This window comes from Mesorhizobium sp. LNHC221B00 (assembly GCF_000502935.1).
Classification (GTDB): Bacteria; Pseudomonadota; Alphaproteobacteria; order Rhizobiales; family Rhizobiaceae; genus Mesorhizobium; species Mesorhizobium opportunistum.
Genome location: NZ_AYWR01000034.1, coordinates 1 through 57,671, shown reverse-complemented (window position 1 = coordinate 57,671; position 57,671 = coordinate 1). Strand labels below are relative to the sequence as shown.

The 57,671-nt window shown below is 63.9% G+C and carries 45 protein-coding genes and 2 pseudogenes (1 of these 47 running past the window's edge); 22 read left to right on the top strand and 25 right to left on the bottom strand.

Annotated elements, in window-relative coordinates:
* From X741_RS138730 to X741_RS138755, 6 genes are all read left to right on the top strand, one after another.
* On the top strand, nucleotides 1-400 hold the 3' portion of the coding sequence (locus tag X741_RS138730; RefSeq protein WP_023780538.1) for a DUF4129 domain-containing protein. The gene continues 233 nt to the left of window position 1, outside the view; 400 of the gene's 633 nt are visible here — the last part of the coding sequence; the start codon falls outside the window, past its left edge; the stop codon is at nucleotides 398-400.
* Entirely contained in the window at nucleotides 397-1,608 is a 1,212-nt protein-coding gene (locus X741_RS138735) for a hypothetical protein (RefSeq protein ID WP_023780537.1), read from the top strand. Before X741_RS138730 ends, X741_RS138735 begins: the two co-directional genes overlap by 4 nt.
* Entirely contained in the window at nucleotides 1,595-2,551 is a 957-nt protein-coding gene (locus tag X741_RS138740; protein WP_023780536.1) for a MoxR family ATPase, read from the top strand. Before X741_RS138735 ends, X741_RS138740 begins: the two co-directional genes overlap by 14 nt.
* Nucleotides 2,548-3,855, top strand: a complete 1,308-nt coding sequence (locus X741_RS138745) for a DUF58 domain-containing protein (RefSeq protein ID WP_023780535.1) — start codon at nucleotides 2,548-2,550, stop codon at nucleotides 3,853-3,855. The genes X741_RS138740 and X741_RS138745 overlap by 4 nt, the downstream gene beginning before the upstream one ends.
* Nucleotides 3,852-4,871, top strand: coding sequence for a stage II sporulation protein M (locus X741_RS138750; protein WP_023780534.1), 1,020 nt, complete (start codon nucleotides 3,852-3,854; stop codon nucleotides 4,869-4,871). Before X741_RS138745 ends, X741_RS138750 begins: the two co-directional genes overlap by 4 nt.
* Nucleotides 4,858-5,721: an RDD family protein gene (locus X741_RS138755; RefSeq protein ID WP_023780533.1), complete on the top strand. Its 864-nt coding sequence runs from the start codon at nucleotides 4,858-4,860 to the stop codon at nucleotides 5,719-5,721. The genes X741_RS138750 and X741_RS138755 overlap by 14 nt, the downstream gene beginning before the upstream one ends.
* Before the next feature lie 27 nt (nucleotides 5,722-5,748).
* Here the strand turns inward: X741_RS138755 and X741_RS138760 are convergent, their stop codons facing one another.
* On the bottom strand, nucleotides 5,749-6,435 hold the full coding sequence (locus X741_RS138760; protein ID WP_023780532.1) for a D-lyxose/D-mannose family sugar isomerase: 687 nt from the start codon (nucleotides 6,433-6,435) through the stop codon (nucleotides 5,749-5,751).
* 246 nt (nucleotides 6,436-6,681) lie between these two features.
* Between X741_RS138760 and X741_RS138765 the strand changes: the two genes are divergently transcribed.
* The gene (locus X741_RS138765) at nucleotides 6,682-7,740 is read left to right on the top strand and encodes a D-TA family PLP-dependent enzyme (RefSeq protein ID WP_023780531.1); all 1,059 of its coding nucleotides are present in this window, start codon (nucleotides 6,682-6,684) and stop codon (nucleotides 7,738-7,740) included.
* A gap of 114 nt (nucleotides 7,741-7,854) precedes the next feature.
* Here X741_RS138765 and X741_RS138770 read toward each other — a convergent pair whose 3' ends face one another.
* The 8 genes from X741_RS138770 to hutI all read right to left on the bottom strand — a co-directional run bounded on the left by X741_RS138770 (nucleotide 7,855) and on the right by hutI (nucleotide 26,092).
* The gene (locus X741_RS138770) at nucleotides 7,855-8,691 is read right to left on the bottom strand and encodes a heme ABC transporter permease (protein ID WP_023780530.1); all 837 of its coding nucleotides are present in this window, start codon (nucleotides 8,689-8,691) and stop codon (nucleotides 7,855-7,857) included.
* Nucleotides 8,692-8,887: 196 nt separating this feature from the next.
* Nucleotides 8,888-10,660, bottom strand: coding sequence for a glucan ABC transporter ATP-binding protein/ permease (locus X741_RS138775; protein WP_023766558.1), 1,773 nt, complete (start codon nucleotides 10,658-10,660; stop codon nucleotides 8,888-8,890).
* 373 nt (nucleotides 10,661-11,033) lie between these two features.
* A complete protein-coding gene (locus X741_RS138780) occupies nucleotides 11,034-19,631 on the bottom strand; it encodes a glucoamylase family protein (protein ID WP_023780529.1) in 8,598 nt (2,865 codons plus the stop codon).
* A gap of 265 nt (nucleotides 19,632-19,896) precedes the next feature.
* The gene (locus tag X741_RS138785; protein ID WP_023780528.1) at nucleotides 19,897-20,502 is read right to left on the bottom strand and encodes a HutD family protein; all 606 of its coding nucleotides are present in this window, start codon (nucleotides 20,500-20,502) and stop codon (nucleotides 19,897-19,899) included.
* A gap of 12 nt (nucleotides 20,503-20,514) precedes the next feature.
* Nucleotides 20,515-22,185: a urocanate hydratase gene (gene hutU / locus X741_RS138790; RefSeq protein ID WP_023780527.1), complete on the bottom strand. Its 1,671-nt coding sequence runs from the start codon at nucleotides 22,183-22,185 to the stop codon at nucleotides 20,515-20,517.
* Nucleotides 22,186-22,216: 31 nt separating this feature from the next.
* A complete protein-coding gene (gene hutG / locus X741_RS138795; RefSeq protein WP_023780526.1) occupies nucleotides 22,217-23,032 on the bottom strand; it encodes an N-formylglutamate deformylase in 816 nt (271 codons plus the stop codon).
* Between the two features lie 292 nt (nucleotides 23,033-23,324).
* Entirely contained in the window at nucleotides 23,325-24,860 is a 1,536-nt protein-coding gene (gene hutH, locus X741_RS138800) for a histidine ammonia-lyase (RefSeq protein WP_023780525.1), read from the bottom strand.
* The gene (gene hutI, locus X741_RS138805) at nucleotides 24,857-26,092 is read right to left on the bottom strand and encodes an imidazolonepropionase (RefSeq protein ID WP_023780524.1); all 1,236 of its coding nucleotides are present in this window, start codon (nucleotides 26,090-26,092) and stop codon (nucleotides 24,857-24,859) included. The genes hutH and hutI overlap by 4 nt, the downstream gene beginning before the upstream one ends.
* Nucleotides 26,093-26,192: 100 nt before the next feature.
* Between hutI and X741_RS1000000171245 the strand changes: the two genes are divergently transcribed.
* A complete protein-coding gene (locus X741_RS1000000171245) occupies nucleotides 26,193-28,271 on the top strand; it encodes a formimidoylglutamate deiminase (RefSeq protein ID WP_245272800.1) in 2,079 nt (692 codons plus the stop codon).
* A gap of 180 nt (nucleotides 28,272-28,451) precedes the next feature.
* Here the strand turns inward: X741_RS1000000171245 and X741_RS138815 are convergent, their stop codons facing one another.
* A complete protein-coding gene (locus X741_RS138815) occupies nucleotides 28,452-28,796 on the bottom strand; it encodes a RidA family protein (protein WP_023780522.1) in 345 nt (114 codons plus the stop codon).
* A 223-nt stretch (nucleotides 28,797-29,019) separates the two neighbouring features.
* Between X741_RS138815 and aztA the strand changes: the two genes are divergently transcribed.
* From aztA to X741_RS138835, 4 genes are all read left to right on the top strand, one after another.
* A complete protein-coding gene (gene aztA, locus X741_RS138820; RefSeq protein ID WP_023780521.1) occupies nucleotides 29,020-29,826 on the top strand; it encodes a zinc ABC transporter ATP-binding protein AztA in 807 nt (268 codons plus the stop codon).
* Nucleotides 29,826-30,701: a zinc ABC transporter permease AztB gene (aztB, locus tag X741_RS138825; RefSeq protein WP_023780520.1), complete on the top strand. Its 876-nt coding sequence runs from the start codon at nucleotides 29,826-29,828 to the stop codon at nucleotides 30,699-30,701. Before aztA ends, aztB begins: the two co-directional genes overlap by 1 nt.
* 27 nt (nucleotides 30,702-30,728) lie before the next feature.
* Nucleotides 30,729-31,670: a zinc ABC transporter substrate-binding protein AztC gene (gene aztC, locus X741_RS138830; RefSeq protein WP_023780519.1), complete on the top strand. Its 942-nt coding sequence runs from the start codon at nucleotides 30,729-30,731 to the stop codon at nucleotides 31,668-31,670.
* 152 nt (nucleotides 31,671-31,822) lie between these two features.
* Nucleotides 31,823-32,161, top strand: coding sequence for a TIGR01244 family sulfur transferase (locus X741_RS138835; protein WP_023766546.1), 339 nt, complete (start codon nucleotides 31,823-31,825; stop codon nucleotides 32,159-32,161).
* Here the strand turns inward: X741_RS138835 and X741_RS138840 are convergent.
* The gene (locus X741_RS138840; RefSeq protein ID WP_023780518.1) at nucleotides 32,158-32,625 is read right to left on the bottom strand and encodes an Lrp/AsnC family transcriptional regulator; all 468 of its coding nucleotides are present in this window, start codon (nucleotides 32,623-32,625) and stop codon (nucleotides 32,158-32,160) included. The genes X741_RS138835 and X741_RS138840 overlap by 4 nt on opposite strands.
* Nucleotides 32,626-32,762: 137 nt before the next feature.
* Between X741_RS138840 and hppD the strand changes: the two genes are divergently transcribed.
* The 3 genes from hppD (at nucleotide 32,763) to X741_RS138855 (ending at nucleotide 34,545) form a co-directional block, all read left to right on the top strand.
* Nucleotides 32,763-33,875, top strand: a complete 1,113-nt coding sequence (hppD, locus tag X741_RS138845) for a 4-hydroxyphenylpyruvate dioxygenase (RefSeq protein ID WP_023780516.1) — start codon at nucleotides 32,763-32,765, stop codon at nucleotides 33,873-33,875.
* A gap of 71 nt (nucleotides 33,876-33,946) precedes the next feature.
* Complete coding sequence (locus X741_RS138850; RefSeq protein WP_023780515.1) at nucleotides 33,947-34,171, top strand: type II toxin-antitoxin system prevent-host-death family antitoxin; 225 nt, start codon at nucleotides 33,947-33,949, stop codon at nucleotides 34,169-34,171.
* Nucleotides 34,168-34,545 carry a type II toxin-antitoxin system VapC family toxin gene (locus X741_RS138855; protein ID WP_023780514.1) on the top strand — a complete coding sequence of 126 codons (378 nt, stop codon included), beginning with the start codon at nucleotides 34,168-34,170 and terminating at the stop codon, nucleotides 34,543-34,545. The genes X741_RS138850 and X741_RS138855 overlap by 4 nt, the downstream gene beginning before the upstream one ends.
* An 18-nt stretch (nucleotides 34,546-34,563) precedes the next feature.
* Here the strand turns inward: X741_RS138855 and X741_RS138860 are convergent, their stop codons facing one another.
* From X741_RS138860 to hmgA, 4 genes are all read right to left on the bottom strand, one after another.
* The gene (locus X741_RS138860) at nucleotides 34,564-35,100 is read right to left on the bottom strand and encodes a DinB family protein (RefSeq protein ID WP_023780513.1); all 537 of its coding nucleotides are present in this window, start codon (nucleotides 35,098-35,100) and stop codon (nucleotides 34,564-34,566) included.
* 16 nt (nucleotides 35,101-35,116) lie between these two features.
* Nucleotides 35,117-36,130 (bottom strand): fumarylacetoacetate hydrolase family protein, encoded by a 1,014-nt coding sequence (locus tag X741_RS138865; RefSeq protein WP_023780512.1) that lies wholly within the window; start codon nucleotides 36,128-36,130, stop codon nucleotides 35,117-35,119.
* A 112-nt stretch (nucleotides 36,131-36,242) separates the two neighbouring features.
* Complete coding sequence (locus tag X741_RS138870; protein WP_023780511.1) at nucleotides 36,243-37,097, bottom strand: MBL fold metallo-hydrolase; 855 nt, start codon at nucleotides 37,095-37,097, stop codon at nucleotides 36,243-36,245.
* Nucleotides 37,098-37,108: 11 nt separating this feature from the next.
* Nucleotides 37,109-38,422: a homogentisate 1,2-dioxygenase gene (gene hmgA / locus X741_RS138875; protein WP_023780510.1), complete on the bottom strand. Its 1,314-nt coding sequence runs from the start codon at nucleotides 38,420-38,422 to the stop codon at nucleotides 37,109-37,111.
* A gap of 96 nt (nucleotides 38,423-38,518) precedes the next feature.
* Here hmgA and X741_RS138880 point away from each other — a divergent pair, with 96 nt between their 5' ends.
* Nucleotides 38,519-38,971: a MarR family transcriptional regulator gene (locus tag X741_RS138880; protein ID WP_023780509.1), complete on the top strand. Its 453-nt coding sequence runs from the start codon at nucleotides 38,519-38,521 to the stop codon at nucleotides 38,969-38,971.
* Between the two features lie 214 nt (nucleotides 38,972-39,185).
* On the opposite strand, the gene tdh is transcribed toward X741_RS138880, so the two are convergent.
* Together tdh and X741_RS138890 are read right to left on the bottom strand one after the other, a co-directional pair.
* A complete protein-coding gene (tdh, locus tag X741_RS138885) occupies nucleotides 39,186-40,220 on the bottom strand; it encodes an L-threonine 3-dehydrogenase (protein ID WP_013896085.1) in 1,035 nt (344 codons plus the stop codon).
* A 52-nt stretch (nucleotides 40,221-40,272) separates the two neighbouring features.
* On the bottom strand, nucleotides 40,273-41,460 hold the full coding sequence (locus tag X741_RS138890; protein ID WP_023780508.1) for a glycine C-acetyltransferase: 1,188 nt from the start codon (nucleotides 41,458-41,460) through the stop codon (nucleotides 40,273-40,275).
* Nucleotides 41,461-41,787: 327 nt separating this feature from the next.
* On the opposite strand from X741_RS138890, the gene X741_RS138895 reads away from it, so the two are divergent.
* Both X741_RS138895 and X741_RS138900 read left to right on the top strand, forming a co-directional pair.
* Nucleotides 41,788-43,860 (top strand): EAL domain-containing protein, encoded by a 2,073-nt coding sequence (locus X741_RS138895; protein WP_023766534.1) that lies wholly within the window; start codon nucleotides 41,788-41,790, stop codon nucleotides 43,858-43,860.
* Nucleotides 43,861-43,971: 111 nt separating this feature from the next.
* Nucleotides 43,972-44,265, top strand: coding sequence for a hypothetical protein (locus X741_RS138900; RefSeq protein WP_023780507.1), 294 nt, complete (start codon nucleotides 43,972-43,974; stop codon nucleotides 44,263-44,265).
* 35 nt (nucleotides 44,266-44,300) lie between these two features.
* On the opposite strand, the gene X741_RS138905 is transcribed toward X741_RS138900, so the two are convergent.
* Nucleotides 44,301-44,729 carry a MarR family winged helix-turn-helix transcriptional regulator gene (locus tag X741_RS138905; protein WP_023780506.1) on the bottom strand — a complete coding sequence of 143 codons (429 nt, stop codon included), beginning with the start codon at nucleotides 44,727-44,729 and terminating at the stop codon, nucleotides 44,301-44,303.
* A 115-nt stretch (nucleotides 44,730-44,844) separates the two neighbouring features.
* Here X741_RS138905 and X741_RS138910 point away from each other — a divergent pair, with 115 nt between their 5' ends.
* Nucleotides 44,845-45,252, top strand: a complete 408-nt coding sequence (locus tag X741_RS138910; protein WP_023780505.1) for a hypothetical protein — start codon at nucleotides 44,845-44,847, stop codon at nucleotides 45,250-45,252.
* Between the two features lie 141 nt (nucleotides 45,253-45,393).
* Here the strand turns inward: X741_RS138910 and X741_RS01000000167245 are convergent.
* A pseudogene (locus X741_RS01000000167245) lies at nucleotides 45,394-47,512 on the bottom strand (NADH:flavin oxidoreductase).
* A 138-nt stretch (nucleotides 47,513-47,650) separates the two neighbouring features.
* Here X741_RS01000000167245 and queF point away from each other — a divergent pair.
* Complete coding sequence (queF, locus tag X741_RS138915; RefSeq protein WP_013896095.1) at nucleotides 47,651-48,112, top strand: preQ(1) synthase; 462 nt, start codon at nucleotides 47,651-47,653, stop codon at nucleotides 48,110-48,112.
* Nucleotides 48,113-48,120: 8 nt separating this feature from the next.
* Here the strand turns inward: queF and X741_RS138920 are convergent, their stop codons facing one another.
* The 6 genes and pseudogenes from X741_RS138920 to X741_RS138940 all read right to left on the bottom strand — a co-directional run bounded on the left by X741_RS138920 (nucleotide 48,121) and on the right by X741_RS138940 (nucleotide 54,613).
* Nucleotides 48,121-48,744, bottom strand: coding sequence for a hypothetical protein (locus tag X741_RS138920; protein ID WP_023780504.1), 624 nt, complete (start codon nucleotides 48,742-48,744; stop codon nucleotides 48,121-48,123).
* 4 nt (nucleotides 48,745-48,748) lie between these two features.
* Nucleotides 48,749-49,243: a DUF3828 domain-containing protein gene (locus tag X741_RS138925; protein ID WP_023766528.1), complete on the bottom strand. Its 495-nt coding sequence runs from the start codon at nucleotides 49,241-49,243 to the stop codon at nucleotides 48,749-48,751.
* A gap of 170 nt (nucleotides 49,244-49,413) precedes the next feature.
* Nucleotides 49,414-50,523: a mandelate racemase/muconate lactonizing enzyme family protein gene (locus X741_RS138930; protein ID WP_023780503.1), complete on the bottom strand. Its 1,110-nt coding sequence runs from the start codon at nucleotides 50,521-50,523 to the stop codon at nucleotides 49,414-49,416.
* Between the two features lie 128 nt (nucleotides 50,524-50,651).
* Nucleotides 50,652-51,270 (bottom strand): annotated as a pseudogene (locus X741_RS01000000167240) (B12-binding domain-containing protein).
* Between the two features lie 99 nt (nucleotides 51,271-51,369).
* Complete coding sequence (locus tag X741_RS138935; RefSeq protein WP_023780502.1) at nucleotides 51,370-53,019, bottom strand: ABC transporter substrate-binding protein; 1,650 nt, start codon at nucleotides 53,017-53,019, stop codon at nucleotides 51,370-51,372.
* A 43-nt stretch (nucleotides 53,020-53,062) separates the two neighbouring features.
* Nucleotides 53,063-54,613 (bottom strand): trimethylamine methyltransferase family protein, encoded by a 1,551-nt coding sequence (locus tag X741_RS138940; RefSeq protein ID WP_023780501.1) that lies wholly within the window; start codon nucleotides 54,611-54,613, stop codon nucleotides 53,063-53,065.
* A 92-nt stretch (nucleotides 54,614-54,705) separates the two neighbouring features.
* Here X741_RS138940 and X741_RS138945 point away from each other — a divergent pair, with 92 nt between their 5' ends.
* Nucleotides 54,706-55,608: a LysR substrate-binding domain-containing protein gene (locus tag X741_RS138945; RefSeq protein ID WP_023766521.1), complete on the top strand. Its 903-nt coding sequence runs from the start codon at nucleotides 54,706-54,708 to the stop codon at nucleotides 55,606-55,608.
* A 56-nt stretch (nucleotides 55,609-55,664) separates the two neighbouring features.
* Entirely contained in the window at nucleotides 55,665-57,539 is a 1,875-nt protein-coding gene (gene mutL, locus X741_RS138950; protein WP_023780500.1) for a DNA mismatch repair endonuclease MutL, read from the top strand.
* Nucleotides 57,540-57,671 lie beyond the last annotated feature (132 nt).

Below are 57,671 nucleotides of genomic sequence, written 5' to 3'. Positions count from 1 at the left end.
CGAAGCCAAGGGTGTGGCCTGGCGCCGACCATGGCGGCGCACCCGCAAGGAAGCGGAGGCGCAGGACGACTGGCGCCCGGATTCCAGCGCGGCGCAGATCCTGCTCTCCGAGGCTGACGCGCTCGCCGCGCGCGGCGCGTTCGACGAGGCGGTGCATCTCCTGCTTCGGCGCAGCGTCGCCGACATCGCCGGACGGCTGCCCGACTTCCTGCGCCCATCGCTGACGTCGCGCGACATCGCAACTGCACCATCGCTCCCGTTGCGGGCGCGCCAGGCGTTCAGCGAGATCGCGCGCATCGTCGAGGCAGCGCTCTTTGCCCGCCGGCCGGTCGGCGCCGAAGGCTGGCAGCGGGCGCGCGGCGCCTATGAGCGATTTGCCTTCAGAGATGCCTGGACATGAGTGCGCCGGCAGCCGAGACAGCGCAGGATCCATTCAGCCGCAGAACCCTGTTCTGGGGCATTTTTGCCAGCCTGCTGGCCGCGGCCGCATTCTTTCTCCTGTCCACCTATGCCCCGGATTTCCGCCAGCCCGGCGGCGGCGCCACCCCGCTCTCCAAGGGCGGCTCGGGCTATGCCGGCATCGTCAAATGGCTGCAATTGACGGGAACGCCACCGCCCATGGCGCGAAGCCAGAAAGATATAGACACAGGCATATTGTCCGGGTTCCTGCTGATCGTCACCATCTCGCCAGACGGCGACCCCGCCGCGCTCGACCGCATCGTCAGGCTTCGCGCGAACAGGCCGACGCTCTTCGTGCTGCCGAAATGGCTGACCCTGCCGCTCGAGGGGCGCCAGGACTTTGAAATGAAGATCGAACGGCTGCCCGATACGGTTGTCAACGACTGGCTTGGCCACATCGTCAAGGCAAGGCTCGGTATCGGCAACAGCACTGTCGGGCAGATCGACGTCCGCGGCCATATGGTCGCCGCGCCCGATCAACTGCAATGGATTGCCGACGACCAGCCGCTGATCGCGGCAGGCAACGGCAAGGCAGTGCTCTCCGAGGTCAAGGACCAGCCTTTCTACGTCCTGACCGATCCGGACCTGATCAACAATGCCGCGTTGAAGGACTTCACCAAAGCCCAGGCGGCGCTCGACCTCATCGCCTCACTCGAACCGGCCAAGGGCGCGGTGATCTTCGATCTGACGCTGCACGGTGCCGGCCAGAGATACGATCTCGCCAAGCTCCTGGTCGAGCCGCCGTTCCTGGCGCTGACGCTGTCGGTGCTGGCGGCGGCCGCCCTTGCCTTCCTGCATGGTCTCGGCCGGTTCGGTCCGCCACGGGCCGAGGGCCGGGCGATCGCCTTCGGCAAGCGGGCGCTGGTCGACACCACGGCGATGCTGCTCAGGCGCGCCGGGCGGTTGCAGGAGCTCGGCGACCGTTATGCGGTGCTGATGCGTGCGCGTGCCGCAGCATTGCTCGGCGCGCCGCAAGGCTTGCCAGGCGAAGCGCTCGACCGCTGGCTCGATTCCCGCGACCGCGGCGAAACTCAGGGCTTCAGCCGCCGCTTCAAGGCCGCGAACGAAGCCAGGAATTTGGCTCAAATGCATGAAGCAGCGCAGGAGCTGCATGACTGGACGACAAGGAGGCTCGGTGAACGTCGATGATGTGAAGGCCCTGGCGACCGCGATCAGGGAAGAAGTGGCAAAGGCGATCACCGGACAGCGCGACACGGTCGATCTGATGCTGACGGCATTGTTCGCCGGCGGGCATATATTGCTCGAAGGGCCGCCAGGCACGGCCAAGACCATGACCGCGCGCTGCTTCGCGCAGGCACTCGGCGTCGTCTACGGGCGCATCCAGTTCACGCCCGACCTGATGCCGGGCGACATCGTCGGCTCGAACATCTACAATTTCCAGACCGGGCAGTTCACGCTGACGCGCGGCCCGATCTTCTGCGATCTCCTGCTTGCCGACGAGATCAACCGCACGCCGCCGAAGACGCAGGCGGCGCTGCTGGAAGCCATGCAGGAACACGCCGTCACCTTCGACGGCACAACGCATGCGCTCAGCCAGAACTTCATGGTGGTGGCGACACAGAACCCGATCGAGCATCAGGGCGTCTATCCGCTTCCCGAAGCCCAACTCGACCGCTTCCTGTTCAAGCACAAGGTGAGCTATCCCGACGCGCGGGAGGAACGCGCCATCATCGTCCATCATGGCGGCGGCTCCGCTTCCCACGACATCAAGCAATATGGCATCACGGCGCAGGCCGACCGAAAGACGCTGGAGAAGGCGCTCGCCACCGTCGGCGACGTCACGCTGGTCGACGATGTCGTCGGTTACATCGCCGCCCTCGTGCGCGGCACGCGAGAGAGCCCCGATTTGGAGGTTGGCGCAAGCCCGCGCGCGGGCGCCATGCTGGCGCGCGCCGCACGCGCCAGGGCAGCGCTCGACGGCCGCGCCTATGTCATCCCCGACGATGTCAAGGCGCTGGCGGTGCCGGCATTGCGCCACCGCGTCATCCTGTCGCCGGCGGCGCAGATCGACGGGCGGCTGGTGGAGCAGATCGTGTCCGATCTTGTCGACCAGACGGAAGCACCGCGTTGATTTATCCGAGCGGCCGTGCGGTCTGGGCGGCGGCGGCGGGCGCCATCCCTGCCTTCCTGATCGCGCTTGCGCTGCCCTCTTTCTGGTATCTTGGCCTGTTGTGGATCTGCATCCTGCTTGCCTTCCTGGCGGTCGACGCGGCTGCCGGGCGTGGGCGCGCTTCGCTCACCGCCAGCCTTTCCGCGCCACCGCAAGTCGGCGTCGGCGGCCGTTTCACCCTCCATGTCGCGGCCAGTCTCGGCGGCCGACAGAGCGCGCTGCAGGCGCGCGTCGGCCATGATCAGCGGCTGGCGCCAGTCGCCGGCACCGGCGGCGCNGCGCTGCCGGCCAATGGCGGCACGCTCGATCTCGAATTCGATGCGCTCAGGCGCGGCATCGCCAGTTTCGACCGGCTGTGGCTGCGCTGGCGCGGCCCGTTCGGACTGATCTGGAACCAGGTGGTCCTGCCGATGGACCGGAAAGTCGCGGTGCTGCCCGATGTCAGGAGTGCCCGCGACGAGGCGATCACATTGCTGCAACGCTCCGCGCTGGCCGACGGCCATGCGCAAAGGCGGGCCGGCCAGGGCCGCGAGTTCGAAGCGCTGAAGGACTATCAGCCCGGCATGGGCCGTCGGATGATCGACTGGAAGCGCAGCGCGCGCCACGGCAAGCTTCTGGCGCGCGAATTTCGCGTCGAGGAGAACAACAACATCGTGCTGGCGATCGACTGCGGGCGGCTGATGTGCGAGCCGGTGGACGGCGTGCCGAAAGTCGACCGGGCGGTCACGGCAGCGCTGTTGTCGGCCTTCATCGCGCTCAAGGGCGGCGACCTCGTCAGCCTGTTCTCCTTCGACGCCAGGCCGCGCGTGTCGAGCGGTGCGGTGCGCGGCTCGCCGAGTTTCATGATGATCCAGAAGCGCGCCGCCGAGGTCGACTATTCCAGCGAAGAGACCAATTTCACCCTGGCGCTGACGACATTGGCGGCCAAGCTCGACAGGCGCTCGCTAGTCATCATCTTCACCGATTTCGTCGACCCGATCAGCGCCGAGCTGATGCTGCGCACCGTCGGCCGGCTGACCGAGCGGCATCTGGTGCTGTTCATGCTGATGAAGGATGCCGAGCTGGAGGCGCTGGCCGACATGGCACCCGCCACCCCGGAGGATGTGGCTCGCGCGGTCACCGCCGGCGGCCTGCTTCGGCAACGGCAGGTGGTGATCGGGCGGCTGCGGCTGCTCGGCGCGCATGTCATCGAGGCCGACCACCAGCGGCTCGGCCCGGCGCTGGTGGAGCGCTATATCCAGCTCAAGGAGGAGAACCTCTTATGACGCTGCCCGCCGGCACCGATGCGGTACGCCAGTCGCTGGCGGGCTTCCGCCAGGAGCGCGAGGCCGACTGGAAGGCATTCGAGGCGCTCCTTGCGCGTGTCGAGAAACGCGCCCCGCGCACGCTTTCGGAAGACGAACTGCTGTCGTTGCCGCTGCTCTACCGTTCGGCGCTTTCTTCACTGTCGGTCGCGCGCGCGACATCGCTGGACAGCGCGCTGATCGCCTATCTCGAGGCGCTGTGTCTGCGCGGCTATTTCTATCTCTATGGCGCGAAACGGGGCTTGCGGCAGCGCGTCGGCGATTTTTTCCTGCGCGACTGGCCGGCGGCGATCCGCGATCTGTGGCGCGAAACCTCGGTCTCGGTTGGATTGACCCTTGTCGGCGCCATTGCCGGCTACTGGCTGGTCGCCTCCGACAAGCGCTGGTACGACGCCATCATCGCGCCCAGCCTTGCCGGCGGCCGCAATCCGGATTCGTCGGTCGAGGCGCTGCGCAGCGTGCTCTATGATGGCGGCAGCAGCCACTTCCTGTCGGGATTTGCCGCCTATCTCTTCACCCACAACACGCAAGTGGCGATCCTGGCGTTTGCGCTCGGCTTCGCCTTCGCGGTGCCGAGCGTGCTGATCATCCTGATGAACGGGTGCATGCTCGGCGCGCTGTTCCAGGTCTACGCCGCCAAGGGGCTGGGCTTTGAGCTTGGCGGCTGGCTGTCGATCCACGGCACGACCGAACTGTTTGCCATTGCGCTGGCCGGTGCCGCAGGCGTGCGGATCGGCACGCGCATCGCCTTTCCCGGCGAATTGACCCGTATGGCCGCCGCCGCTCAAGCCGGACAAGTGGCGGCGACCGTGATGGTCGGCGTGATGGTGATGCTTTTGTTTGCCGGCCTGCTCGAAGGCATCGGCCGGCAGACGATCACCAGCGATGCGACCCGCTACGCCATTGGCGGCGGCATGCTGACGCTATGGATTGCCTATTTCTACCTGTTCCGGATGGTGCGGCATGGCAACGGCTAGGAACCCTGCCCCACTGATCAGGCCGTTGATCACGCCGGAGGGCGTCGACCTTAGGGTCAAGCTGGCGAACGCCGGCACCCGGGCTTCGGCCTTCCTGCTCGATGTGGTCATCATCGTCGCCGCCGCGGTGGCCGTCAGCCTGGTCGCGATCTTCGGCCTCGGCGGCCTTGGCCTGCGCGAGGCGGAACCACTTTTCGTGGTCTGGATCATCTTCATCTTCCTGCTGCGCAACGTCTATTTCATCGCCTTCGAGGCGGGCCGGCGCGCCGCGACACCAGGCAAGCGGATCGTCGGCGTTCGGGTCGCGTCGCGCGGCGGCGCGGGCCTCACGATCGACCAGGTCATCGCGCGCAACCTGATGCGCGAGCTCGAGGTGTTCTTGCCATTGTCGATCATCGCCGTGCGCGGTGGCACCGGCGTCGCCGATATGCTGTCGACGATCTTCGGCCTGGTGTGGGCGCTGCTTTTTTCGCTGTTTCCGCTGTTCAACCGTGATCGCCTGCGCATCGGCGACCTGCTCGCCGGCACATGGGTGGTCGAGGCGCCGAAGCTGGCGTTGGTCGAAGACCTGTCGCTAAGGCAGGATCCGGCCGCCGGCCGCTTCCACTTCAGCCCGGCGCAGCTCGACGCCTACGGCATCGCCGAACTGCACAGACTGGAGGAAGTGCTGCGGCGCGATGACTATTTCGCGATGAAGGCGGTTGCCGAAACCATCGGCCGCAAGATCGGCGCGACGATCGAACCGAACGATTCCAAGGCCTTCTTGACCGCCTATTACGGTGAGCTCAGGGCGCATCTGGAACGCAAGCTTCTGCTCGGCAACCGCAAGGCCGACAAGTATGCGCGGTAGCCCGGGTCTCTACGCCAGCCGGGTTTCCTACCTCAGCCACTTCTCATAGTCGGACACCAAGAGGTGCACCGGCGCGACATCCTCGTCGATGTTGGAGAAGCGGCCTATCGGCTCGCGGAAGACATTGTCGGTGAGGTCGTCGTTGACGGTCGACACCTCGCCGATCAGCACGTCCTTGCCCTCGGCCCAGAAGGCGTGCCAGACGCCCGGCAGCAGCGTGACGCTCTGGCCCGGGTCGAGCTTCAGCAGCCCGCCGGCCGGCATCCTGTGGATGGTTCCATCGACCGGCACCGATACTTCGGCCTTGGGATCGATGCCGCCGTCGCGATCGTGCATGAACAGTTCCAGCACCAGCTTACCGCCGCCGCGGTTGATGATGTCCTCGGCCTTGATGTTGTGGCGGTGCATCGGCGAGAGCTGGTCCTTGCGCGAGATCATGATCTTCTCGGCGTAGAGCATGCCCATGCCCTTCTTCATGTCCTCGTAGCGGCCGTTGCGAACGGTGAAAAGGAACAGGCCAAGCTCGTTGAATTTCTCCTGGCCGTAATCAGTGATGTCCCAGCCGAGCCGCGAGGTGAAGATGGCGGAGGAATCGACCTGGCGCGCCTTCATCTCCTGCGGTGACCAATAGGCGAAGGGCGGCATGATGTAGCCGAACGAGCGGATGAAAGCGTCGGCTTCGCGGATGATGTCGTTGATGGCGGAGCGTTTCATGATCATGGTCCTTCGTGTCGATACGCTTTGTTTGGCAGCATGCATGCCGTTGTTCCAAAACCATTGGCCACTTTTGGGCGACATGCACGGCAATTCGCATAGCCGAACACTGGTGCGGTGTCGATCCATCCAGCCGCCTGCCCCGCCCTGGCCGTGAACCGATGGCCCACCGATCCCGTCCGCTGGCTGCGTGACATCACGCGCTTTCGAGGCCATAACCCCTGCGGAATTCAGGAGTGACAGCTGATGCCGACCATCCATGACCTCGATACGCCATCGATCCTGATCGACGCAGCGCGCGCCGAAGCCAATATTGCCCGCGCGCAGGCCCATGCCGACAAGAACGGGCTGAAGCTGAGGCCGCATATCAAGACGCACAAGCTGCCCTACTGGGCGAAGAAGCAGGTGGCGGCGGGCGCGGTCGGCATCACCTGCCAGAAGATCGGCGAAGCCGAGGTGATGGCCGATGCCGGCCTGACCGATATTTTTCTCCCTTACAACATCCTAGGCCGCGCCAAACTGGAGCGGCTTCTGGCGCTGCACAGGCGCGTAATCTTGTCGGTGACGGCAGACAGCACGCAGACCATCGACGGGCTGGCCGCCACCTTCACCGATGCCGGCCATCGTCTGACGGTGCTGGTCGAGTGCGACACCGGCATGGGGCGCTGCGGCGTACAGACAGCGGGTGAAGCGGTTGGGCTGGCAAGACAGATCGACACGGCCAAAGGCCTCGCCTTCGGAGGGCTGATGACCTATCCGGCCGCGGGCCGTGCGGCGGAGGCCGAAGCCTGGCTCGCCAACGCCAGCCAGGCGCTTGCCGTCTGCGGTCTCGCCTGCGAGCGCATCTCCAGCGGCGGCACACCGGACATGTGGCGTTCCAGCAAGGACAGCCTCGTCACCGAGTACCGCCCCGGCACCTACATCTATCTCGACCGCTATCAGGTCGCCAAAGGCGTCGGCTCGCTCGACGATTGCGCATTGACGGTGCTGTCGACGGTGGTCAGCCACCCGACACCGACCCGCGCCATTCTCGACAGCGGCAGCAAGGCGCTGTCCAGCGATACGCTGGGGCTGCCCGATTTCGGCGAGCTGCTCGGCGTCTCCGGTGCGCGGGTGACAGGCCTGAGCGAAGAGCATGGCACCGTAACGCTTTCCGGCGATGGCACGCTCAAAATCGGCGAGCGCGTGCGCGTGGTGCCCGACCATTGCTGCGTCGTCACCAATTTGTTCGACGAGGTCAACCTGATCGACGGCGAGACGGTGCTGGAAACGCTGCCGGTGGCCGCGCGCGGGCGGATGGGATAAGCCAACAAACGCCTTCCCTTCTCCCCTTGTGGGGGAAGGTGGATCGGCGCGCAGCGCCGAGACGGATGAGGGGTGTTCCAGCGGAGTGAGGCGTTGGCGTTCCCTGGAGCACCCTCATCCCCCTTCGGCGACACCGCCCGGGGGCAAGCCGCTTGTCTCGCCCCGTCCTTCGGACCCCACAAGGGGAGAAGGGGGAGACCGCTCGGCCTGCCGTGCCGCCACGCGACGCATGGCGATGACCCGGCGGCGGCGGATTTCGGTGCGCATTGCCATCAGATGCAATGCGAAGAACAGCACCGTGAAGCCGATAGCCATGACCAGCAGCGGCCAGAGCATCGAGGCGTCGATGGTCGATCCGCCCATGCGGAACACCGAGGCCGGCTGGTGCAGCGTGTTCCACCAGTCGACCGAAAATTTGATGATCGGGATGTTGATGAAGCCGACCAGCGTGATGATGGCAGCGGCCCAGGCGGCGCGGCTGGCGTCATCGAGCGCACGGGTCAGCGCGATGATGCCGAGATACATCAGGAACAGCACGAAGACCGAGGTCAGCCGCGCATCCCAGACCCACCATGTACCCCACATCGGCTTGCCCCAGATCGAGCCGGTAATCAGCGCCAGTGCGGTGAAGGCGGCACCAATGGGGGCGGCCGATTTCAGCGCGACATCGGCCAGCGGATGGCGCCAGACCAGAGTGCCGAGCGCCGAGAGTGCCATCAGCGTGTAGCACATCATGGCGAGCCAGGCGAAAGGCACATGGATGTACATGATGCGAACGGTGATGCCTTGCTGGAAATCCTCAGGCGCGGTGAAGCTCATATAGAGCCCGACGGCCAGGACCAGCGCCGCAATCGCTGCCAGCCACGGCACAACCTTGTTGGCCAGCCCGACGAAGCGCGTCGGGTTGGCAAGATCGGTCCAGCCGGTCAGGCGTGAGGTGATGTCGCTCATGCGGCTTTACATAGACCGCCGGGGCGTCCGGGGCAATCGATCGGCTGTGTCGCAGTCGTATAAGCCTCTTCCTTCTCCCCTTGCGGGAGAAGGTGGCCTCGCGAAGCGAGGTCGGATGAGGGGTGTTCCAGNCGTCTCGGCGCTGCGCGCCGATCCACCTTCTCCCACAAGGGGAGAAGGAAGAACCGTCACCTGCTTACGCGGCCTCGCCCTGTACGGAACGGCTGAGGCGGCGGACTTCCTCGTCGTTGAGCAGGCCGCCGGCGCGCAGCAGGCTGGCGAAGCGGCCGTTGCGCAGCGACAATTCGGCGAAGCCACCCATCTCGATCACCTTGCCCTTGTCCATGAACACGACCAGGTCGGCGTCGCGAACGGTGGTCAGGCGGTGGGCGATGATGAAGGTGGTGCGGTCGCGCCGCAACTCGTCGATCGCTTCCTTGACGCGGTCCTCGGTTTCGACGTCGAGCGCGCTGGTCGCCTCGTCGAGCACCAGGATCGGAGCATCCTTCAGCACGGCGCGGGCAATGGCGATGCGCTGGCGCTCGCCACCCGACAACTGGCCGCCACGCTCGCCGACCACGGTGTCGTAGCCGCCGCTCTTGGCCAGGATGAAGTCCTGCGCGGCAGCCGCGTTGGCGGCGGCATGGATCTCGTCATTGGTCGCATCGGCGCGGCCGACGCGGATGTTGTCCTCGATCGAACGATTGAGCAGGCCGGCATCCTGGAACACGGTGGCGATCGAATGACGCAGCGACTTGCGGGTCACGGTGCGGGTATCGATGCCGTCGATCAGGATACGGCCGTGCGACGGCGAGAAGACGCGCTGCAGCAGGTTGATGAGCGTCGTCTTGCCGGCGCCCGTCGGCCCGACGATGGCAACGGTCTGGCCGGCCTGGACCTCGAAGGAAACATCGCTGACGCCCTGGCCCGAATTGGGGAATTCGAAGCCGACTTCCTCGAAGCGGACGTGGCCGGTGACGTTGGTGAGATCGCGCAAACCATCCGGTTCGGCGACATCGGCAGCCGAGTCCTCGAGCTTGTAGAAGTCCTCGAGCTTGGCGCGGGCCTCCGAAATCTGGTTGGCGAAAGCCGACATCTGGTCGAGCCGCGAGATCAACAGCGTGGCAAAGCCGGTAAAGGCGATCACATCGCCAACCCGCAACTGGCCGTGGGTGACCAGATAGGCGCCGATCAGAAGCACCACCATCATCGAGATGGTCGACGACAGGCGATTGAGCGCATTGGCGATGGCCCACCAGTCGAGCACCGGATTCTGCGCGTCGAGCAGGTTCTTGACATAGCGGCGCAGGGTCTCGGCCTCATGGCCAAGGCGATTGTAGCTCTGGAGAACAGCGACGTTGCTGACGGAGTCCGTCACATGCGCGAACACCTTGTGATAGTGGCGCTCGACGGCGGCCTGGCCGGCCTTGGTGCGCTTCATCACCAGACGGCCGATGCCGACATAGAGGATGCCGAGGCCAAGCAGCACCATCGACATACGCACATCCATGCTAAGTGCGGTCGGCACCAGCAGGACAAGTGCAACCGCCGTGGACAGATGCTGGCGCATGAATTCGAGCCACAGGCTGAACAGCGTCTCCACCGCGCGCAGCAGCGTGTGCAAGGCGTTCGACGTGCCGCGCTGATGGTGCCAGGCAAGCGGCATGGTGATGACGCGCTCGAAGGACTGGCACAGCACTTCGCTGCGCCGGGCGTGAGCAAAGCGATCGGCGCCGCGCGCCACGAGAACGAAAGCTAGGACGTTGAAGGCGCCCAAACCGGCCCACACGGCAAGCGTGGAGAATACCGAGCCATGCGCGGAAATTGCATCGATCACCCGGCCAAACATGATTGGCTCCAGGATGGCGATGGCGGCAAGGGCGATGTTGGCGCCGCAAATCAGCGCGACGCGCTTCTTGTCGGCGGCCAAATACCCCAGCGCTCTCCAATAGATCTGCAGAAGTGACACTTCAGCTACTCCGCCAACTCTCTATTGTGCTCAATTCCAGTATTGTGCACTGCACCATTTAATGACACGTAACGGTTGACGCGTCGCAAAACAATGCCCGTCTATCGCTTCCGTTCCCATTTAGCGAACAAAAGATGACGACGATGCGAAATCTGACGTGATCACCTAACAGTTTGAGATAAAAGGTGAAATGTCAGCCTTGCGGCAAAATCATGGCAACGGCAGAGCAGTGCCACATTTTTAATCACAGCAGGCTTGAACGGCCTATTCAGGGGCCACCCGCCGGTTGCCGCCGCGGATCTCGCGCAAGTAAACCGGGCGCGGCTTCGCGCGCCCCGCAGGACGCGCGATGGGTCGGATTAACCTTTTGATTTCACCCCGGTATCTTGACCACAACCTCGGTCTGGCTGCCGGCTTTGGGTTCGAAGGACGCGGACTTTGTCTTCGAACCATTGACTTCAAGCGAGATGGTCTTGGTTTTTTTGTCGCGAACGACATGAACCTTGATCTCGGCGCCCAGCATTTTGAGCGAAGCCTGGTAGCCATCCCAGTGGCTGGGCAGTTTTGGCCGTAATGTGATCTGCTTGCCGCGCCGTTCGATGCCGAGAATGCCTTCGACCGCCGCCCGGTAGAGCCAACCGGCCGAGCCGGTGTACCAGGTCCAGCCGCCACGGCCTCCCTTGTCGTCTCCGGCATAGATGTCGGCAGCGACCACATAGGGTTCGACACGGTAATGCTCGGCCGAGGCCTCGTCGAAGGCGTGGTTGACCGGATTCAGCATCGAGAAGCAGCGATAGGCTTCGTCGGTCAGCCCCATCTCGGCCAGCGCAATGACGAACCAGGTGGCGGCGTGGGTGTACTGGCCGCCATTCTCGCGCACGCCCGGCGGATAGCTCTTGATATAGCCGGGGTCCTTCTGCGTCTTCGAGAAGGGCGGCGTGAACAGTTTCACGATCTTGAGCTTGTCTTCGACGAGCAGCTTGGTCGCCTGCTGCATCGCCGTCGTCGACCGCGCCGGGTCGCCCTCGCCCGAAAGCACGCTCCAGGATTGTGCGATGGAGTCGATCTTGCACTCCTGCGACGTGCGGGAGCCCAGAGGCGTGCCGTCGTCGAAGCTGCCGCGCCGGTACCATTCGCCGTCCCACGCCGTGCTTTCAAGCGCCCGCTTCAGCGCCTCGGCATGCTTTGCCCAGGCCTGCGCGCGCTTGGTGTCGCCCTCGGCCTTGGCGACGGGGGCGAAATCGCCCAGCGTCTTCAGCAGGAACCAGCCCAGCCACACGCTCTCGCCCTTGCCGTGCTCGCCAACGCGGTTCATGCCGTCGTTCCAGTCGCCGCCGAGGATCAGCGGCAGGCCGCCGGGACTGCTGCGCTTGATGGCAAGGTCGAGCGCACGCGCGCAATGGTCGTAGAGCGACACGGTCTTCTTCGAGATTTCCGGGGTGAAGAAGGCATCGTGTTCGCCCTCGCCCAGCGCCTGCCCGTCGATGAAGGGCAATTGTTCCTTCAGGATGCCGGCGTCGCCGGTCACCGTCAGATAGCGCGCCGTGGCATGAGCCAGCCAGACCACGTCGTCGGAGATCATGGTGCGCACGCCGGCTCCGGTGCGCGGCAGCCACCAGTGCTGCACATCGCCCTCGGGGAACTGCCGCCGCGCGGCATTGAGGATCTGGTCGCGCGCCAGCGTCGGATCGTGCGCCAGCAGAGACAGCGTGTCCTGCAACTGGTCGCGGAAGCCGAAGGCGCCGCTCGCCTGGTAGAAGGCCGAGCGGGCGCGGATGCGGCAGGCAAGGCTCTGGTAGGGCAGCCAGTGATTGACCATGGCATCGAGGGCCTTGTCCGGCGTCTCGACCTGGATGGTGTCGAGGAAACCGCGCCACTCGCGCTCGTTGTCAGCCAGGCGCTGGTCGAAATCCTTGCCGCGGTGCCTTTCCACCAGCGCGCTCGCCTGCGCGGAGGACTCGGCGTCACCGAGCAGCCAGAGCAGCGTAACGTCGCCACCGGCCGGAATCTCGATGTCGCGGGCGATCGCCGCGCAAGGATCGTCTCCGGCCTCGACACGGCCCGACAAGGCCGCACCGCTCAGCACCGCCTGCGGCAGCTCGCTGGAGCCATGCCGGCCGAGGAATTCGGCGCGGTCCGCCGTCACCGAGTGGACGCCGGCATCGGCGGCGAGGAAAGCCACCCGCTCACTGAAATCGAGGCCGTATGGGTTTTGCGCCAGCAACGCGCCGGTCGCGCCGTCGCGCGACGGGACGATGGTTGCCGCGGTGCGGGACCGATGCCCGCCGAGCACCCATTCGGCATAGGCATAGACGCGCAGCCGCGACGGCACCGAGCCGGAGTTCTGGATGCGCAGGCGCGTGATCTTCACCGGATCGATGGGATCGACGACATGGGTCAGGTCCATCGACAGAGGCCCGCGCTTCGAGCGGAAGGTCGAGAAGCCCTGGCCATGCCAGGCCTCGTAGGTCATCGAGGGATCGCGCACCATGGCCGCGAGCGGCGAGAATGCCCGGCCGCTGGCCTGGTCGTAGATGTAGATGCCCTCGCCCGGCCGGTTCGAGACCGGGTCGTTCGACCACGGCGTCAACTGGTAGTCGCGGCTGTTGCGGCTCCAGGTGAAGGCAGCACCCTCGGCCGAGGTGTGGAAGCCGAAAGAAGCGTTTGAGACGACGTTGATCCACGGCTGCGGCGTGGTGCGACGGCCGGCAAGGCGCACCACATAGTGCCGCCCGTCCCCGTCGAAGCCACCGAAACCGTTCCATTGGCTGAGGCCGGCGCCATCGGCGCTGACATCGGCCAGGGCCTGCGAGGCGAACGCATGCGTCGCCGGCGCCGGAATTTCGCGCGGAGCCGGCAGCCCGGCCGGCTGAAGGCCGTCGCGTGCCTGCAAGGCAGCCGCATCGGCCCGCTCGATCTGGTCGAAGATGGTGCCGTTGCGCGTGTGCAGCACCACCCGGGCGACGGCGAGCAGCGTCCTGTAGGTGGTTTCTTCCATCAGGTCGCGGCGCACCGCGAAAATGTGCTGTCGGGGGCCGAGCTCCTTGCCGCGCAGACGGCTGTTTTCACACAGCGTCTCGACGGCACGCTGCAGGTCCTGGACGTAGGACGATGCCTGCTCGTTGACGACGACGAAGTCGATCATCATGCCGCGGGTGCGCATGTATTCCTGGAAGCGCAGCGCCTGGGCAACGATCTCCAGATCGGCGACATCGCCGATCCTGACCAGGAAGATCGGGAAGTCGCCGGAAATGCTGGTCGGCCACAGGCTGGACTGCTTGCCAAGGCCCGCAGCGATGGAATCGGCCGGCAGGCGCAGGAACGGATCGGGATAGATCAGATAGCGCGCCAGTTTCTGCACATTGGCGGCATCGGCGAGGCTGAGGCCCATATGACGGGTCTGCACCTGGCTGCGGGTCCAGGCAAGCATGGCCTGGCGGGCAAAGCTCTCCTGATGGTCGAGGCGGTTTATGGCCTCCTCCAGCTCGGTGCGGTTGGCCCCGACGACGGTCCAGAAAGTCAGCGATATCTTCTTGTTGGCGGGCACGCGCACCTGGCGGCGCAGCGAGCAGATGGGATCGAGCGTGAAGCCGGAGCGGCCGGCGAGCCTGGCGCCGGGATCGAAGGCGGCGGCATCGACGATGGTGCGGCCACGGCCGATGAACGCGCGCCTGTCGGTCTCCGCCTCGGCGTCACGCGCCGGCCCGGACGGATCGGTGACGAAATGCACCAGGGTGATGTCGGGCTCGCTGGTTTCACGCTTGCGGCGCGTGGCGAAGATCGCGCCGTTGTTGGCGGCGATTTCGGTCTCCACGAACATCTTCGAGAAGGCCGGATGCGCGTTGTCGGAAGCCTCCAAACCCAGCACCAGCTCGGCAAAGGAGGTCACTTCGATGTGACGGTCGGTCGGCCCTTCGTTGAACAAGGTGACGCGCCGGCCTTCGCCATTGCCTTCGGAGACGACGATGCATTCCACTTCGGATCGCAGCGTGCCAACCAACTTTACGAAGCTCGCCTTGTCGTCGGAGAACAGGGTCTGCGTCTTTTCCTCGGCCGCGCGCTTGGGCTCCGATGTCGCCGACCACCAGTCGCCCGTGGTGGCGTCGCGCAGGAAAATGTAGGAACCAAGCCGGTCCTCGACCGGGTCGGGCTGCCAGCGCGTGACGGCAAGATCGCCCCAGCGGCTGTAGCCGGAACCGGTCGCGGTCACCATTACCGAATAGCGGCCGTTCGACATCACGTTGGTCGAACGCAGCGCCCGCATGGGATCAAGCACGATGCGGGTATCGGGGCTCTCGATCTCGGTCTCGTCCTTGGAGCGCTCGTCGGCCTCGGTGCGGACGGTCGCCGTCGGAATGTCGCGCGGCGCCCTCTCCTGCAGCAAGAGTTCGGCCGATTCGATGACCGGATCGCTGTGGAAGCGGTCGCGCAGGCGACCCTCGAAGATCGCGTCGGCCACCGCTGCGATCGACATGCCCGAATGGTGCGCATAGTAATTCAGCACGACCGCATGGTTGGTGCCTTCAGGCACGCGCTGCGGCGTGAAATCGACCGCATCGTAGTAGCCATGGGGACCAAGCGCGCCGATCTCGCGCAAACGCGCAAGATTCTGCACGGCTTCGCGCGGGTTGAACTGCGCCGCCAGTATGGTGGCATAGGGTGCGATCACCGTGTTCTGGCCAAGGCCGCGCTTCAGCCCAAGCCCGGGCACGCCGAAATTGGTGTACTGGTAGGTCAGTTCCCGGTCGCGGGCATTGTAGGCCGCTTCCGAAATGCCCCACGGCACGTTCTTCTGGCGGCCGTACTGCATCTGGCGCTTGATGATCAGCTTGCTGGTCTGGTTGAGGATCGAGCCTTGCGGCTCCTTCATCACCAGCGGCGGCATCAGATACTCGAACATCGAGCCCGACCAGGACATCAGCGAGCCCTGGAAGCCGATCTCGACGATCGGGCGGCCGAGCCGGAACCAGTGCTCGGTCGGCAGGTCGCCCTTGGCGATGGCGAACAGGCTGGTCAGCCGCGCCTCGGACGCGAGAAGGTCGTAGCAGCTTTCATCGAGCTGATGTTCCTCGACCCGGTAGCCGATCGACAGAAGCTTGCGTTCCGGTCGCATCAGGAAGGCAAATTCCATCTCGAAGGCGAAACGGCGTGTGCGCTCGCGCAAGGTCAGGAGCTTGGCGCGTAGCGCCTCGACGGCGTTTTCGTCGCTGTGAGCATCGTGGACATGCGCCTCGCAAGTCGCTTCCAGCCTGGCCGCCCAGTCGACGATGATGTCGCTCTGGGCCGATGCCGCCTCGGTATGGATGGCGGTGGCCAGCTTGCGGATCTCGCCCGCCAGCACGGCCAGGTTGATGGTGCGGATCGAGGCCATCTCCGGCTGCGCCTTAATAGTATCGACCGCGCGCCGCATGCCGTCGAGGCGGTCGACGAGACGCTGGCGCAAGGGCCGCAACTGGCGGCGGTCGTCAGGCAGCTCATCGAGGCTTTCACTGAGGATGGTGACGGTGTCGAGAATGCCCTCGAAATCGCCCTGGAGGTGAACGGAAGGCGCTTCCGCCCATTCGGCACAGGCAGCCGCCACCGCGACAAGATGGCCAGCGAGGTTGCCGCTGTCGACAGCGGAAATATAGAGCGGATAGAGCGGCTTCAGCGTCGTGGTGTCATACCAGTTGAAGAGGTGGCCGCGCTCGCGCGGCATGCTCTCGATGGTCGCCATGGTGGCGTCGATGCGGGTGATGGCGTCGGACAGGCTGATCCAGCCGAAATCGCGCGCGGAGACGACCGACAAGAGGTAGACACCGACATTGGTCGGCGAGGTGCGCGGCGCCACGACCGGCGCCGGGCTCTCCTGGAAATTGTCGGGCGGCAGATGGTGATGCTCTGCCGTGACGAAGGTTTCGAAATAATGCCAGGTGCGCCGCGCCACGGTGCGCAGCGTATGGATATCGGCCTGCGATATGCGCAAGCGGTCCTCGGTTTCCGCCGAGCGGCTGATCCAGCTGGCGATCGCCGGCGAGCCGATCCAGAACAGCGCGAAGAAGAAGGCGACGAAGGCGCCGGTGGAATCGGCCAGCACTGGAATGGCGAGGCCGACGAAGCCGATGATCACGGCGCCGTACATCATGCCGTAGTACGAGCCGATATCGTTGTCGCCGGCCTTGTGGGCCTGCGAAGCGGTGCGCCATTCCAGAAGGTTCTGGCGGCTGACGAACAGCCGGTAGAGCGTGCGCACGATGGCATCGCCCATCATCCAGGCGTTGTGCGCCATCAGCACGATCTTCAGCGCCACCATGGCGGTGCCGAAGGCGACGTCGCGGGCGAGTGCCGAGAAATGGCCGCGCGGCGTCTGGTCGCCGCTCTTGGGCAGGATGGCGTTGACGACGTCGAAGGTCGGCGCCATGAACAGGCTGAGGATCAGCAAGGCCTGCCATTGCGCGGCCTGCGTGAAGGGCAGCAAGGTCCAGCCGGCGATCGCCGCCATCACCCAGAAGATGGGCGTCAGCGAACGGCGCAGATTGTCGATCATCTTCCAGCGCGACAAGGCCGGAACGCCGGAGCGCGGATCGAGGATGAAGCCCAGGAGCTGCCAGTCGCCGCGTGCCCAGCGATGGTGGCGCGAGGCATCGACGGAGTAACGGGTCGGGTAGTCCTCGACCAGCTCGACATCGGTGACCAGCGCCGAACGCGCCAGCGCGCCCTCGAGCAGATCGTGGCTGAGGATGGTGTTTTCCTCGATGCGGCCCTTCAGCGCCGCCTCGAAGGCGTCGACGTGATAGAGGCCCTTGCCGGTGAAGGAGCCGTCGCCGAAGACATCCTGATAGAGGTCCGAGACGGCGAAGACATAGGGGTCGAGGCCGCGGTTGGCCGAGAACACACGCTGGAAGAACGAGGCTTCGTCGCCGCTGGTGAGCGAAGCGGTGATGCGCGGCTGCAGGATTGTATAGCCGGCGGTGACGACGCGCCGCGTTGCGTCGAAATGCGGGCGGTTGAGCGGATGGCAGAGCTTGCCGACCAGGGTCGCTACCGCGTCGCGGGTGGTGCGCGTATCGGCGTCGAGCGTCATCACATGGACGACTTTCTCCGGCAGCGGCACCTCCAAGGGCAGGAAGGTGGTGTCGCTGTCGCCACGCAGCAAAAGGTCAAGCTCATGCAGCTTGCCGCGCTTGCGCTCCCAGCCCATCCAGGCGCCTTGCGCCGCGTTGAAGAGCCGGCGGCGATGCAGGATGTAGAAGCGCGGTGCGCCTTCCGAGGGATAGCGGGCGTTGAGGCGGGCGATCTCGGCGTGGGCGAATTCGAGGATCTCGGTGTCGGCCGCATCGATCTCGATCTTGCTGTCGGGCCAGTCCGACAGCAGCGCGAAATGGATCTCGTCCGCGAGATTGGCGAGGTAGTGCACTTCGATGTTGCGGATGTTTTCCTCGACATCGTCACGCGAGCCGATCAGCGACGGCACCACCACGAGCGTGCGCGCCTCGGGCGGCACGCCATGCCTGTAGTCATAGCCGATAAGGCGTGTCGGCTTGAGGAACAGCGAGACCACGGTGTTGAAGAACGCCAGCGCGCCCTCGCTCGCCGGTACGGCAAACAGAGCCAGCATCAGGACGATCGAGGTCACCGACAGACCGAGGTTGGCCAAGGCATTGCCGGTGACGACAAGCAGCAGAGCGGTCAAAGCAAACACCGGCAGCACGATGCCCACCCATCCGGTCTTGGCGAAGGTGCGCTTGACCGTCTGGCTGATCGTCTGCCGATAGCCGATCGCCTTCTCCAGCTCCAGCCGGCGCGGGCCGACGAGGAAGAAGCCGACATCGGTGTGCGCGGACGGAGCCGGCACGGAATCAGCAGCATCGCCAGCCGGTGCAAGTTCACTGGCGGCATGTTCGCTTGCGGCTTGGCCGGCCAGTTCGATGGCCTTTTCGGCGACGCGGTATTCCGACAGGTTCGAACGGCGCGCCAATTCCTCGATCGCGGTGCGGTATTGATCGCGCGAGAAGAAGTCGAGAGCGGCGAAGTCGGTGCGCTCGCGCAGCACCGTATCGATACGGCTGACGCCCTCGAACCACACCGTCCAGTCGACGTCGTTGATGAGGCGCAGCCCGCGGATGATGTTGCCGGTCGTCACATTGCCGCTGGAGAGCGTGTGGTGCTCGGAGATGATGATCTCCTCGGCATCGGAGCCGGTCTTCTCGAGCTCGCCTTCAAGCCATTCCAGGGCCTTGCCGGCATTCTGCGACCCATCGCGCAGGCGATAGAGAAGCTGGGTGGCAAAGGTGGTGTCCTGCGCATGCGCGCAGAAATTGGCCAGGATCGCCTGCCGGTCGGCGCTGTCGTCGGTCGCCAGCACCTTGTCGGCAACGTCGTTTGAGATCTGGCGCATCTGGCGGGTGCGATTGACCCTGACCGCCAGCCGGCGGAGATTCTCGATCAGCACGAAGCGCAGGAGCGACGGCAGGGCCCAGAGTTCGCCGATCTTCAGCGGCTCGACCGACTGAAAACCCTGGACGATCGCCTTGAACATGGTTGCCGAGACGGAACTGTCCGAATGCGCCACATAGGTCCAGGCCAGCGCCAGCGCGCGCGGCACGGTGCCGCCATCGGGCAGCTTCAACGTCGGCAACTGGCGATAGAAGCGGCGCGGCAGATCGCGCTTGACCTGGAAAATGGTCTCCTCGACCAGGTAGTTGTTGTCGAGCAGCCATTGCGCGGCCGGGGTGATCGTCTCTCCCTTGCCCTGTGCGGCATTGGTCGACCGGTAGACTTCCAGTATCTTCTTGGCGCTGTCGCGGATGCGGGCCTGGAAGTCGAATGGCGTCAGACCGAACAGGTCGGTGAGATCGCCTTTTGCCAGGCTTTCACCGAGCAGCCGGAGGCGTTCCTCCGGCAGGAAGGTCGATCTTATCGGCTCTTCCGTGATGGCCGGAAAGCTCGCGCTCGTCTTCTCGATGTGTGCTGGATTCGTCTGAATATTCATTGAAAATTCCGTAAGCGGCCACTCAGCGGCGTCACCGCCACGGCAATGGCCCTAAAACCGATTCAAATGCAATTGGTTGCATGATCCCACTTGCCGAAAGTTTGCTTCCGCACCGCGACAGGCGTCATCTCTCGACAACATTCAAAGACGAGCGCCCCTCTCCTCGTCGGGGTCGATCGACGGGGAGGATTCAGGCTTTTTCGTGATGCCGGCAAGAGCTTACGCTATATTTCGCCGGCATCGCGATCATGTTTGGAAACAAGCGTTAATCGTTGCCGCGGATGCCGCCGATGCGGATCACGAACAGCGTCGTGTCATGGGTAGGCTGGGCAAGCAGGCTGGGCTGGATAGGCAGGGTGACGGCGTCGCGCTCGACCAGCAGCGTGTCGAGCGGACCAAGGCGAGCCGGTTCGGCGGCGGCGATGACCACCTCCCCGTCCAGGCACAGGATGAGGGTCGTGCCGGGCTCCGTCCGGATTTCCATTGGGGCAGAAACGGCCAGGCGTTCGACCGAGTGCGTCGTCCTGCCGCGGCGGGTCATGACGTTGAGGTCGGTGATCGGCCCGCCAACCAGCTTGGCGGCCGTCGGTACGTCGGCCGGAAAGGAAAACAGGGCGGTTGTCCTGTTGACCGATGTCGGCGGGCGGCCGGCAATATCGAGCACGATGCCGTCGCCTTCAAGTATGGCGAGCGTGCGATCGATCCCGGCAAACTGCGAGAATGGGCCGCTGCCTTCGACGCGCGCCATCGAGACGCGCCAGTCGAAATCGTCGAGCTCGGCACCGGCGGGCGAGACGGCGATCTCGGTCGTCGTGCCGCCGCCGTTCTTCCACCGCATGACGCGGTAATCGGCGGCGCGAAGGATGCGCATGAGTTCAGCCTGTCAACCGAGAATGCCCGGCAGGTTGAGCTGGTGCTCCCTGGCGCAGTCGATGGCGATGTCGTAGCCGGCGTCGGCGTGGCGCATGACGCCGGTCGCCGGGTCGTTCCACAGCACCCGCTCCAGCCGCCTTGCGCCGTCCGGCGTGCCGTCGGCGACGATGACCATGCCGGCATGCTGGGAAAACCCCATGCCGACGCCGCCGCCGTGATGCAGCGATACCCAGGTGGCGCCCGACGCCGTGTTGAGCAGCGCATTGAGCAGCGGCCAGTCGGAGACGGCATCCGACCCGTCCTTCATGGCTTCGGTTTCGCGGTTGGGCGAAGCGACCGAACCCGAATCGAGGTGATCGCGGCCGATGACGACCGGCGCCTTGAGCTCACCCTTGGCCACCATCTCGTTGAAGGCGAGGCCGAGCCGGTGCCGGTCGCCGAGACCGACCCAGCAGATGCGCGCCGGCAGCCCTTGAAAGGAAATGCGCTGGCGCGCCATGTCCAGCCAGTTGTGCAGATGGGTGTTGCCCGGCGTCAGTTCGCGCACCTTGGTGTCGGTCTTGTAGATGTCCTCGGGATCGCCCGAAAGTGCGGCCCAGCGGAACGGACCGATGCCGCGGCAAAACAGCGGCCGGATATAGGCGGGCACGAAGCCGGGGAAGGCAAAGGCGTTCTCAAAACCTTCGTCCTTGGCCACCTGGCGGATGTTGTTGCCGTAGTCGAGTGTCGGCACGCCGGCGTTCCAGAACGCCACCATCGCTTCGACATGTTCGCGCATCGAGGCGCGGGCAGCCTTTTCGACCGCCTTGGGGTCGCTGACGCGCTTCTCGCGCCACTCGGCCATGGTCCATCCCTTCGGCAGATAGCCGTTGATGGGGTCGTGGGCCGAGGTCTGATCGGTGACCATGTCGGGGCGGATGCCGCGCCTGAACATTTCGGGCACGATCTCGGCCGCATTGCCGAGCAGGCCGACCGACTTCGCCTCGCCAGCCTTGGTCCAGCGCTCGATCATCGCCATCGCCTCGTCGAGCGTCTCGGCCTTCTCGTCGACATAACGGGTGCGCAAGCGGAAATCGATCGAATCAGGATTGCATTCGATCGCCAGGCAGCAGGCGCCGGCCATGACGGCGGCCAGCGGCTGGGCGCCACCCATGCCGCCGAGGCCGCCGGTCAGAATCCACTTGCCCTTGAGATTGCCGCCATAGTGCTGGCGGCCGGCCTCGACGAAGGTCTCGTAGGTGCCCTGCACGATGCCTTGCGTACCGATGTAAATCCACGAGCCGGCCGTCATCTGGCCGTACATCATCAGGCCCTTCTTATCGAGCTCGTTGAATTTATCCCAATTCGCCCAGTGCGGCACCAGGTTGGAGTTGGCGATCAGGACGCGGGGCGCATCCGCGTGCGTGCGGAACACACCGACCGGCTTGCCGGACTGCACCAAGAGCGTCTCGTCCTCGCCAAGTGTCTTCAGCGAGGCAACGATGCTGTCAAAATCGTTCCAGGTGCGCGCCGCCCGGCCGATACCGCCATAGACGACCAGTTCGTTGGGGTTCTCGGCGACGTCGGGATCGAGATTGTTCATCAGCATGCGCAGCGGCGCCTCGGTCGTCCAATACCGGGCATTGAGCTTGTCGCCGCGGGGGCTGCGCACTTCGCGGATGTTGTGGCGAGGATTGGTCATCATTATCCCTTTCAAGCAAGACGGCGGCGCGTCAGCGCGCTGCCCAGTCGATCGCGGTTTCGAGGATGGTCTTCAGCGTGGCGCGGATCGGCGCCGCATAGGTGGCGTCGTAAGGGACCGGCCAGTTCTCCGGCGAGCCCTTCTCGTCGGGCTCGCGCATGTAGCCCCGGTTGGAGAGTTCCATCTGCAGCGCATGGACACTGTTCTGCGGCTGGCCGAAGCTGCGCGTGATCCAGCCACCCTTGAAGCGACCGTTGATCACCCAGCTTTCGCCGGTGCCGGCCAAGATTGCAGCCACCTTCTCCTGCAGCGCCGGGTTGGCGCTCTTGCCGTCATTGGTGCCGAGATTGAAGACCGGCAGCGTGCCTTCGAACAGGCGCGGCAGCACCGAGCGGATCGAATGACAATCGTAGAGGACGGTCTTGTCGTGCATGCCGCGCAGCCGGGCGATCTCGGCCTGCAGGGCGGCATGGTAGGGCTCGAAATAGGTTTCGCGGCGCCGGTCGATTTCCGCCGGTGTCGGCTCATCACCCATGCGGTAAAGCGGGTCGCCATCGAAGGTCTCGGTCGGACAGAGTCCGGTCGTCGTCTGGCCGGGATAGAGCGAAACACCCGAAGGGTCTCGATTGACGTCGATCACCGTGCGCGAAATGGCGGTGTGGACGATCGTCGCGCCGAGGTCGGTGGCAAAATCATAAAGATTGTCGATCCACCAGTCGCAGTCGCGGCGTCCGAGCCAGGGCGACACCAGTCGGTTTTCGAGGCCGGCGAGGTCGATGCCGGTGTGTGGGATCGACACCAGCAACGGCGCGGTGCCTTGTTTTACTGTCAGCCAAGGAGGTGTCATGCGAAACCTCCGCAGGTTGGAGCTCTACGGCGCCCCCCTCTGTCCTGCCGGACATCTCCCCCTCTTGGGGGGAGATTGGCTGTCACGCCGGCTTTCGCCAATCGCNCCCCTCTGTCCTGCCGGACATCTCCCCCTCTTGGGGGGAGATTGGCTGTCACGCCGGCTTTCGCCAATCGCCAGCGTGGGAGAACGGGCGGCGCCAAAGAAGCTGCTGATCTCCCCCCTTGAGGGGGAGATGTCCGGCAGGACAGAGGGGGGCGCGACAGAACTCGATCTATCAGAGCGTGCCGTCTCACGATGCAATTCCCGGCAACGCCACCGCACCCGCCGCCCTCACGGTCGCGCCGCTGCGGACCATGGCGATCGCCTTTTCCATGTCGGGGTGGAAGTGGCGGTCGTTGTCGAGATGCGGCACCTCGTCCCGGACCAGCTTGCGCACGGCTTCCAGCGCATCGCTCGAGGCCAGCGGGGCATGGAAATCGCAGCCCTGCGCGGCGGCCAGCAACTCGATGCCGATCACCGCGGTGGCATTCTCGACCATGCCTATCAGGCGGCGGGCGCCATGCGCGGCCATCGAGACGTGGTCTTCCTGGTTGGCCGAGGTCGGAATGGAATCGACGCTCGCCGGATAGGCCTTCTGCTTGTTTTCCGAAACGAGCGCGGCCGCCGTCACCTGCGGGATCATGAAGCCGGAGTTCAGGCCGGGCTTCGGCGTCAGGAAGGCCGGCATGCCGGACAGCGCGGGGTCGACCAGCATGGCGATGCGGCGTTCCGACAGCGAGCCGATCTCGCAGACCGCAAGCGCGATCATGTCGGCGGCGAAGGCCACCGGCTCGGCGTGGAAATTGCCGCCGGAAAGCGCGGTGTCGTCCTCGGCGAAGATCAGCGGATTGTCGGTGACGCCGTTTGCTTCGGTGCCGAGCGTCTCGGCGGCCTGACGCAGCACGGTGAGCGCAGCGCCCATGACCTGCGGCTGGCAGCGCAGGCAGTAAGGATCCTGCACCCGCTCGTCGCCGACACGGTGCGATTCCCTGATGGCGCTGCCGGCCATCAAATTGCGCAGCGCGTCCGCCGTCTCGATCTGGCCGGGATGCTTTCGCAGCACATGGATGCGAGGATCGAAGGGCGCGTCGGAGCCCCTGGCCGCGTCGGTCGAGAGCGCGCCGGCAACCAGCGCCGACTGGTAGAGCACTTCGGCCTCGAACAGGGCGGCGAGCGCATAGGCGGTCGAGAACTGCGTGCCGTTGAGCAGCGCCAAACCTTCCTTGGCGCCCAATGTCACCGGCTCCAGCCCATGCGAGACGAAGGCGACCTTGGCCGGAAAGCGGCCATGCGGGGTGAAGCATTCGCCGACGCCGATCATCACCGCCGTCATGTGCGACAGCGGCGCGAGATCGCCGGAGGCGCCGACGGAACCTTGCGCCGGCACCACCGGGATGACGTCGTTGGCGAGCATTGCCTCGAGCAACTCGATCGTCTCGGAGCGGACGCCGGAGGCGCCCTGCGCCAGGCTCGCAAGTTTCAGCGCCATCATCAGCCGGGCCACGGCAACCGGCATCGGTTCACCGACGCCGGCGGCGTGCGACAGCACGATGTTGCGCTGCAAGGTCTCGAGATCACTGGCCGGGATGCGGACGCTGGCCAGTTTGCCGAATCCGGTGTTGATGCCATAGACGGGCTCACCCTTGGCGACGATCCTGGCGACGGCCTCGGCACTCGCCTTGATCTTTGGACGGCAGGCGTCGTCGAGTTTTGGCACGGCGCCACGATAAATGGCGCGCCAGTCGGCCAGCGTCGCATTGCCGGGCTTCAGGGTCAGTTCGGTCATTGTCCTCTCCAGATGCGGGCATGGAGCGGGTTGAAGCCCATGCGGTAGACGAGTTCGGCGGGGCGCTCGATGTCCCAGATCGCCAGGTCGGCGGATTTTCCGGCTTCCAGCGTGCCGGCCTCGTCGAGAAGGCCAAGCGCACGCGCGGCCTCGCGGGTGACGCCGGCAAGGCACTCATCGACGGTCAAGCCAAAGAGCGTCGCCGCCATATTCATGGTGAGCAACAGCGAGGTGAGCGGCGAGGTGCCGGGATTGCTGTCCGTCGCCACCGCCATCTTCACGCCATGGCGGCGGAACAAGTCGACAGGCGGCTTCTTCGTTTCGCGGATGAAATAGTAAGCGCCGGGCAGGATGGTCGCCACCGTGCCGGCCTTCGCCATCGCGGCAGCGCCCGCCTCGTCCGTGTATTCGAGATGATCCGCCGACAACGCGCCATAGCGCGCGGCAAGTTCGGCGCCGTGCAGGTTGGACAGTTGGTCGGCATGAAGCTTGACCGGCAGGCCCAAGGCCTTGGCGGCATCGAAAACGCGCGCCATCTGCTCCGGCGAGAACGCTATGCCTTCGCAAAAACCGTCGACCGCATCCGCCAGTCCTTCGGCGGCAACCGCCGGAACAATCTGCTTGGCGACCAGATCGATAAAAGCGTCCTTGTCCCCCTTTGCTTCGGGCGGCAGGGCATGCGCAGCCAGACAGGTCGCGCGGATCGTCACCGCCCGTTCTGCGCCCAGCCGGCGGGCGGCGCGCAGCGACTTCTTTTCATTGTCGAGATCGAGGCCATAGCCCGATTTTACTTCGACCGACGTGACACCCTCGGCCATCAGCGCATCGAGGCGCGGCAGCGTCTGGGCAACGAGCTCATCCTCGCTGGCGGCGCGCAGCGACTTGACCGAGGACACAATACCGCCGCCGGCCCGGGCGACTTCCTCATAGGTCGCGCCGTCCAGCCGCATCTCGAATTCGTTGGCGCGGTTGCCGGCATAGACAAGATGCGTGTGGCAGTCGATCAGGCCCGGCGTGATCCAGCGGCCGTCGCAATCGACGGTCTCGGCGCCCCGCAAAAATGCCGCCGGCATCTCCGATTCCGGGCCGGCATAGACAATGCGGCCATCGCGTGCGGCGACCGCGCCATGTTCGACGACACCAAGTCCGGCGGAACTTTCGGCCATGGTCGCCAGGCGCGCATTGCGCCACAGACGAAGATCCCCTGCCCGGCTTTTGCTCTCTGCGGCCATCATCTTTTCCGTTTCAATCGGCGGCGATTATGTATATACATATTGAAACACACTGCAAGTGCTATCATCGCATGCAAGACAGGGAAGCGGAGAGAAAAAAGTGACAGCGATCCTTGCGGAACAGGCTCTCCTTCCCGATGGCTGGCACAACAATGTGCGGATCATTTTCGCCAATGGACGCGTTACGGCCGTCGAGCCCGGAGCCGTTGCATCGGCCGGCGACGAGCGTCATTCCATTGTGCTGCCCGGCATGCCCAATTTGCACAGCCACGCCTTCCAGCGCGGCATGGCGGGGCTTGCCGAGCTTCGCGGCCCTTCCGCAGACAGTTTCTGGAGCTGGCGCGAGGTGATGTACCGCTTCGCGCTGTCGATGACGCCCGACCAGGTCGAGGCGGTTGCCGCGCAGCTCTATGTCGAAATGCTGGAGGCCGGCTTTTCACGGGTCGGCGAATTTCACTATCTGCATCATGATCGTGACGGAAAACCCTACGCCAATCCTGCCGAGATGGCCGAGCGGGTCGCGGCAGCGGCCGGCGAAACCGGCATTGGCCTGACGCTGCTGCCGGTGTTTTACGCGCATTCGTCTTTTGGCGGCGCGGCTCCAAACGAGGGCCAGCGGCGATTCGTCAACGATGTGAATCAGTTCTCCCGGCTCGTTGAGAAAAGCCGCGAATCGGTTCGCGCGTTGAATCAAGCTGTCGTCGGCGTCGCACCGCACAGCCTGCGCGCCGCGACGCCCGAGGAACTCACGGCCATCGCGGCACTGGCGCCCGATGGGCCGATCCACATTCATGTCGCCGAGCAGGTGAAGGAAGTCGAAGACTGCCTCGCCTGGTCCGGTGCGCGTCCGGTCGAATTCTTGCTCGCCAACGCTGAGGTCGACCAGCGCTGGTGCCTGATCCACGCCACCCACATGACCGATGCGGAAACCATCGGCATGGCCAGGAGCGGCGCCATTGCCGGCCTGTGCCCGATCACCGAGGCCAATCTCGGCGACGGCACCTTTGCCGCACCGTTGTTCCGGGAACATGGCGGGCGCTTCGGCATCGGCTCCGATTCCAACGTGCTGATCGGCCTGCCCGACGAATTGCGCCAGCTCGAATATTCGCAGCGCCTCGCCCACCGCGCCCGCAACGTGCTGGCGATGGCAGGCGGTTCGACCGGGCGCGCGCTGTTCGACGCGGCACTCGACGGAGGCAGCGTCGCGCTTGGCGCCGGCACCTCGGAGATCGCCCCTGGCGCCGCCGCCGATCTCGTCTCGCTCGATGCCGACAACGCCTCGCTNAGGCGACGCGATCCTCGATGCCTGGATCTTCGCCAACGGCAGCAAGGTCGATTGCGTCTGGGTGCATGGGCAAAAGCAAGTCAGTGCCGGCAAGCATGCCAAGCGCGAGGCCATCGCCGCGCGGTTTCGCAGCGTCATGACAGCACTTTCAGCATGAACGCGGTCGCAATAGCGGATGCCGACATCGGCGGCGGCTCGCTCCACCAGCGCATCCTGTCCGACATCAGCGAGAAGATCCTGTCCGGCACGTGGGCGCCCGGCCATCGCATCCCGTTCGAGCATGAACTGACTGACCAATATGGCTGTTCGCGCATGACGGTGAACAAGGCACTGTCGCAGCTGGCCAAGGCCGGGCTGATCGAACGGCGGCGGCGCTCCGGCAGTTTCGTCCGCCAGCCGCAGTCGCAGGCGGCGGTGCTGGAAATCCACGACATCAGGATCGAGGTCGAAGCGCTTGGCCTAGCCTATCGCTACGAGCGCGTAGCGCGGCACAAAAGGCGCAGCACCACTGAGGATCGCGGCCTGCTGGAACTCGACGCCGCCGGATCGGTGCTGGCGCTGGAATGCCGGCACTTCGCCGGCAAGCGGCCGTTCGCGCATGAACAGCGGCTGATCAACCTCGCCGCCGTGCCTGGAGCGGCCGACGAAGAATTTCTCGATGTCGCGCCTGGCCCGTGGCTGATCGGCCGCGTGCCGTGGAGCGAGGCCGAGCACCGCATCCGCGCGGTTGCCGCCGACAGGCACATCGCGGCAGCGCTCGACATCGGCGCCGGCGCGCCTTGCCTGGTGGTCGAACGACGGACATGGAGCGCCGAACACCCGGTCACCCATGTCCGCTTCACCTACGCGGCCGAGAGCCACACGCTGGTGGCAAGGTTCAGGCCGCAGGGGTAGCTGATCTCCCCCCTCGTGGGGGAGATGGCCGGCAGGCCAGAGGGGGGCGTCGTAGAGCGCGACCCTCGATTTTGCCTGCCATGAACTTACTCGAAAAACGGAAAGGCCGGCGGGACAGCGCCCCTCTCTGCCTTGCCAGGCATCTCCCCCACGAGGGGGGAGATTGGCGGTTTCAACGCCTCAAATCGCCGCCGTGATAATGATCTCGACCAGATATTCCGGGCTGGCGAGCTTGGCTTCGCCGGTGGCGCGGGCGGGCGTGTGGCCATTTGGCACCCACTTGTCCCATTCCGCATTCATCTCGGCGAAGGTGCCCATGTCGTCCAGCCAGATGATTGCTTGCAGGATCATGGTCTTGTCGGTGCCGGCCTTGGCCAGCAACTCGTCGATGGTCGCCAGGATATCCCGGGTCTGCGAGGCAACGTTGCCGCCCGGCTCGCCGACCTGGCCGGCCAGGTAGACGGTGTTGCCATGGATGACGATCTGGGTCATGCGCGGACCTACATCGATGCGACGAATGCTCATGGGATGTTTTCCTTCCTTTTGTCAGTCGCGCCTCTTTAGAGTCGCGACTTGCTTCGGGCAAGGCCGCCGGCCCGAATCCCCTTGGACCAGCCAGGGACAGGATTCACGGCAAGTTGAGCCGCCGGCCGCAATTCCGCCGGATTGGCTTGTTGACTAATGTAATAACATCACATATCCAACCGGCCTCTGCATGCAGCCGGATGTGACCTGCCCACGGAATGATATGACCCAGACCTGCCTGACATTCCGTGACCTGACGCTGGGCTACAACAGCCATCCCGCGATCCATCACCTCGACGGCACGATCCGCAAGGGTTCGCTGACGGCCGTGGTCGGCGCCAACGGTTCGGGTAAGTCGACGCTGATGAAGGGTATTGTCGGGGTTCTCAAGCCGATGGCCGGCAGCGTGATCCGGGCGCCTGGCGTGCGCGCCGCCTATCTTCCCCAGCAATCGGAACTCGACCGTTCCTTCCCGGCGCGCGTCGTCGATCTGGTCTCGCTCGGCCTGTGGCCGAAGCGCGGCATGCTCGGCCGCTACACCAAGGAAGACCGCGAATCCGTCAGCCAGGCGCTGATGGCGGTCGGCCTCGGCGGTTTCGAGAAGCGGCCGATCGACACGCTGTCGGGCGGGCAGTTGCAGCGCACATTGTTTGCCCGCGTGCTGCTGCAGGATGCCGACCTGATCCTGCTCGACGAGCCGTTCAACGCCGTCGACGCCAAGACGGTCGGCGACCTGATCGCGCTGATCAAGCGCTGGCATGGCGAGGAACGCACCATCATGGTCGTCGTCCATGACCTCGACCTGGTGCGCCAGAATTTCCCCGAAACGCTGCTTTTGGCCCGCCAGCCCATCGCCTGGGGCGAAACCAGGGAAACGTTGAAGCCGGAAAATCTTTTGCGCGCACGCCGTTTCCACGAGGCCTGGGAGGAAAACGCTCCCTGGTGCGAACCGGACGAGCACGCCCATGGGCACGATCATCATGGACACGACCATGATCATCAGCACGGCGCCGGACCGAGGGCTGCCTGATGGACACGCTCTACGGTCTCTTGATCGCACCCTTCGCCGATTTCGCCTTCATGCAACGGGCGCTGGTCGGCTCGCTGATGCTGTCGCTCGGCGCCTGCCCGGTCGGCGTCTTCCTGATGCTGCGGCGCATGAGCCTGTCCGGCGATGCCATGGCGCATGCCATCCTGCCGGGTGCGGCCGCGGGCTTCCTGTTCTATGGGCTGGAAATCCTGCCGATGACGATTGGCGGCCTGATCGCCGGCGTCATCGTCGCGCTCGGCGCCGGTGCGGTCTCGCGCTTCACCATCCAGCGCGAGGACGCCTCGATGGCCGCCTTCTATTTGATCTCGCTCGCCATCGGCGTGCTGATGGTGTCGATCCGCGGCTCCAGTGTCGATCTCATGCATGTGCTGTTCGGTACCGTGCTGGCACTCAACAACGAAGCGCTGACGCTGATCGGCGGCATCGTTGCGGTAACTCTAGCCAGCCTTGCCATCTTCTGGCGGGCATTGGTCGCCGAATGCCTCGATCCGCTGTTCCTGCGCTCGGTCAGCCGCATGGGCAGTCCGGTGCACTTCATCTTCCTCGGCCTCGTCGTGCTCAATCTGGTCGGCGGCTTCCAGGCGCTCGGCACGCTTCTGTCGGTCGGGCTGATGATGCTGCCGGCCGCTGCCGCCCGCTTCTGGACCGTGCGCGTCGAGCCGATGTGCGTGCTGGCCGTGCTGATCGGCTTTGCCTCCTGCATCGCAGGGCTGCTGTTGTCCTATCACGCCTCGCTGCCGTCCGGCCCGGCCATCATCCTGTCGTCCGGCGTCGTCTATTTCGCCTCGATCCTGTTCGGCACGCGCGGCATTCTGCGCGCCCGCATCATCCACCACCGTCACAGAACGGCCTGATCCCCGCCCCCCAAAGGAGACTTGACCATGCTGAAATCACTCCGTGCCGCCCTGGTGATGAGCGTTATAACATTAACCACCTTTGGCGCATCATCGGCCTTCACGGCACCGCTGAAGGTGGTCGCCAGCTTCACGGTCATCGCCGATTTCGCCAAAAACGTCGGCGGCGACCGCATCGATGTCACCACCATCGTCGGGCCTGATGGCGACGCACATGTCTACGAACCGAGCCCGGCCGATGCTGTGGCCATGGCCAATGCCGATATCGTGCTGGTCAACGGCCTGCATTTCGAAGGTTTCCTGCAACGGCTGGTCGATGCCAGCGCGACCAAGGCCTCGATCATCACCTTGACCAAGGGGGTCACGCCGATCGACTTCAAACCTGAATTCGCCGACGCGGACGCCGCCGAAGGCGCCGGCACCGGCGGCGGCAAAACGGTCACCGACCCGCACGCCTTCCAATCGATCGCCAACGCCAGGATCTATGTGAAGAACATCGCCGAGGCCTTCTGCGCGGCCGATAGCGACGGTTGCGTCTCCTACCAGACCAATGCCGCGACCTACACCAAGAAGCTCGATGCGCTGGAAGGCGAAGTGAAGGCGGCGATCCAGTCGATCCCGGCGGCGAAGCGCGTCGTCATCACCTCGCACGATGCGTTCGGCTATTTCGAGCACGCATACGGCCTGACTTTCCTCGCCCCGCAAGGCATCTCGACCGATTCCGAACCGTCAGCAGCCGACGTCGCCAAGCTGGTCACGCAGGTGAAGCAGGACAAGGCGGCCGCGATCTTCGTTGAGAACATCACCAATCCGCGCCTGATCGAGCAGATCGCCGATGAAACCGGCATCAAGGTGGGCGGCACGCTGTATTCGGACGCGCTGTCGCAGCCCGACGGCCCGGCCTCGACCTATATCGACATGATGCACAACAACATCCGCCAGATCAAAGGCGCGATCCTCGGCAGCTGAGGCGAGCCAGCGCTATCCAATCGGGTCGCATTGGCCCGGTTGGATTTTTCCGCGCACAATGGCTATTTGGCTGAGAATTTTCTCGATGCGGATTGCCGCGCATGCAGGGCGGTGGCAAGACTGCGTCCAGACCAGATTGCGAGGATGCTGCCATGGAATACCGCGAGATCAGTGAAGACTATTCGGTCTCGGGCCAGATCCAGCCCGAAGACGCCGCCGCCATCAAGGAAGCCGGCTTCAAGAGCGTGATCTGCAACCGCCCCGATGACGAGCAGCCCGGCCAACCTTCGGCCGACACGGTGAAGGCGGCGGTGGAAGCCGCCGGTCTCGCCTTCCGCTACATTCCAGTCATCAGCGGCCAGATCACCGCCGAGAATGTCGAGGATCAGGCCGAGGCGCTGGACGAGCTCGAAGGCCCCGTCTTCGCTTATTGCCGTTCCGGTGCGCGCTGCACCAATCTTTACGGGCTGATCCAGCAGTCGAAAGCTTAAATCGGCAGCGCGCCCGTTTCCTTCAGCGTTTCCAACACGATCGCCGTCTTCACATGCTGGACGGATTCGTGCGGCAGGAGCACGCCGTTAACGAACTCCGATAGTGATTTGAGATCGGGCGTCACTACTTTCAGGATGTAATCCATCTCGCCAGTCAGCGCGTGCGCCTCCTGCACTTCCGGGAGCCGTGCCAGCAGTTCGCCGAAGCGCCGTGCATTGTCGCGGTTGTGGGTGGCCAAGGTCACCGAGATGACGTTGACCAGCGAGAAGCCGAGCTTGTCGCGGTCGAGTACGGCCCGATAGCCCTTGATATAGCCGTCTTCCTCCAGCCGCTGGCGGCGGCGCGAGCATTGCGACGCCGACAAGTTCACACGCTCCGAGAGATCGTTGTTGGTGAGCCGCGCATCGCCCTGCAGCAGCGCCATTATCTTGCGGTCAAATTGATCAATGCGCGCCTCATCCATGGTATTTCCTCACAACATGCACACTTCACGCATGAGATGATCATTTCAAGCGTTTGAATGCAAGCACCATGCACCGGCTCCGCGCTATGATGGCGGCGGATGGCTTTTTCAGGCCAAGCAGCTTCCGGAGGAATATCATGGGTCCCTTCCCGCACGACGCCCCGCCCGCCAAAATCAGCAAGGACAACCCCGCCGGCACCGATGGCTTCGAGTTCGTCGAGTTCGCGCATCCGGAGCTGCGGAAACTGGCCGAACTGTTCACCCGCATGGGTTATGTGGCGGTGGCCAGGCATCGCACGAAAGACATCACCGTCTGGCGCCAGGGCGACATCAACTATCTCGTCAATGCCGAGCCGGGCTCGCACGCGATGAAGTTCGTCGACAAGCATGGTCCCTGCGCGGCTTCGATGGCCTGGCGCGTGGTGGATGCCAAGCACGCCTTCGATCACGCCGTTGCCAAGGGCGCGACGCCCTATCAAGGCGACGACAAGGCGCTCGACGTTCCGGCGATCGTCGGCATCGGCGGCTCGCTGCTCTATTTCATCGACATCTATGGCAAGAAGGGTTCGGCTTATGACGCCGAGTTCGAGTGGCTCGGCGCGCGCGATCCGCGGCCGCAAGGCGTCGGCTTCTATTACCTCGACCACCTGACCCACAATGTCTATCGCGGCCAGATGGACAAATGGTGGGATTTCTATCGCAATCTGTTCGGCTTCAAGCAGATCCACTTCTTCGATATCGACGGCAAGATCACCGGCCTGGTCAGCCGCGCCATCACCTCGCCCTGCGGCAAGATCCGCATTCCGCTCAACGAATCCAAGGACGAGACCAGCCAGATCGCCGAGTACCTGAAGAAGTACAATGGCGAAGGCATCCAGCACATCGCGGTCGGCACCGACGAGATCTACGCCGCCACCGACAAACTCGCCGACAACGGGCTGAAATTCATGCCCGGCCCGCCCGAGACCTACTACGAAATGTCGTATGACCGCGTGAACGGCCATGACGAGCCGATCGAGCGAATGAAGAAGCACGGTATCCTGATCGACGGCGAAGGCGTGGTCGACGGCGGCATGACCAAAATACTTTTGCAGATCTTCTCGAAGACCGTGATCGGCCCGATCTTCTTCGAGTTCATCCAACGCAAGGGCGACGAAGGCTTTGGCGAAGGCAATTTCCGCGCGCTGTTCGAATCGATCGAGCAGGACCAGATCAAGCGCGGCGTGATCAAGGTGCAGGCGGCGGAGTAGAGCGACGCGACACCGGCAACTTGCAGTACGATCGATTATGACCTAAATTATAGTCATAAAGGATCGTACCCATGAATGTTTCCATCGCCGAGGCCAAAGCCAAATTGTCGGAACTCGTCAGTCGCGCGGAAGCCGGTGAGGAGATCGTGCTCACGCGCCACGGCAAGGTGGCCGCGCGTATTGTGCCGCCAGCAGTGGCCGAACCCCTGCCGCGTATTGGCGCGTTGAAGGGCAAGATCTGGATAGCGGACGATTTTGACGAACTCGGTCCAGAGTGGGACGAGTACGTGAAATGACGGTCGGCCCGTTTCTCGCCGATACACATATCATCCTCTGGTCGATTTCGGACGATCGACGTCTTAGCGAACATCACCGCGCCATTCTGGCTTCGGAAGCGGTGGTTTTTGTGAGCGCGGCAAGCGTTTGGGAGATTGCCATCAAACGTTCGATCGGAAAACTCGATGCGCCGGATGACCTTCCAGTGCTGCTTCCAAGGATGCGATTTCAGCCGCTCGCCATCACGTTGCAGCATGCGAATGCGGTTGGCGACCTACTCCGGCATCATGGCGATCCATTTGACAGACTGCTGATTGCGCAGGCCCAAATCGAGAAGTTGACCATCATGACATCCGATCCGCATTTTGCCCGTTACGACGTCGCTTTGACTTGATCAGCGGGGTCCTTGATCTCACAAGCCCAGCCGCTCCACCTCGGCCTGCCTTAATTTCAAATCATAATCGAGCAGGAATTCGTCGAGCTGCGGCGGCGCGACCGAGGTGCCGGACAGCATCGCGTGCACCTGGCCGCGATGGTGGATGTCGTGCAGAAAGACGTGAGCAAGGATGTCACCGATTTTTTCCGAGATCATGCCGTCCTCGCGCCGGTCGGTGATGACGCGGCGATCGAGATCGGCCTCCGACAGGGTATCGCAAAAAGCGATCAACCGCCGGTCGGCCGCAAGCTGGGCGGCAAACAGCGCCCGGGCTTCCTCGAAGGGCACGTAGTCGTCATGGGCCGCCGCTCCGACACCGCCTTCTTCGAGAAAATCGAGATAGAGATGATCGACTGCGAGGATATGGTTGAGCGTCGCCTTGATCGACCGGAAGAAGCTGCTGCGCTCGGCCTCGAATTCGCCGGGCTCAAGCGCAAACACGGCGCGATAGAGCCGGTCGTTCGACCAGAGATTGTTGCCCGCCATGCGGCGCAGATGGTCAAGAAGATTCATGGCTGAACGCAGGCCCTCATCGCTCGTATTTCTCTACCCTCTGCTCGATCGCGCCGAAGATCGAATGGCCGGCTCTGTCCTTCATCTCGATACGTACCGTGTCGCCGAAGCGCAGGAATGGCGTCTTGGGCTCACCCGACACAATGGTCTCGATCATGCGCAGTTCGGCGATGCAGGAATAGCCTGTGCCGCCCGCCGAGACCGGCTTGCCCGGCCCGCCATCGAGCTTGTTGGAGACGGTGCCGGAGCCGATGATGGTGCCGGCAACCAGCGGCCGTGTCCGGGCGGCATGGGCGATCAGCACCGGAAAATCGAAGGTCATGTCGACACCGGTATTGGCGCGGCCGAACGGTTTGCCGTTGATGTCGGCGAGCAGCGGCAGGCTGACCTTGCCGCCGTCCCAGGCGTCACCCAACTCATCGGGTGTCACCGCGACCGGCGAAAAGGCCGAAGACGATTTCGACTGGAAGAAGCCGAAACCCTTGGCCAGCTCCGGCCCGGTCAGTGCGCGCAGCGTGACATCGTTGACCAGCATGACCAGCCGGATCGCGGCGCATGCTTCGTCGAGGCTGGCGCCCATCGGCACGTCGTCGACGATGACCGCGACCTCCGCCTCCATGTCGATGCCGAAGGCCTCGTCAGCCATGCGGATCGGATCGCGCGGTGCGATGAAAGAGTCCGAGCCGCCCTGGTAGATCAGCGGATCGGTCCAGAAGCTCGCCGGCATTTCGACGCCGCGCGCCTTCCGCACCAGTTCGACATGGTTCACATAGGCCGATCCGTCGGCCCATTGATAGGCGCGCGGCAGCGGCGAGTGTGCATCATGCTCGTGAAAGCGCACCGACGGCACCGCATTGTTCTCCAGCGATTCCGCAATTGTCGAGAGATGCGGTGAGATCCTGCGCCAGTCGTCGAGTGCCGCTTGAAGCGTACGCGCCAGGAACGAGGCGTCGGTGTACTGCGTCAGGTCGCGCGAGACGACGACGAGTTTTCCGTCACGCGTCCCGTCCTTCAATGTGGCAAGCTTCATGCGGTTTCCTCTCCTGATGCGGCTTTGGCGCCGCTTTGGTTGTTTATTTTGCGCATGATCTTTTCCGAAAACCGGTTTCCACTTTTCGCTGACGCGGTCCTTCGGTTCGGGATCATGCTAGTTCCACAACAAGGCCGTCGCGAGCGATCGTCAAGTCGCCGGCCCATGTTTTCCTGACAGCGGCGACCCAGTCGGCATCGCCGATTTCGGCATCATCAGCCGGGATGAGATGGTTGAGCACCAGCCGCTTCACGCCGGCATCGCTGGCGATGCGCCCGGCCTCCTCGGCAAAGCTGTGGCTGGCGAGGAGATGTTCCCTGAGCCGCGCGCCGTTGCCGGTTCGGGCGACCAGCCGCTCGATCCCCTCTTCCAGCATGGCTTCGTGGACGAGGATGCCAGCCCCTTCGGCGAAATCGGCAAGCGGCGGAAAGAAGGCCGTGTCGGCGGAAAACACCGCGCTTTTGCCGTCATGATCGAAGCGAAGGGCAAAACAATCGGTCACCGGTGGATGGTCGACGCGTAGCGCCGTCACCTTCAGGCCGCTTTGCCTAAGCACCTGGCCCTCGCCGAATTCATTGATCGAAACCAGATCGCGAATGTCGGGCCGACCTTCGTCGGCGATGCGGGTTTCGATGTCGAATTCCATCGCCTGGCAGAAGCGATGCCAATAGTGGCCGGTGCCGGGCGGGCCGAACACGCTGACCGGGCTCGCCAGCCCCGCTGTCCAGGCGGTGTGGATCAGCGGCCCCAGTTCCAGCACATGGTCGGAATGCAGGTGCGTGATGAAGACAAGGTCGAGTGCCTTCAGGCTGATGCCGGCATCGACCAGACCGCGCGTGACGCCAAGCCCGCAATCGACGACGATGGTCCGTCCGCCGATCTCAAGCAGCGACGAACTCGGCCACGGTCCGCCCGGCCGCAGCGCCGGGCCACCTTTCGAGCCTAACAGCACCAACCGATCCCGCATTGGCTTGCCGCTCAAGACCAATCGCCTTCCGGCGTGCCGTTGAAGCGCTTCTTCAGGTCGGCCCAGCAGTCGATGTAATTGTCCTGTCGGGTTTCCAGTTCGGCGCCGTAGCGGGTCAGCATCTGCGGAAAGCGGGTCTCGAACATGAACGCCATGGTGTTGTCGAGCTTGACCGGTTTCAGCGCCGCGCGCGAGGCCTTTTCAAAGCCAGGCGCATCAGGGCCATGGGCCAGCATCAGATTGTGCAAGCTGATGCCGCCGGGAACGAACCCTTCCTCCTTGGCATCGTACTGGCCGTGGATCAGCCCCATGAACTCGCTCATGATGTTGCGGTGATACCAGGGCGGGCGAAATGTATCTTCCGCAATCAGCCAGCGCGGTGGGAAGATGACGAAATCGATGTTGGCGGTGCCCTCCTCGCCGCTGGGCGCGGTGAGCACGGTGAAGATCGACGGATCCGGATGATCGAACAGGAGGGCGCCGACGGGCGAAAAGGTTGCCAGATCATATTTATAGGGCGCGTAGTTGCCGTGCCAGGCGACAACGTCGAGCGGCGAATGGCCGATCTCGGTGACGTGGAAATTGCCGCACCATTTGACGATCAGCCGGCACGGTGTTTCCTTCTCCTCGAACCAGGCGCAAGGGGTCTTGAAGTCGCGCGGATTGGCGAGGCAGTTGGCGCCGATCGGGCCGCGGTCGGGCAAGGTCAGCTTGGCGCCGTAATTCTCGCAGACATAGCCGCGCACTTCAGCGTCGATCAACTCGACCTTGAACACGAGGCCTCGTGGCAGCACGGCGATCTCGCCCGGTCGAAGTTCGATGACACCCATCTCGGTGACGAAGCGCAAGGCGCCGACCTGCGGCACGACCAGCAACTCGCCGTCGGCGTTGAAGAAATGGTCGTCGACCATCGATGTGTTGGCGACACAGACATGGGCCGCCATGCCGGTCTGCCCGAGCACGTCACCGGCGGTGGTAATGGTGCGCATGCCCTGGACAAAGTCGGTCGGCTCCTTCGGCATCGGCACCGGATTCCAGCGATATTGGCCGAGCGCCAGTTCGTGATCGCCGACATTGGGTGCGGTCTTCCACAAGGGATAGCTCGACGCCTTGAAGCGGCCGGTGTGCTTCACACTCGGCCGGATCCGGTAAAGCCATGAGCGCTCATTGGTTCCGCGCGGGGCGGTGAAGGGCGAGCCCGAGAGCTGTTCGGCGTAAAGGCCATAGGCCGGCCGCTGGGGTGAGTTGCGGCCTTGCGGCAGCGAACCTGGCAAGGTTTCGGTCTCAAAATCATTGCCGAAGCCCGGCATGTAGGAAAAGGCCATCGCTTCCTCCCGGAATGGATCTCAATTGACCAAACTGGTTTCATTTGTAACCATCGAAAATGTAACTATCAATCCATCACATCGGGATGTGAGGCCATGGAAATCCTGGAACTCGAAAGCTTCCTGCCCTATCGGCTCTATCGCCTCGCCGATGCAGTGAGCCGCGAATTCTCGGGGATATACAAGGACAGCCATGGACTGACGCGGCCGGAGTGGCGGACGCTTTCCGGGCTCGGCCAGCACGGCACAATGACCGCGACCGAACTTGGCGAGCAATCGGCCATGCACAAGACCAAGGTGTCGCGCGCCGTCGCCGAACTCGAACGGCGGCGCTGGCTGACGCGCACGCCTGATGGGAATGACCGCCGTGTCGAACATCTGACACTGACCAGAGCGGGGCTGGCCGCCTATCGCGAGATGGTGCCTTTGGCGAAGGCGTTCGAGAGGGAGTTGCTGGCGAGGCTGAGCGCCAGCGAACGCACGGCGATTGTCAGTGGGGTGGCGGCGCTGGAGAGTGCGTTGGAAGTAAGTGGCAAAACCGAGGACTGATAGGCCGCGGGGCAGCACCCCCTCTGTCCTGCCGGACATCTCCCCCGCAAGGGGGGAGATCGAGCTTCATCCCGGCTTTCGCCAATCACCAACGGGAGAGAAATGAGCGCAGCGTCGCAACTGCCAATCTCCCTCCTTGCGGGGGAGATGGCCGGCAGGCCAGAGGGGGGTGCTGTCCCGCTAACGTCTCCGGCACAGTGCCTTCACAGCAGCCTCACCAGTCCATCACCACCTTGCCGGAACTGCCGCTGCGCATTGCATCGAACCCAGCCTGAAAATCGTCGATGCCGATGCGGTGGGTGATCAGGCCGGAGACGTCGAGCGGACCTTGCACCAGGGCGATCATCTTGTACCAGGTCTCGAACATCTCGCGGCCGTAGATGCCCTTGAGATGCAGCATCTTGAAGATGACCTTGTTCCAGTCGATCTCGAAGCCGGTCGGCGCGATGCCCAGGATGGCGATCTTGCCGCCATTGTTCATGGTGTCGATCATGTCGCGGAAGGCGGGCGCGGCGCCCGACATTTCGAGGCCGACGTCAAAACCCTCGGTCATGCCGAGCGCCGGCATGACGTCGCGAAGCTTTTCCTTCGACGCATCGACGACATGCTGGACGCCGAGCTTTTTGGCCAGCGCCAGCCGCACCGGATTGATGTCGGTGATCACCACCTTTCGCGCGCCGACGCATTGGGCGACGAGCGCGCCCATGATGCCGATCGGCCCTGCGCCGGTGACCAGCACATCTTCACCGACGAGGTCGAAAGACAGAGCGGTGTGCACCGCATTGCCCAGGGGATCGAAGATCGCGGCGACCTCGTCGGGCACATCGTCGGGGATCGGCACCACATTGTGCTGCGGGATCGCCAGATACTCGCCGAAGGCGCCTGGACGGTTGACGCCGACGCCAAGCGTGTTGCGGCACAGATGGCCCCTGCCCGCACGGCAGTTGCGGCAATGGCCGCAGACGATATGGCCCTCGCCCGACACGCGCTGGCCGACCTTGTATTCGGTGACCGCCGCGCCGAAATCGGCGACGGTGCCGACGAATTCATGGCCGGTTACCATCGGCACCGGCACCGTCTTCTGCGCCCACTGGTCCCAATTGTAGATGTGGACGTCGGTGCCGCAGATCGCGGTTTTCCTGATCTTGATCAGCACGTCGTTGGGGCCGATCTCCGGCACCGGCACCTCTTCCATCCAGATGCCCGGCTCGGCCTTGGCCTTCACCAGAGCCTTCATCATGTTCGACATTCTTTTGTCCCTTGAATCTCTTGATCCGCAATCGCTTCCCGGCGCCGGCCGCTCAGGAAATCACGCCCAGTTCCCTGCCAACCTCGCCAAATGCCTCCACCGCACGATCGATGTCGGCAGTGGAATGTGCCGCCGACATCTGGGTGCGGATGCGCGCCTGGCCTTTCGGCACCACCGGGAAGGAAAAGCCGATGACATAGATGCCGCGTTTCAGCATGCGCGCCGCCATCTCCTGCGCCAGGCTCGCATCGCCCAGCATCACCGGAATGATCGGATGGTCGGCTCCGGCCAAGGTGAAGCCGAGCTTGCCCATCTCAGACCTGAACCGCGCCGCATTGGCATAGAGGCGCTGGCGCAAGGCGTCGCCATTGCGGATCAGGTCGAACACCTTGATCGAAGCGCCGGCGATCGCCGGCATCAGCGTGTTGGAGAAGAGATAGGGCCGCGAGCGCTGGCGCAGCCAGTCGACCACCTGGCTTTTGCCCGAGGTGTAGCCGCCCGACGCGCCGCCGAGCGCCTTGCCCAGCGTCCCGGTGATGATGTCGACCCTGCCCTCGACACCACAATGCTCGGGCGAACCACGGCCATTGTGGCCGACGAAGCCGACGGCATGGCTGTCGTCGACCATGACCATGGCGTCGTATTTGTCGGCGAGATCGCAGACGCCCCTGAGATTGGCGATGATGCCGTCCATCGAAAAGACGCCATCGGTGGCGATCAGCCGGAAGCGGCAACCCTTCGCTTCTTTCAGCCGCGCTTCGAGATCGGCCATGTCGTTGTTGGCGTAGCGGAAGCGCTTGGCCTTCGACAGCCTGACCCCATCGATGATCGAGGCGTGGTTCAGCGCATCCGAGATGATCGCGTCTTCCTCGCCGAGCAGCGTCTCGAACAGGCCGCCATTGGCGTCGAAGCACGAGCCGTAGAGGATGGTGTCCTCCAGGCCGAGAAAGGATGAAATCGTCGCCTCGAGCTCTTTGTGCTCTTCCTGCGTGCCGCAGATGAAGCGCACCGACGCCATGCCGTAGCCATAACGGTCGAGCGCCTGGCTGGCCGCGTCGCGCAGTTCGGCGCTGTCGGCAAGGCCGAGATAGTTGTTGGCGCAAAAGTTAAGCACTTTCTCACCGCCGACCTCGATCTGCGCCGACTGCATCGAGGAAATCACCCGTTCCGACTTGTAGAGACCGGCTGATTTGAGCCCTGCAAGCTCACTGTCGATATGGGAGAGAAATGCTGCGGTCATGATCAGGCCCTGTTTGACGTGGGTCGACTGTTGTCCTGTCCGCGCAAAAAATCCATCGCAAAAGCGACCGGGCCGGTGGTGGCCAGCATCAAATGAAGCGTCATGGCGTCGTCCAAGCACGCCCCAGGGGATCACAACGGCTGGCGAACGTTCAAATGCGGATTGAAGGCGAAAGGAGCCGATAACCATTCCGCGATCTTTCCGCGTTTCCCCCGATCTTTCCGCGTTTCCCCCTTGTCGGCCAGCTGTCGATTTCCGGTCCTGTTAACGTTTCCGGTTCAATAATGCTCGCACAGGAATCCGTTGGCGAGAGGGCCGCCCCCGAAAATGTCGCAGCAGCCGGTGCAAACCGTTTCAGGCAAGCTCATACTGCTGATCAAGGCCGGCTATTGGCTAGCGCTGTTGATCATCGCCGCCATGGTGGCAGCCTCCTTCGTGCTGCTGCAGCAGACGATGGCCACGCACCAGCACAACCATACCCTGCTCGATATCGTCGGCACGCAAAAAACCTTGTCGCAGCGCATCGTTTTCCTTGCCAATGCAACGGGTGCCGCCTCGCGCGATAAGCAGCCGGCGCTGGTCAGCGCGCTCAAGCAGGCGACGGTGGAGTTCGAGACCAACTACGATCTGCTGCTCGAGCAGACGGGGGCAAACCCGGAATCACCGGCCAAGCTCGATCCGAAGTCGATCGAGAGCGTGCTCTTCGCCAAACCCTTCCATCTCGACTATTTCTCGGTCGGGCTGATCGCCAATGGCGACCGTCTGATCTCGGCGCTTGAATCGCAACTCAACAATCTCGACAATGGCGGCTACAAAGGCAGCGCCGAACGCGTCAACCTCGACATGTCGGTCGCCAACGCCACCTTGTCGGGCTATGCCGCGCTCGGCCAGCGGATCACCGCCGAGGCTGACGGGCGCTCCGAAAAGCTGCTCTCCCTCCACCGCACGCTGTTCTACGCCACGCTCGGCGTCATCCTGCTGGTAGCGCTGTTCATCTTCAGGCCGATGTCCAACGCGATCCTTCGCAAGACCCGCGAACTGGTCGACGCGCGCAACTCGATGGCCTTCATCGCGGTTCATGACGGACTGACCGGCCTGCATAACCGAACCTTCCTGACCGACCATTTCGAGACGTTGATCAAGGGCGCGCATCGGCGACGCGAGCGTCTGGCCGTGGTCCAGCTCGATCTCGACCGTTTCAAGCAAATCAACGATACGTTGGGCCATGCCGCCGGCGACTATGTCCTGGTCATCACGGCACAGCGCATGCGCGATTCCTGCCGGGCGTCGGATCTGTGCGCGCGGCTCGGTGGCGACGAATTCGTGATGATCCTCAACGGCGCCGGCAGCACCGAAGATATCAACATGCTGGCACGGCGCATCCTGGCGCACATCAACGAGCCGATCGTTTTCCAGGGCACGACCATTCTTCCCGGCGCCAGCGCTGGCATCGCCGTGTATCCGATAGACGCCGACAACGCGCAGGATCTTTTGGTTCACGCCGATCTGGCGCTCTATTCGGCCAAGAAGATGGGAGGCGGCAACTTCTCGTTCTTCTCGGAGGAGCTGCGCCGCGAACTCGACTATCGCAAGCAACTCGAACACGACATCAAGGTCGCCATCTCCGAGAAGGCGTTCCAGGTCTATTTCCAGCCGCAGGTTTCGCTGACCACCGGCACGATCAGCGGCATCGAAGCGCTGGTGCGCTGGAACCATGCCGAACGCGGCATGATCTCGCCCGGCGAATTTATTCCGGTTGCGGAGAAATGCGGCTTCATGCCGGAGATCGGCCGCATCGTAATCAGCAAGGCGATCAACGAAGCCGCTGAATGGAACCGCGCCGGGATCGCCTTCGGGCGGCTTGCCGTCAATGTTTCGGGTACCGAGTTGCGCGAGCATGATTTCGATGCGTTCCTGTTCGGGACGCTGGAAAAGGCCGGATTGCCGCCGCAGAAACTGTCGCTGGAAATCGTCGAATCCGTCATTCTGGACGATGAGAAGACAGGCATCGCGGCAAAGCTGCGTCACATCAGGGCGGCCGGCGTCCATCTGGAACTCGACGACTTCGGCACCGGCTATGCTTCGCTCAGCCACGTCAATCCGAACGAGATCGACCGACTCAAGATCGATCGCCGATTCGTCCAGAACATCCACGAGAACGGCGACAACTCCAAGATCGTGCGCGCCATCACCGAGCTTGCCCGCGGCCTCGGCATCTCGATCGTCGCCGAAGGCGCCGAAACCGAAGCCGAACTCGACTCGCTGATGGCGATCGGCTGCGACCAGGTGCAAGGCTATTCCATCGCCTTCCCGATGCCGCAGGACAAGGCGCTCGAGTGGCTGACCGCCCGCATGCCGAAGAAGGCAAAGCTGACGGTGCTGCAAGGCAGCCTGGCGTAGGCACCCGCGCGGTCCGCCTTTGACAATCAGCCATGAAACTGGCGGCCTGTCGCGACGCAAACGGATGCCGCGACCTATGACATCGTTTTGGTTGTCCTCGCGGCCGTGTTGATGTCCGTGTTGCCGGCTCATGGGGCGGATCGCACCATCTATCTCACCTTCGACGAAGGTCCGCTCAGCGGCACCGGCAACATCCTCGACGTGTTGCAGGCGAGCCATCTGGTCAGCGAGATCGATCACCTGTTCGGCTATGGTCATTTCGCCAGACCCGGCAAGCTGATCCTGTTGATGCATGACGAGATGTTTCAGGACCGCTTCGACGGCAAGACGAAGCTAACCGAGCTGATCGCCGCGCTGAAGCTGCGCCACTATGCCTTTGGAACGATCCCGACCTATGACGACTGAGAACGGGTGACGACTAAGCCAACGGGCAGACTTTCCTAGCTCTCCACATTGTTCCGCAACGCCGCCAGCACCTGCGCGAACTCCGCCAGCCGCTCGTCGGACAGTCCCACCCGCAGCCGCTTGTCGAAAACAAGCGCGGCCTTGCGTAGTGTCTCGAACATCGCTTCTCCAGCCTCCGTCAATTCGACCAGATGGACCCGGCGGTTGACGGGATGGCGGCGACGCGTCAGCAGGCCCTGTGCCTCCATCGCGTTTAGGTGATGGGTCAGCGTCGCGCCCTGGATGCCGATCATACCGGCAAGTTCGCGCTGATTGGCAAGCTTGCTCGACTTGACCGACAGCAGCGTGAGCCAGACCGGCAAGGTGCCGCCCGCTTCGACCAAGGCAGCGTCAAAGGCTTGGGCGACAAGCTTGGCGGTGCGGCCGAGATTCATGCCGACCGGCGGGCGTTCAAAGGGCGTCATTGCCGGACACTAGACGGTGTTTTCCAAGGATGGAACTGGTTCATTTTATACATTGACATCGAACAGTTCGATATCTAATCATTGCACTGACAGCAAGCGAGAGAGGAGAGATGGCATGCAGTATGCCTACATCGTCGTCATCGGTCTTCACGTCATGGCAGGCGTATTCTGGGCGGGCACGACCATCGCTGTCGGCCGTGACCCGGACATCCGCGCCGAACGGTTTTTCCGGCCGCAAATGGGTGCTGCCGGCCTGGTTTTCCTGACCGGCATACTGCTCTGGTATTTCTTCCATGAGGGCGCTTTCGGCTCGATGGAGAAAGTGCTGGCACTGGGGATCGTGACGGCCCTGATCGCCGCCGGCGTGCAGGGCGCGCTGGTAGGCTCTGCCAGCAGGCAGCTTGCCGGCGCTGATGCGGCTACGGAAAGCCGGTTGCGCGCGAAGATGACAAGAGGCGAGCGCATCGCCGGAGGCCTGCTGGTGCTGACAGTGCTGTGCATGGCCACCGCCAGAATGTTCTGAGCGCCGCCACGCCGCAACCCTCACAGCATCGTGCGTTGTCTGGCAACGAGCCAATGACGTGCGGGCGCGCGGATCGAGCCGGAATACACGGGCTCTCGTATGCCGGTTCGGCCGCGCGCCACCAACTGTCGCAACGAGATTTCAGATCCGCAAACCGAACCTGATCCCGTCATAGATGGCGGCATGGATGTTGCGAGAGGCGACCGCGTCGCCGATGCGCAACAGCACGAAGCCGGCTTCGTGGTTGCGTGCCGGAAAAATGTCGCCGCCGCTGACCAGGCGTTCGTAATCGACCGCGCCGCCATTCTTCGACAGCGGTCTCAAGGCCAGGTAGAGATCGTCGAGCGGCGCGGTGCCGTGCTCGACCACCACCTGGTCGACCCGCCGTTCACCGCGCCAGCCGTCGGCAAAGTCCGAAGCGAGTTCGGCGACCAGTTGATTGCCCTCGCGCCGCACCGAGCGCAGGCGCGTGTTGATGGTGATGGTGGCGCCCTTTTCCTGGAACGTGCGCATGTACGGCACGTGATTCATGCCGCCCATTTCGGGCGCGAAAAAACGCTCGGGCGAAACCAGTTCCAGCCGTGCGCCGCTGTTGGCGATCAGTTCGGCGGCGCCCATGCCCTGATGGCCGCCATTGTCATCATAGAGCAAGACATTCTCGGCCGGCTTGACGCTGCCGGCCATGATGTCCCAGCTTGAGGTGACGAGATTGTCGCCCGCCGCCAGCGGCGGGTTCTGCGGCAAGCCGCCGGTGGCGACAATGACCACATCGGGTGCCAGCGCCAGGACATCGTCCTTCTCGGCCCAGGTATCGTAGCGGATCTCGACGCCGAGCCGATCGAGTTCTGCCAGCCGCCAGTCGATGATGCCGATCAATTCCTTTCGGCGCGGATTCTGGGTCGCNGAGCCGATCGAGTTCTGCCAGCCGCCAGTCGATGATGCCGATCAATTCCTTTCGGCGCGGATTCTGGGTCGCCAGACGCACCTGACCGCCGGCCTGGCTCGACGCTTCAAGCACCGTCACCTGATGGCCGCGCTCGGCCGCCACCCGCGCCGCCTCAAGTCCGCCGGCGCCGGCGCCGACGACAACGACCTTTTTCTTCGTCCCTTCGGTCTTGACGATGATGTGCGGAATATCGGCCTCGCGGCCGGTCGCCGCATTGTGGACGCACAGCGCCTCGCCGCCCTCATAGATGCGGTCGAGACAATAGGTAGCGCCGACGCAGGGGCGGATCTCGTGCTCGCGGCCTTCCATCACCTTTTTGATGATGTGCGGGTCGGCGATATGGGCGCGGGTCATGCCGACCATGTCGAGTTTGCCTGCCGCGATAGCATGGCGCGCGGTGGCGACATCGGAGATGCGCGCCGCATGGAAGGTCGGGAATTTCGTCGCCCCCCTCACCTCGCCGGCGAAATCGAGATGCGGCGAAGACCGCATGCCGGTCACCGGAATGACCTTGGTCAATGCCGCGTCGCTTTCGATCGAACCGCGGATGATGTTTAGGAAATCGACCTTGCCGGAGCCGGCCAGCCGCCTGGCGATCTCGACGCCCTCCTCCTTCGACAGGCCTTTCTCGAAGTCCTCGTCGGCGACCATGCGGATGCCGACGACGAATTTCTCGCCGACCGCCGCCCGCACGGCATCGAGCACCATGTTGATGAAGCGCAAGCGGTTGTCGAGCGAGCCGCCATACTCATCGTCGCGATGATTGGTGGCCGGCGACCAGAAGCCGTCCATCAGATGGCCGTAGGACTCGAACTCGATACCGTCCAGGCCGGCCGCCTGGCAGCGCTGGGCGGCCGACGCATAGTCGGCGACGATGCGCTCGATGTCCCAGTCCTCGATGGTCTTGGGGAAAGCGCGGTGCGCCGGCTCGCGCACCGGCGAGGCCGACAGCACCGGCAGCCAGTCGGCCTTGTTCCAGCCGGTGCGGCGGCCGAGATGGGTGATCTGGATCATCACCTTGCAATCATGCTCGTGGCAGGCGTCAGCAAGCTCGGCGAGCCACGGCACGATGCGGTCGTCATAGACATGCAGATTGCCGAAGGCTGCCGGACTGTCGCGCGAGACGATGGCCGAACCGGCGGTCATGGTCAGCGCCATGCCGCCCTTGGCCTTTTCGGCGTGATAAAGCCGGTAGCGCTGCTTCGGCATGCCGTCCTCCGAATAGGCCGGCTCATGGCTGGTCGACATCACCCGGTTCTTCAGCGTCAGATGCTTGAGCTGGTAGGGCTGGAGAAGCGGGTCGTTGCTGGTCATCGTCTTCCTGCTTTTCAAACTGTGTCGAAGCAGCATGAGCTGCTCCATTTCCTATTTAAGCGTCGGATTCGTCCGAAAACCGCTGCGCACTTTTCGATCCGATGCTAATGAGCGCCGCAAACCAAGAAGGCTTTGCTCATGATCGACACCAAAACCCTCACCCAGCTCGGCGCCCACGTCGAGACGCCACAGAGCCCCGAACAAGCGGTCCTGGAGACCGTGCCGTACACGCGCGGCGACGGGCCGCCGGCGATCGTGCGCTTCACCTGCCCGGAATTCACCTCGCTGTGCCCGGTCACCGGGCAGCCGGATTTCGCCCACATCGTCATCGACTACGCACCCGATGCAGCCCTGGTGGAATCGAAGTCGCTGAAGCTGTTCATGACCTCGTTCCGCAACCACGGCGCCTTCCACGAAGACTGCACGGTGATGATCGGCCGTCGCATCGTGGCGGCAACCAAGCCGCTGTGGCTGCGCATCGGCGGCTACTGGTTCCCGCGCGGCGGCATTCCGATCGACGTGTTCTGGCAGACCGGCGCGCCGCCCGAAGGCGCCTGGCTGCCGGACACCGGAGTGGCACCTTATCGCGGACGCGGCTAGCCCGCCCATCATTCGCACTGGTACTGGCTGAGCGCCCATTCGCCGGTCACCGACAACAGGTCCGATATCTTCCATTCGCCGTCGACCTTCTTGAATTTCCATTCAAGGCGATGCGGATTGCCGGCGACGACGAAGGCGACGATGACCTTGGCCTGGTCCCGATTGATCGCCTCGAGCGTCTTCAGGCTCTTGTCGATCTGGTCCTTGTCGTAATCGGCATTGTCCAATGCCATGTTGGGGTCGAGGCATTCGCCCTGCCCGGATTTGCGCAGCGCATCGCTCTTGTCGAGCACGGTTTTCGCCGGATCGATGAAATGGCCGCGCTGTGACGGATCGACCTCCAGATTGACCTGATCGTAGAACGGCCGCACCACCGCTGTCGGCGATCCCGGCTGGATGGGTGCGGCCGGTTCGCTGGGGGGCCAGCCAACGGGTGGCGTTGCCGGCTCCGCTGCCCCACCGGGCGCGGTTGCCGGCGGCGACCCGCTGTCGCCCGGCGCGGTGGCCTCCAGGGCGTTTGCGGACGGAGCGTTTGCCGGCGGGGCGCCGAGCAGCCCTTGTGCGGCAGCGCCGCCTTGAACCACCGCCATCAGGCACATGGTCGACAGTGCCAGGAACGAGCGGCGGTCCATCACATCACTCCGGTGTCTGGCCGGCCATGCACTCCAACGCACTGAGCGTCCAGTCGCTGGTCTTCGAGGCGATGTCCGATATCTTCCACTTGCCGTCGATCTTCTTGAGCGACCAGACCATTTCGCGTTTGGCATCGTCGCCTTCCGAAAACAGGCTGAATGACGCTGTGACCTCGGCATTGTCTCCATCGCGCTTCTCAGACAGTTTCAGCGTCTTGGCCACGGACTTCTGGTCGAAATCCTGCGCGTCGAGACCCGGATCGAAATCGATGCACGCGACCTGGTCCGGATTCTTCTTCGTCGCCTGATCGTTGAGATCGAACAGTTTCGTCACCGGCTCGGTGAAGCGATCCCGGTATTGCGCGTCGGCCTCGAACTTGACCTCCGGAACATAGAAGAATTTCACGGCGTCGGACGCCGGACCGGCCCAGGCTGCAGCGGGTAAGGCCGCGGCGGGCAAGGCTGTCGAAAGAGCGGCAAGGAGCACTGTCAGTCTCATGCAGAATCTCCGGCTTTTGATGGCTTGCGGCAATCAATACCACGCATCCTGCATATCGGCTTTTTTGCGGCTCATGAAGTCCCTGGCGGCCAGTCGGCGCCCCGCCAGACGTCCTGGAAGTTTGCAAAAGCACTTCCGCGATCAACTGCCGACAATACATCATGGGATCCTCAGCCTCCGAAAGTCGCGACAGGCGCGTTGAGACGGGAGCGCTCGGGCTTGACACCGAGCCCCGGCGTCTGCGGGACGCGTATATGGCCGTTTTCGATGACGACGGGGTTTACGGGGTCGGTATGCCCTTCGATGTATTCCTGCGCGATCCAGGCGCCCTCGAGACGTCGTGGTTCGACGGTAGCCGCGAGGTGCACGCATGCCGCGGCGATGACATCCCCGCCCCAGGCATCGTCGCAGCTGTGCGGAAGAGATCGTATCGCACAGAGATCGCGGACGGTGGCCATCTTGGTGAGGCCGCCAAGGCGGGTGACTTTCAACCCAAATCCGTCCGCGATCCCCGAAGAAATTGCCCGCAGGACGGCGTTCAAATCTTCGGTATTCTCATCGAGGTAGACTGGATGGGTAACGCGTCCCTTGAGGCTTGCAACCTCCTCCATCGTGTTGCAAGGCTGTTCGAACACAAACGGGATCGCCTGGCAAAGCCGGTCGATGTGCAGCGTCGCCGCAGCGGTGAGGCCACGATTGGCGTCGACGGCTATCCGGGCCTTGAAGCCGACCGCTTCCCATACTTTGTGCACGGTGGCGACGTCCTGCTCGAGATCGCGCCCGCCTATCTTGATCTGAAGCCGTGGGTACCCGGCCTTCACCTTGTCGAGGGCAATACGCGCCGTCTCGTCGGGTTCACCGACAATGGTCGAGTAATAGGACGGCACACGATCGGTGAGCGCACCGCCCAGAAGTGTCGAGACCGGAACGCCCAGCCGCTGGCCGGCGAGGTCGAGGAGCGCTATGTCCAAGGCCGCCTTGGCATAGTTGTGACCGTTCAGCCGCTCGTCCATTCTTTTCGCGAGACGGCGCAAGGACGTCGTGTCCTCGCCCACCAGGCCAGGTGCTATTTCGGCAATTGCCGCTCTCGCGCCCAGGGCATGTTGGGGCTGATAGACAGGACCGACCGGGCAAGTCTCGCCCCAGCCCGACAGCCCGTCCTCGGTGGTCACTTCAACGAGCGTGCTGTCCAGATCCTGTACGGTATCGCTAGCCATCCGATAGGCACCGCCTTTCACCGGCAGATGCACCTGATAGACCTTGATCGTTTCGATACGCATGCCGATCTCAGCTCCCTTCGAGCCAAGCTATCCTGGTAATGTTGCCGTTCCAGTGCATGACGGGCCAGCACATGACGGGCCGGCGCATGACAGCGCTGCCGGTCACAAATCTGGGCCGGCTGCCGTGCTCAGACCCGCACATTGTGCTTGCGCTTCATGTAGTCCTTGGCGGTCTCGACCGCCACGGCGGCATCGCGGCAATAGGCGTCGGCACCTACGGCCTTGCCGAATTCCTCGTTGAGCGGCGCGCCGCCGACCAGCACGACATAGTCGTCGCGGATGCCCTTTTCCTTCATCGTGTCGATGACCACCTTCATGTAGGGCATGGTCGTGGTCAGCAATGCCGACATGCCGATGATGTCGGGCTGATGCTGCTCGATGGCATCGAGATATTTCTCGACCGCGTTGTTGATGCCAAGGTCGATGACGTCGAAGCCGGCGCCCTCCATCATCATGCCGACCAGGTTCTTGCCGATGTCGTGGATGTCACCCTTGACGGTGCCGATCACCATCTTGCCCTGCTTGGGCGCGCCGGTGGCGGCCAGCAGCGGACGCAGGATGAACATGCCGGCCTTCATGGCATTGGCCGACAACAGCACCTCGGGAACGAACAGGATGCCGTCGCGAAAATCCTCGCCGACGATGCGCATGCCTTCGACCAGCGCCTCGGTCAGNGAGATCGTCGTGCATCTGCTGCACCAACTCATCGTCGGAAAGCTCGGAAAGGATGATCTCGTCGTCGGCCATTTTCTGCCTGCTTGAATTTGCGTGTCAGTGATTTACGGGCCGCCGGCGCCTTTTGTGACAGGCGCCGGCAGCGTTTTCCTGCATGTCTCGGCAGTTATATCAGGCGTTCAGCCAGACGTTCTGGAAGTCCATTTCGTAGGTCTGGTGCATGCCGTAGTTCTTCACCTTCTTGCTCATATGGCAGTAGAGCTTCTGCCAGAACGGCTGGATGATGACGCCGGAATCCTGCAGGATCTGCTCGACGTCCTTCATCACCTCCTTGCGCTGGGCGGGATCGGCCAGCGACAGCGCCTGCTTGAGCTTGGCGTCAAAGTCCGGGTTGGAATAGGCCGTCTCATTCCAGGCCTCGCCGGTGCGGTATCCCAGCGCCAGCACCTGCACGCCGAGCGGGCGCATGTACCAGATCGTCATGGAATAGGGATACTTCGTCCAATCGTTCCAGAAGGTCGAGCCCGGGAGCACCGTACGCTTCACCTTGATGCCGGCGTCGCGCAGTTGGCCGGCGATCGCGTCGCCGGTGTTCTTCTGCCATTCGTCCTCGACGGTGATCAGCTCGTGCTCGAAATCCGCCTGGCCGGCATCCGCCATCAGCTTCTTGGCGCCCGCCGCATCCCGTGTCTTCTTTGGCAGCGGATAGTATTCGGGATGGATCGGGGCGACATGGTGATTCTCGCCGACAGTGCCGCGTCCGGCATAGCCGAGCTGCATCACGGCATCGTTGTCGACAGCCATCTGCAGTGCATTGCGCACCCGCTGATCGTCATAGGGCTTGTGGGTTACGTTGGTGCGGGCAACCAGCGTGGTCGCTGTCGCGACCTCCGATTTCACCAGATCCATCTTGTCGAGGGCGTCTATGAAGTCGGCCGGCGTTTCGAAATCGAGGTCGATCTCGCCGGATTCGAAGGCATTCAGCGTGGCATTGAAGTCGGTGCCGTAGTCGATGAACTCGACACTGTCGAGCGGTGCTTCGCCACCCCACCATTTGCCGTTTTCGCGGCGCTTTACCACCGCCTTTTGGCCGACCGCGTAGGAGACCAATTCGAAGGCCCCGGTACCAATTGGCTTGGTGGTCGGGTCGGCGCCATCCTTGTCGAAATCGCGATGCACGACCAGCGCCGGATAGTCGGTTAAGCCCGGTATGATCGCAATGTCGGGTTCGTTGAGTTTCAGCTTGACCGTATGGTCGTCGACCTTGGTGATGGCACCATCCTTCGCCTTGCCGGTCTTGGTGTCGATCAGCGCGCCGACGCGTGCCGCCATGGAATTGCCGGAAGCACCCTTCTCGCACCAGCGGTTCAGATTGGCGACCACGTCGTCGGCGTTGAAGGCATCGCCATTGTTCCAGGTCACACCCTTGCGCAGATGCAGCGTGTATTCGGTGGCATCGTCATTGACGTCCCAGCTTTCGAGCAGGACCGGCTCGAACGTGAACTGGCGCGTATAACGGACAAGCGGCTCGAGCCAGGTCCGGGTGACGTTTGCCATTTCCGTCCAGTCATAGGTGCGCGGGTCCTTCTGCGCCTTGACCGACATCGCGACATGCAGCGTCCCACCCTTTTTCGGTTCTTCCGCCAGGGCCTTTGTTGGCGCGGCAAGGCCGATCATGCCGTAGGCGAAAGCCGTCGTGGCGCCGAAGGCGCTGGCCAATGCCAGGAATTCGCGCCGGTCCATGCGACCCGCGCGCGCGTCCTCAGCCATCGCCTCTATGGCGGCGGGGACCCGGTCGCTATTGCTTCTGAAAAGTGTCATTTCTCTCTCCCATTGGTTCCGTCGGTTCTTTGCCCGTTCTCTCTCAACTAACGCTATCCGGCAGCTTTTCCTCGCGCCGGGCAATAAAATCCGCGAGACCCTCGGCGACACCCTCATCGAGCTTCGGCTCTTCATAGTCGGCAAGCATGTTGCGCGCTTTTTCGCGGCCGCGGGTGTCGTGGTCCTTCGCCCCTTCGGCCTTCCACTGTTCGAACGAATTGAAGTCCATGATCGAGGGCATGAAGAAAGCGGACTCGAAATGTTCAAGCGTGTGCTGGGTGCCGAGGAAATGGCCCTGCGGCCCCACTTCGCGGATCGCCGCCATCGCTTCCTTGAAGTCGTCGAACGGCAGCCCGCCGGCATATTTATACCAGCCGATGAGCTGTTCGCAGTCGGTGGCGAATTTCGAATAACCGCAGGTCAGCCCCGCCTCCAGCCATCCAGCGGAATGCCAGATGTAGTTGGCGCCGGCGAGGATGGCGGCATGCATCAGCATGTTCGCCTCGTAGCCGGCCTGAGCGTCGTTGAGCTTCGAGCCGACATGGAAGCCGGAGGTGCGCCACGGCAGCCGGTATTTCCTGGCCAGCGCGCCCATCAGGTACATCATCTGCGCCGCCTCCGGCGTGCCGCCCATCGGCGCTCCGGTCTTCATGTCGACCGTGACCATGAACTGTCCGTAGATCTGCGGCGAACCCGGACGCAGCAGTTGCGTGAAGGCGACGCCGGCCAGCGCTTCCGCATTGACCTGCGCGACCGCCCCGACGGCGGAGGCCGAGGTCGAGGCGCCGCACAGCGCGAAGGGCGCCAGGATCAGCGGCTGGTTGTGGCGCGCATAGACCTTCATGGCGTCCAGCATGGTGGCGTCCCACACCAGCGGCGAATTGCAGTTGGTGATCGACACCAGGACGGGATTGTCGCGCACGAACTCCTCGCCGAATACGATCCCCGCCATAGCCATGGTGTCCTCGGCGCGCTCCTTCGAGGTGACGATGCCCATGAACGGCTTGTCGGAATGCTTCAGCGCCGAATGGATGATGTGGAGGTGACGCTTAGGCACCGCAATTTCCATCGGCTCGCAGATGACCGAGCTCGACGAATGCAGCGCCGGCGCCATATAGGCGAGCTTGTGGAAATTGTTGAGGTCGGCGAGCGAACCGTAGCGCCTGTTGTTGTCGAGGTCGCGCACATAGGGTGCGCCATACATCGGCACGAAGATGGAGTTCTTGCCGCCGACGCGCACGGTACGCTCGGGGTTGCGGGCATTGAGGGTAAACTCCGATGGGACCTTGGAGACCAGTTCCATCAACAGCCCACGGTCGATACGGACGCGCGTCTCGGTGACATCGGCTCCGGCGGCCTTCCACAGGGCGATCGCCTCATCGTCGCGGAACTCGCAGCCCACCTCTTCGAGGATCGAGAGCGATTCCTGGTGGATCAACTCCACAGCCTCGTCAGGGACCATCTGATAGGCCGGGATCTCGCGCACCAGTGTCGGGAACGACGTGACCGGAGCGCCTCGCAGCGCCTTCCGTCCCAGGCGGCCGCCACTTCTGCGGTTGGCGTGTTCGGTCATGGCAACGGCCGGTGCATTCATGGCAACTCATCCTCCAACAGCCCCGTCAACTTAGCGAGACGAGATATAGCTGTGACGCTGGAAAATCCTGATCTCTTGTATAAACTCTCCTTATGCGAAGCCTGCGCCACCTCCTGCCCTCGGCCGGCAGCCTGATCGTCTTCGAGGCGGCCGGCCGGCTGTCGAGCTTTACCGCCGCCGGTCGCGAGCTCGGCATGACGCAGGCGGCCGTCTCCTACGCCGTGCGCGGGCTGGAGGAACAGCTCGGCGCCAAGCTCTTCCAGCGCCGCCACCGCCAGGTTCTCCTGACGGAGGCCGGCGAGCGCTTCCACGCCGACGTCTCGCTCGGGCTGTCGCATATCCGCAAGTCGGCGGAGGATCTGCGCCTGCAGGCGACCGGCGGCCATGTGACGCTCGCCGCCTCGACCGCCTTCGGCTCGTTCTGGATGATGCCGCGGCTGCAGCAGTTCCGCGACGAACTGCCAGGCGTCGATCTGCGCATCCAGACCGCCGACCGCGACCTCGACATCATCGCCGAGGGCATCCCGCTAGGCGTACGCGGCGGCGTGCCGCGCGACTGGCCGGATTATCATTCGCTGTCGCTTGCCGACGAGGAGATCTTCCCGGTCGCGGGACCCAACTATCTGGCGAAGTTTGGGCTGCCGGAGACCGTCGCCGAACTTGCCATGCACCGGCTCATCCATCTCGAGGAGCCCTACCGCGAGGCCCCGAACTGGGACGAATGGTTCGCGTCAGCCGGAACCAGCCTGCGCAATGCCGAGCGCGGATTGCGCATCAATGACTATGCCTTGGTGATTCAGGCGGTCATGGAGGGACAAGGCATTTCCCTCGGCTGGCGTCATCTTGTCGAGCGCCTCGTGGCATCAGGACTGTTGGTGCCGGTGACGGATCATGTGCTGCGGACCGGCATCGGATTCCACGTCATCTGGCCGAAAAACCGCGAGCTCAGCGATAATGCCCGCAAGGTCAGGGACTGGCTGGTCGCGCAGGCATAGTTCGTTTGCTCAGTTCACCCTCGCCCGCGCGACACGAATCCGCCTATACTGTCGTCATGCCCATTCGCCAGCTTTCCGAAACGATGATCAACCAGATCGCCGCCGGCGAAGTCATCGAGCGTCCGGCAAGCGTGGTCAAGGAATTGGTCGAGAACGCGCTCGATGCCGGTGCGAGCAAGGTCGAAGTTGTCACCGCTGGCGGCGGGTTGAACCTGATCCGCGTCACCGATGACGGCTCCGGCATCCCCGAACATGAGCTTTCGCTGGCCATCGCGCGCCACTGCACGTCCAAGCTTGCCGAGGATATCCATGACATTCGCTCACTCGGCTTTCGCGGCGAGGCGCTGCCGTCGATCGGCTCGGTGTCGCGGCTGTCGATCCGCTCGCGCACGGCCTTGGGCGACAGCGCCGCCGAGATCGGCATCGAGGGCGGCCGCATCCTGCCCATCAGGCCGGCAGCGGCCAATCGCGGCACCACCGTCGAGGTGCGCGATCTGTTCTTCGCAACACCGGCACGGCTGAAATTCATGAAGGGCGAGCGCGCCGAAAGCTCGGCCATCAGCGATGTGGTCAAGCGCATCGCCATCGCCTTTCCCGCCGTGCGGTTCACGCTGGCAGGCTCCGACCGCTCGACGCTGGAATTGCCGGCAACCGATGAAAGTGCCGAAGGCAGCCTGCGCCGCGTCGCCCAGGTGATGGGCGCCGAGTTTCCCGACAATTCGATTCCCATCGACGCGATGCGCGAAGGCGTGCATCTGACGGGGCACGTTTCGATCCCCTCCTTCACCCGCGCCAACGCGCTGCAGCAATATGCCTATGTCAACGGCCGACCGGTGCGCGACAAGCTGATCGCCGGCGCCATCCGAGGCGCCTTCGCCGATGTCCTGCCGCGCGACCGCCACGCGGTGACGGTGCTGTTCCTGACGCTCGATCCGGGAACGGTCGACGTCAACGTCCATCCGGCCAAGGCCGATGTCCGTTTTCGCGATCCGGGCCTGGTGCGCGGGCTGATCGTCGGCGCCATCCGGCAGGCACTGGGCGATGCCGGCATCCGTTCAGCCACCACGGGAGCGGCCGGCATGATGGCGGCGTTCCGTCCGGGTGCCGCATCCTACGGCCATGGCGGCCCGGCCAACGGCCATCGCAGCTACGAAGCATCGTACCACGCCTCCGGCTCGGCCGGTTTCGATCCGGCGCGATCGTCGCAGCGGCCGCTCGATATGCAGTTCGACGGTGCGGGTTTCGAACACCGCGGCTTGCGCGAGCCCGACCAGGCGGCGTTCGATGCCGGCCCGCTTGCCAGCGCCGATGCGCGCGCCGGACAGAGCGAAGCGGCCGAGACGCTGCTCGGCGCGGTGCTTGGTGCGGCACGCGCGCAGGTGCACGAGAACTACATCGTGGCGCAAACCCGCGATTCGCTGGTCATCGTCGACCAGCATGCTGCGCATGAGCGGCTGGTCTATGAAGCGCTGAAGAACGCGCTGCATTCGCGGCCGGTTCCCTCCCAGATGCTGCTCTTGCCTGAAATCATCGACCTACCGGAAGAGGATGCCGAGCGGCTCGCCATGCATTCGGAAACGCTCGCCCGCTTCGGGCTCGGCATCGAGCGTTTCGGCCCGGGCGCCGTCGCGGTGCGCGAGACGCCGTCGATGCTTGGCGAGACCAATGTCGGGCAATTGGTGCGTGATCTCGCCGACGAGATCGCCGACAACGACACGGTCGAGACGCTGAAGGAGCGGCTGGACAAGATCGCCGCCACCATGGCCTGCCACGGATCGGTACGCTCCGGCCGGCTGCTCAAGCCCGAGGAGATGAACGCGTTGCTGCGGCAGATGGAGGCGACGCCAGGTTCCGGAACCTGCAATCATGGGCGGCCGACCTATATCGAACTCAAACTGGCCGATATCGAGCGGCTGTTCGGGCGGCGGTGAAGGCGGCAGCCTGCGAGGTTCGCCGGCGCAGCCCCCACCCCGCTGCTTCGCAGCGACCCTCCCCACAAGGGTAGGGCTATCGCATATGAGTAAAGAGGCTGAGCAGGTCTTGATCGGCCCATCGTGCTTTGA

What these genes read in the sequence shown, in the direction of transcription:
- X741_RS138735 (WP_023780537.1), top strand. Translation starts at nt 397, where the DNA reads ATGAGTGCGCCGGCAGCCGAGACAGCGCAGGATCCATTCAGCCGCAGA.
- X741_RS138750 (WP_023780534.1), top strand. Translation starts at nt 3,852, where the DNA reads ATGACGCTGCCCGCCGGCACCGATGCGGTACGCCAGTCGCTGGCGGGC.
- X741_RS138755 (WP_023780533.1), top strand. Translation starts at nt 4,858, where the DNA reads ATGGCAACGGCTAGGAACCCTGCCCCACTGATCAGGCCGTTGATCACG.
- X741_RS138760 (WP_023780532.1), bottom strand. Translation starts at nt 6,435, where the DNA reads ATGAAACGCTCCGCCATCAACGACATCATCCGCGAAGCCGACGCTTTC.
- X741_RS138765 (WP_023780531.1), top strand. Translation starts at nt 6,682, where the DNA reads ATGCCGACCATCCATGACCTCGATACGCCATCGATCCTGATCGACGCA.
- X741_RS138770 (WP_023780530.1), bottom strand. Translation starts at nt 8,691, where the DNA reads ATGAGCGACATCACCTCACGCCTGACCGGCTGGACCGATCTTGCCAAC.
- X741_RS138780 (WP_023780529.1), bottom strand. Translation starts at nt 19,631, where the DNA reads ATGAATATTCAGACGAATCCAGCACACATCGAGAAGACGAGCGCGAGC.
- X741_RS138785 (WP_023780528.1), bottom strand. Translation starts at nt 20,502, where the DNA reads ATGCGCATCCTTCGCGCCGCCGATTACCGCGTCATGCGGTGGAAGAAC.
- hutU (WP_023780527.1), bottom strand. Translation starts at nt 22,185, where the DNA reads ATGACCAATCCTCGCCACAACATCCGCGAAGTGCGCAGCCCCCGCGGC.
- hutG (WP_023780526.1), bottom strand. Translation starts at nt 23,032, where the DNA reads ATGACACCTCCTTGGCTGACAGTAAAACAAGGCACCGCGCCGTTGCTG.
- hutH (WP_023780525.1), bottom strand. Translation starts at nt 24,860, where the DNA reads ATGACCGAACTGACCCTGAAGCCCGGCAATGCGACGCTGGCCGACTGG.
- hutI (WP_023780524.1), bottom strand. Translation starts at nt 26,092, where the DNA reads ATGGCCGCAGAGAGCAAAAGCCGGGCAGGGGATCTTCGTCTGTGGCGC.
- X741_RS138815 (WP_023780522.1), bottom strand. Translation starts at nt 28,796, where the DNA reads ATGAGCATTCGTCGCATCGATGTAGGTCCGCGCATGACCCAGATCGTC.
- aztA (WP_023780521.1), top strand. Translation starts at nt 29,020, where the DNA reads ATGACCCAGACCTGCCTGACATTCCGTGACCTGACGCTGGGCTACAAC.
- aztB (WP_023780520.1), top strand. Translation starts at nt 29,826, where the DNA reads ATGGACACGCTCTACGGTCTCTTGATCGCACCCTTCGCCGATTTCGCC.
- aztC (WP_023780519.1), top strand. Translation starts at nt 30,729, where the DNA reads ATGCTGAAATCACTCCGTGCCGCCCTGGTGATGAGCGTTATAACATTA.
- X741_RS138835 (WP_023766546.1), top strand. Translation starts at nt 31,823, where the DNA reads ATGGAATACCGCGAGATCAGTGAAGACTATTCGGTCTCGGGCCAGATC.
- X741_RS138840 (WP_023780518.1), bottom strand. Translation starts at nt 32,625, where the DNA reads ATGGATGAGGCGCGCATTGATCAATTTGACCGCAAGATAATGGCGCTG.
- hppD (WP_023780516.1), top strand. Translation starts at nt 32,763, where the DNA reads ATGGGTCCCTTCCCGCACGACGCCCCGCCCGCCAAAATCAGCAAGGAC.
- X741_RS138850 (WP_023780515.1), top strand. Translation starts at nt 33,947, where the DNA reads ATGAATGTTTCCATCGCCGAGGCCAAAGCCAAATTGTCGGAACTCGTC.
- X741_RS138855 (WP_023780514.1), top strand. Translation starts at nt 34,168, where the DNA reads ATGACGGTCGGCCCGTTTCTCGCCGATACACATATCATCCTCTGGTCG.
- X741_RS138860 (WP_023780513.1), bottom strand. Translation starts at nt 35,100, where the DNA reads ATGAATCTTCTTGACCATCTGCGCCGCATGGCGGGCAACAATCTCTGG.
- X741_RS138865 (WP_023780512.1), bottom strand. Translation starts at nt 36,130, where the DNA reads ATGAAGCTTGCCACATTGAAGGACGGGACGCGTGACGGAAAACTCGTC.
- X741_RS138870 (WP_023780511.1), bottom strand. Translation starts at nt 37,097, where the DNA reads ATGCGGGATCGGTTGGTGCTGTTAGGCTCGAAAGGTGGCCCGGCGCTG.
- hmgA (WP_023780510.1), bottom strand. Translation starts at nt 38,422, where the DNA reads ATGGCCTTTTCCTACATGCCGGGCTTCGGCAATGATTTTGAGACCGAA.
- X741_RS138880 (WP_023780509.1), top strand. Translation starts at nt 38,519, where the DNA reads ATGGAAATCCTGGAACTCGAAAGCTTCCTGCCCTATCGGCTCTATCGC.
- tdh (WP_013896085.1), bottom strand. Translation starts at nt 40,220, where the DNA reads ATGTCGAACATGATGAAGGCTCTGGTGAAGGCCAAGGCCGAGCCGGGC.
- X741_RS138890 (WP_023780508.1), bottom strand. Translation starts at nt 41,460, where the DNA reads ATGACCGCAGCATTTCTCTCCCATATCGACAGTGAGCTTGCAGGGCTC.
- X741_RS138895 (WP_023766534.1), top strand. Translation starts at nt 41,788, where the DNA reads ATGTCGCAGCAGCCGGTGCAAACCGTTTCAGGCAAGCTCATACTGCTG.
- X741_RS138900 (WP_023780507.1), top strand. Translation starts at nt 43,972, where the DNA reads ATGTCCGTGTTGCCGGCTCATGGGGCGGATCGCACCATCTATCTCACC.
- X741_RS138905 (WP_023780506.1), bottom strand. Translation starts at nt 44,729, where the DNA reads ATGACGCCCTTTGAACGCCCGCCGGTCGGCATGAATCTCGGCCGCACC.
- X741_RS138910 (WP_023780505.1), top strand. Translation starts at nt 44,845, where the DNA reads ATGCAGTATGCCTACATCGTCGTCATCGGTCTTCACGTCATGGCAGGC.
- queF (WP_013896095.1), top strand. Translation starts at nt 47,651, where the DNA reads ATGATCGACACCAAAACCCTCACCCAGCTCGGCGCCCACGTCGAGACG.
- X741_RS138920 (WP_023780504.1), bottom strand. Translation starts at nt 48,744, where the DNA reads ATGGACCGCCGCTCGTTCCTGGCACTGTCGACCATGTGCCTGATGGCG.
- X741_RS138925 (WP_023766528.1), bottom strand. Translation starts at nt 49,243, where the DNA reads ATGAGACTGACAGTGCTCCTTGCCGCTCTTTCGACAGCCTTGCCCGCC.
- X741_RS138930 (WP_023780503.1), bottom strand. Translation starts at nt 50,523, where the DNA reads ATGCGTATCGAAACGATCAAGGTCTATCAGGTGCATCTGCCGGTGAAA.
- X741_RS138935 (WP_023780502.1), bottom strand. Translation starts at nt 53,019, where the DNA reads ATGACACTTTTCAGAAGCAATAGCGACCGGGTCCCCGCCGCCATAGAG.
- X741_RS138940 (WP_023780501.1), bottom strand. Translation starts at nt 54,613, where the DNA reads ATGAATGCACCGGCCGTTGCCATGACCGAACACGCCAACCGCAGAAGT.
- X741_RS138945 (WP_023766521.1), top strand. Translation starts at nt 54,706, where the DNA reads ATGCGAAGCCTGCGCCACCTCCTGCCCTCGGCCGGCAGCCTGATCGTC.
- mutL (WP_023780500.1), top strand. Translation starts at nt 55,665, where the DNA reads ATGCCCATTCGCCAGCTTTCCGAAACGATGATCAACCAGATCGCCGCC.